General features: G+C 39.7%; 50 protein-coding genes, 1 tRNA gene, 1 riboswitch and 1 other annotated feature (1 of these 53 running past the window's edge). Of the genes, 39 read left to right on the top strand and 12 right to left on the bottom strand.

Annotated elements, in window-relative coordinates; genetic code table 11:
• The first annotated feature begins 1 nt into the window (after position 1).
• From KVT11_RS10060 to KVT11_RS10025, 8 genes are all read left to right on the top strand, one after another.
• Positions 2-74: transfer RNA gene (locus tag KVT11_RS10060), tRNA-Phe, on the top strand.
• A 347-nt stretch (positions 75-421) separates the two neighbouring features.
• Positions 422-1129: a response regulator YycF gene (yycF, locus tag KVT11_RS10055; protein ID WP_017359978.1), complete on the top strand. Its 708-nt coding sequence runs from the start codon at positions 422-424 to the stop codon at positions 1127-1129.
• 7 nt (positions 1130-1136) lie between these two features.
• Positions 1137-2975 (top strand): cell wall metabolism sensor histidine kinase WalK, encoded by a 1839-nt coding sequence (gene walK / locus KVT11_RS10050; RefSeq protein WP_007497390.1) that lies wholly within the window; start codon positions 1137-1139, stop codon positions 2973-2975.
• The gene (yycH, locus tag KVT11_RS10045; protein WP_156061150.1) at positions 2965-4344 is read left to right on the top strand and encodes a two-component system activity regulator YycH; all 1380 of its coding nucleotides are present in this window, start codon (positions 2965-2967) and stop codon (positions 4342-4344) included. Before walK ends, yycH begins: the two co-directional genes overlap by 11 nt.
• Positions 4331-5194: a two-component system regulatory protein YycI gene (locus KVT11_RS10040; protein WP_017368442.1), complete on the top strand. Its 864-nt coding sequence runs from the start codon at positions 4331-4333 to the stop codon at positions 5192-5194. The genes yycH and KVT11_RS10040 overlap by 14 nt, the downstream gene beginning before the upstream one ends.
• A gap of 6 nt (positions 5195-5200) precedes the next feature.
• Complete coding sequence (locus tag KVT11_RS10035; RefSeq protein ID WP_007497388.1) at positions 5201-5995, top strand: MBL fold metallo-hydrolase; 795 nt, start codon at positions 5201-5203, stop codon at positions 5993-5995.
• An 81-nt stretch (positions 5996-6076) separates the two neighbouring features.
• Positions 6077-7264 (top strand): S1C family serine protease, encoded by a 1188-nt coding sequence (locus KVT11_RS10030; protein ID WP_210552277.1) that lies wholly within the window; start codon positions 6077-6079, stop codon positions 7262-7264.
• A gap of 68 nt (positions 7265-7332) precedes the next feature.
• Positions 7333-7797, top strand: coding sequence for a GNAT family N-acetyltransferase (locus KVT11_RS10025; RefSeq protein ID WP_210552276.1), 465 nt, complete (start codon positions 7333-7335; stop codon positions 7795-7797).
• Between the two features lie 38 nt (positions 7798-7835).
• Here KVT11_RS10025 and KVT11_RS10020 read toward each other — a convergent pair whose 3' ends face one another.
• On the bottom strand, positions 7836-8717 hold the full coding sequence (locus tag KVT11_RS10020) for an ABC transporter ATP-binding protein (RefSeq protein WP_035390097.1): 882 nt from the start codon (positions 8715-8717) through the stop codon (positions 7836-7838).
• Positions 8718-9407 carry an ABC transporter permease gene (locus tag KVT11_RS10015; RefSeq protein WP_046527570.1) on the bottom strand — a complete coding sequence of 230 codons (690 nt, stop codon included), beginning with the start codon at positions 9405-9407 and terminating at the stop codon, positions 8718-8720. It abuts the gene before it with no gap.
• Between the two features lie 192 nt (positions 9408-9599).
• Positions 9600-9870, top strand: a binding site (T-box leader).
• Between the two features lie 111 nt (positions 9871-9981).
• On the opposite strand from KVT11_RS10015, the gene KVT11_RS10010 reads away from it, so the two are divergent.
• The 12 genes from KVT11_RS10010 to KVT11_RS09955 all read left to right on the top strand — a co-directional run bounded on the left by KVT11_RS10010 (position 9982) and on the right by KVT11_RS09955 (position 25152).
• Complete coding sequence (locus tag KVT11_RS10010; protein ID WP_017368438.1) at positions 9982-10842, top strand: SAM hydrolase/SAM-dependent halogenase family protein; 861 nt, start codon at positions 9982-9984, stop codon at positions 10840-10842.
• A gap of 14 nt (positions 10843-10856) precedes the next feature.
• Positions 10857-11414, top strand: coding sequence for an ECF-type riboflavin transporter substrate-binding protein (locus KVT11_RS10005; protein WP_024718471.1), 558 nt, complete (start codon positions 10857-10859; stop codon positions 11412-11414).
• Between the two features lie 19 nt (positions 11415-11433).
• Complete coding sequence (locus tag KVT11_RS10000) at positions 11434-13149, top strand: ABC transporter ATP-binding protein (RefSeq protein WP_210552275.1); 1716 nt, start codon at positions 11434-11436, stop codon at positions 13147-13149.
• A complete protein-coding gene (locus KVT11_RS09995) occupies positions 13140-13967 on the top strand; it encodes an energy-coupling factor transporter transmembrane component T family protein (protein ID WP_024718473.1) in 828 nt (275 codons plus the stop codon). The genes KVT11_RS10000 and KVT11_RS09995 overlap by 10 nt, the downstream gene beginning before the upstream one ends.
• A gap of 164 nt (positions 13968-14131) precedes the next feature.
• Positions 14132-14302 carry a CxxH/CxxC protein gene (locus KVT11_RS09990; RefSeq protein WP_008360116.1) on the top strand — a complete coding sequence of 57 codons (171 nt, stop codon included), beginning with the start codon at positions 14132-14134 and terminating at the stop codon, positions 14300-14302.
• An 80-nt stretch (positions 14303-14382) separates the two neighbouring features.
• Positions 14383-14862 carry a 23S rRNA (pseudouridine(1915)-N(3))-methyltransferase RlmH gene (gene rlmH / locus KVT11_RS09985; RefSeq protein WP_079920278.1) on the top strand — a complete coding sequence of 160 codons (480 nt, stop codon included), beginning with the start codon at positions 14383-14385 and terminating at the stop codon, positions 14860-14862.
• A 94-nt stretch (positions 14863-14956) separates the two neighbouring features.
• Complete coding sequence (locus KVT11_RS09980; protein WP_025208312.1) at positions 14957-16474, top strand: HD domain-containing protein; 1518 nt, start codon at positions 14957-14959, stop codon at positions 16472-16474.
• A gap of 360 nt (positions 16475-16834) precedes the next feature.
• Positions 16835-19927, top strand: a complete 3093-nt coding sequence (locus tag KVT11_RS09975; protein ID WP_025208311.1) for a DEAD/DEAH box helicase — start codon at positions 16835-16837, stop codon at positions 19925-19927.
• Positions 19928-20027: 100 nt separating this feature from the next.
• Complete coding sequence (locus tag KVT11_RS09970) at positions 20028-20894, top strand: MBL fold metallo-hydrolase (protein ID WP_025208310.1); 867 nt, start codon at positions 20028-20030, stop codon at positions 20892-20894.
• A 101-nt stretch (positions 20895-20995) separates the two neighbouring features.
• Positions 20996-23110: an MMPL family transporter gene (locus tag KVT11_RS09965; protein WP_116306585.1), complete on the top strand. Its 2115-nt coding sequence runs from the start codon at positions 20996-20998 to the stop codon at positions 23108-23110.
• Complete coding sequence (locus tag KVT11_RS09960) at positions 23111-23782, top strand: response regulator transcription factor (RefSeq protein ID WP_116306583.1); 672 nt, start codon at positions 23111-23113, stop codon at positions 23780-23782. It abuts the gene before it with no gap.
• Positions 23779-25152 (top strand): sensor histidine kinase, encoded by a 1374-nt coding sequence (locus tag KVT11_RS09955; protein WP_116306581.1) that lies wholly within the window; start codon positions 23779-23781, stop codon positions 25150-25152. The genes KVT11_RS09960 and KVT11_RS09955 overlap by 4 nt, the downstream gene beginning before the upstream one ends.
• A gap of 54 nt (positions 25153-25206) precedes the next feature.
• Here the strand turns inward: KVT11_RS09955 and KVT11_RS09950 are convergent, their stop codons facing one another.
• Both KVT11_RS09950 and KVT11_RS09945 read right to left on the bottom strand, forming a co-directional pair.
• Positions 25207-25449 (bottom strand): hypothetical protein, encoded by a 243-nt coding sequence (locus KVT11_RS09950; protein ID WP_035390080.1) that lies wholly within the window; start codon positions 25447-25449, stop codon positions 25207-25209.
• Positions 25450-25463: 14 nt separating this feature from the next.
• A complete protein-coding gene (locus KVT11_RS09945; RefSeq protein ID WP_254636466.1) occupies positions 25464-25631 on the bottom strand; it encodes a hypothetical protein in 168 nt (55 codons plus the stop codon).
• A 181-nt stretch (positions 25632-25812) separates the two neighbouring features.
• On the opposite strand from KVT11_RS09945, the gene KVT11_RS09940 reads away from it, so the two are divergent.
• The 5 genes from KVT11_RS09940 (at position 25813) to KVT11_RS09920 (ending at position 28824) form a co-directional block, all read left to right on the top strand.
• Positions 25813-26403, top strand: coding sequence for a Crp/Fnr family transcriptional regulator (locus tag KVT11_RS09940; RefSeq protein WP_017359961.1), 591 nt, complete (start codon positions 25813-25815; stop codon positions 26401-26403).
• Positions 26404-26474: 71 nt separating this feature from the next.
• Positions 26475-26813, top strand: coding sequence for a darcynin family protein (locus KVT11_RS09935; RefSeq protein ID WP_039962871.1), 339 nt, complete (start codon positions 26475-26477; stop codon positions 26811-26813).
• Between the two features lie 108 nt (positions 26814-26921).
• Positions 26922-27428, top strand: a complete 507-nt coding sequence (locus KVT11_RS09930) for an LURP-one-related/scramblase family protein (protein ID WP_048002606.1) — start codon at positions 26922-26924, stop codon at positions 27426-27428.
• Positions 27429-27443: 15 nt separating this feature from the next.
• Complete coding sequence (locus KVT11_RS09925) at positions 27444-27950, top strand: hypothetical protein (protein ID WP_210552274.1); 507 nt, start codon at positions 27444-27446, stop codon at positions 27948-27950.
• A 13-nt stretch (positions 27951-27963) separates the two neighbouring features.
• The gene (locus tag KVT11_RS09920) at positions 27964-28824 is read left to right on the top strand and encodes a LysR family transcriptional regulator (RefSeq protein WP_046527580.1); all 861 of its coding nucleotides are present in this window, start codon (positions 27964-27966) and stop codon (positions 28822-28824) included.
• Between the two features lie 39 nt (positions 28825-28863).
• Here KVT11_RS09920 and KVT11_RS09915 read toward each other — a convergent pair whose 3' ends face one another.
• The gene (locus KVT11_RS09915) at positions 28864-29760 is read right to left on the bottom strand and encodes a PhzF family phenazine biosynthesis protein (protein ID WP_210552273.1); all 897 of its coding nucleotides are present in this window, start codon (positions 29758-29760) and stop codon (positions 28864-28866) included.
• Between the two features lie 253 nt (positions 29761-30013).
• Here KVT11_RS09915 and KVT11_RS09910 point away from each other — a divergent pair, with 253 nt between their 5' ends.
• Positions 30014-32197, top strand: a complete 2184-nt coding sequence (locus KVT11_RS09910; RefSeq protein ID WP_210552272.1) for an Ig-like domain-containing protein — start codon at positions 30014-30016, stop codon at positions 32195-32197.
• Positions 32198-32316: 119 nt separating this feature from the next.
• A complete protein-coding gene (locus KVT11_RS09905) occupies positions 32317-33327 on the top strand; it encodes a hypothetical protein (protein WP_186366145.1) in 1011 nt (336 codons plus the stop codon).
• Positions 33328-33376: 49 nt separating this feature from the next.
• Here the strand turns inward: KVT11_RS09905 and KVT11_RS09900 are convergent, their stop codons facing one another.
• A complete protein-coding gene (locus KVT11_RS09900; RefSeq protein WP_046527583.1) occupies positions 33377-34087 on the bottom strand; it encodes a GntR family transcriptional regulator in 711 nt (236 codons plus the stop codon).
• A gap of 155 nt (positions 34088-34242) precedes the next feature.
• On the opposite strand from KVT11_RS09900, the gene KVT11_RS09895 reads away from it, so the two are divergent.
• The 10 genes from KVT11_RS09895 to KVT11_RS09850 all read left to right on the top strand — a co-directional run bounded on the left by KVT11_RS09895 (position 34243) and on the right by KVT11_RS09850 (position 48988).
• Positions 34243-36141, top strand: a complete 1899-nt coding sequence (locus KVT11_RS09895; protein WP_025208296.1) for a beta-glucoside-specific PTS transporter subunit IIABC — start codon at positions 34243-34245, stop codon at positions 36139-36141.
• 9 nt (positions 36142-36150) lie between these two features.
• A complete protein-coding gene (bglA, locus tag KVT11_RS09890) occupies positions 36151-37590 on the top strand; it encodes a 6-phospho-beta-glucosidase BglA (protein WP_116306569.1) in 1440 nt (479 codons plus the stop codon).
• 373 nt (positions 37591-37963) lie between these two features.
• Complete coding sequence (locus KVT11_RS09885) at positions 37964-39199, top strand: TerD family protein (protein ID WP_116306567.1); 1236 nt, start codon at positions 37964-37966, stop codon at positions 39197-39199.
• A gap of 201 nt (positions 39200-39400) precedes the next feature.
• Positions 39401-41059 (top strand): ribonuclease YeeF family protein, encoded by a 1659-nt coding sequence (locus KVT11_RS09880; RefSeq protein ID WP_210552479.1) that lies wholly within the window; start codon positions 39401-39403, stop codon positions 41057-41059.
• Between the two features lie 30 nt (positions 41060-41089).
• Positions 41090-41452, top strand: coding sequence for a hypothetical protein (locus tag KVT11_RS09875; RefSeq protein ID WP_046527526.1), 363 nt, complete (start codon positions 41090-41092; stop codon positions 41450-41452).
• Between the two features lie 862 nt (positions 41453-42314).
• Positions 42315-42809 carry a YxiF family protein gene (locus KVT11_RS09870; protein ID WP_017359943.1) on the top strand — a complete coding sequence of 165 codons (495 nt, stop codon included), beginning with the start codon at positions 42315-42317 and terminating at the stop codon, positions 42807-42809.
• Between the two features lie 413 nt (positions 42810-43222).
• On the top strand, positions 43223-45097 hold the full coding sequence (locus tag KVT11_RS09865; RefSeq protein ID WP_048002018.1) for a beta-glucoside-specific PTS transporter subunit IIABC: 1875 nt from the start codon (positions 43223-43225) through the stop codon (positions 45095-45097).
• A 35-nt stretch (positions 45098-45132) separates the two neighbouring features.
• Positions 45133-45981: a BglG family transcription antiterminator LicT gene (gene licT / locus KVT11_RS09860; protein ID WP_048002019.1), complete on the top strand. Its 849-nt coding sequence runs from the start codon at positions 45133-45135 to the stop codon at positions 45979-45981.
• Positions 45982-45994: 13 nt separating this feature from the next.
• Positions 45995-47464 carry a glycoside hydrolase family 1 protein gene (locus tag KVT11_RS09855; protein WP_217609004.1) on the top strand — a complete coding sequence of 490 codons (1470 nt, stop codon included), beginning with the start codon at positions 45995-45997 and terminating at the stop codon, positions 47462-47464.
• A 330-nt stretch (positions 47465-47794) separates the two neighbouring features.
• A complete protein-coding gene (locus KVT11_RS09850) occupies positions 47795-48988 on the top strand; it encodes an MFS transporter (protein ID WP_017368408.1) in 1194 nt (397 codons plus the stop codon).
• 46 nt (positions 48989-49034) lie between these two features.
• Here KVT11_RS09850 and KVT11_RS09845 read toward each other — a convergent pair whose 3' ends face one another.
• The 3 genes from KVT11_RS09845 to KVT11_RS09835 form a co-directional block, all read right to left on the bottom strand.
• On the bottom strand, positions 49035-49937 hold the full coding sequence (locus tag KVT11_RS09845; RefSeq protein WP_008344408.1) for a shikimate 5-dehydrogenase: 903 nt from the start codon (positions 49935-49937) through the stop codon (positions 49035-49037).
• A gap of 18 nt (positions 49938-49955) precedes the next feature.
• Positions 49956-51137, bottom strand: a complete 1182-nt coding sequence (locus KVT11_RS09840; protein ID WP_007497314.1) for an MFS transporter — start codon at positions 51135-51137, stop codon at positions 49956-49958.
• A gap of 648 nt (positions 51138-51785) precedes the next feature.
• A complete protein-coding gene (locus tag KVT11_RS09835; RefSeq protein WP_008347412.1) occupies positions 51786-52802 on the bottom strand; it encodes a LacI family DNA-binding transcriptional regulator in 1017 nt (338 codons plus the stop codon).
• Between the two features lie 276 nt (positions 52803-53078).
• A riboswitch (glycine riboswitch) is annotated at positions 53079-53158 on the top strand.
• Positions 53159-53320: 162 nt separating this feature from the next.
• Here KVT11_RS09835 and KVT11_RS09830 point away from each other — a divergent pair.
• Entirely contained in the window at positions 53321-54667 is a 1347-nt protein-coding gene (locus KVT11_RS09830) for an amino acid permease (protein WP_052320580.1), read from the top strand.
• Positions 54668-54714: 47 nt separating this feature from the next.
• On the opposite strand, the gene KVT11_RS09825 is transcribed toward KVT11_RS09830, so the two are convergent.
• Both KVT11_RS09825 and KVT11_RS09820 read right to left on the bottom strand, forming a co-directional pair.
• Positions 54715-55395: a DUF3169 family protein gene (locus tag KVT11_RS09825; protein WP_217609003.1), complete on the bottom strand. Its 681-nt coding sequence runs from the start codon at positions 55393-55395 to the stop codon at positions 54715-54717.
• On the bottom strand, positions 55392-55598 hold the full coding sequence (locus KVT11_RS09820; RefSeq protein WP_008347396.1) for a helix-turn-helix transcriptional regulator: 207 nt from the start codon (positions 55596-55598) through the stop codon (positions 55392-55394). Before KVT11_RS09820 ends, KVT11_RS09825 begins: the two co-directional genes overlap by 4 nt.
• 170 nt (positions 55599-55768) lie before the next feature.
• Between KVT11_RS09820 and KVT11_RS09815 the strand changes: the two genes are divergently transcribed.
• On the top strand, positions 55769-56392 hold the full coding sequence (locus tag KVT11_RS09815; RefSeq protein ID WP_017368402.1) for an NUDIX hydrolase: 624 nt from the start codon (positions 55769-55771) through the stop codon (positions 56390-56392).
• Between the two features lie 10 nt (positions 56393-56402).
• Here KVT11_RS09815 and KVT11_RS09810 read toward each other — a convergent pair whose 3' ends face one another.
• On the bottom strand, positions 56403-56671 hold the 3' portion of the coding sequence (locus KVT11_RS09810) for a DUF4188 domain-containing protein (protein ID WP_116306554.1). Its footprint extends 220 nt past the window's final position; the window shows 269 of its 489 coding nt (coding positions 221-489); its start codon lies beyond the right edge, outside the window — the gene reads right to left on this strand; it ends in the stop codon at positions 56403-56405.

The raw sequence follows: 56671 nt of genomic DNA, 5'->3' as shown, positions 1-56671 counted from the left end.
TGGCTCGGTAGCTCAGTTGGTAGAGCAACGGACTGAAAATCCGTGTGTCGGCGGTTCGATTCCGTCCCGAGCCACTTCCAAACGCATCTGCAATCGCAGGTGCGTTTTTATTATGAAAAGAAGGCATAAAAAGGGAGAAGCCGGACCTAGGTAGGGCCCGGCTCCATAAGAAGAAGACGTTACATGTATATAGACGTTTGGTGACTGGAAAAGTTTCAATAAAAAAGGAAAAAGTCATCAAATCTTTTGGGCGGGGTTCTTCTATCCAACGTTTACTAGCAAAGAAAGCCGTTATTATTTTTATCTTTGCCTCGTAAAACGTTATAATAGACAGTGAGCCTTTTTTTCGTAAATGAAAAAGGCGTAATGAGACATGCAAAATGGAATGACATAGATGCTAAAAATGCAGGAGGAAATCACAATGGAAAAAAAGATTCTTGTCGTAGATGATGAAAAGCCGATTGCGGATATATTGGAATTTAACTTAAGAAAAGAGGGCTACGAGGTTCATTGTGCGTATGACGGAAATGAAGCCCTTGAAATGGTAGAAGAAATTAAGCCAGACATCATTTTGCTCGACATTATGCTGCCGAACAAAGATGGCGTTGAAGTATGCCGTGAAGTGAGAAAGAAATATGATATGCCGATTATCATGCTGACAGCAAAAGACTCTGAAATCGATAAAGTCATTGGTCTTGAGCTTGGCGCGGACGATTATGTCACAAAGCCATTCAGTACACGCGAGCTGCTTGCACGTGTAAAAGCAAATTTAAGAAGACAGACGGCTGCTCCGCAATCAGAGGAAGAATCTGAATCAAATGATATCGAGATTGGTTCACTTGTGATCTACCCAGATGCGTATGTCGTGTCTAAGCGTGACGAAACGATTGAATTAACGCATCGTGAGTTCGAATTGCTTCATTACTTAGCGAAACATATTGGACAAGTCATGACACGTGAGCACTTACTGCAAACGGTTTGGGGCTACGATTACTTTGGAGATGTCCGTACAGTAGACGTGACAGTCCGCCGTCTTCGTGAAAAAATTGAAGACAACCCTAGCCACCCGAGCTGGATCGTGACAAGACGAGGCGTCGGCTACTATTTAAGAAACCCAGAGCAGGACTAAGATTCTTATGAGTAAAGTAGGTTTTTTTCGCTCGATTCACTTTAAATTGACCTTGATTTATGTGCTGCTGATCATTGTCGCCATGCAGATCATTGGCGTGTACTTTGTGAAGCAGCTAGAGCAGTCCTTAATTAATTCATATGATAATTCCTTGAATCAGCGAATCTACTCGTTATCGTATTACCTAGAACAAGATTCATCGAAAAGCAAGGCAGAATTAAAAGAGGATGCTCAAAAGATATTAAACGATTTTAACAACAAAGATGAGTCTAATGAAATTTCTGAAGTCAGCTATATTGACGAAAGCAGAGAAGTCATTGCCTCTGTGAATAACGGCAGTCAAGAGATTGCCGGGAAGAAAATCACAGATCAAATCATTAGCCGTATTTTCGCGGTTGGCAAAGACTACGAAAAAAAATTCTATGACCCAGAATCGAATAAACGAGTCCGCATATCAGCAACAGCCGTGAAAAATGAGAACCAAGAAACTGTTGGTGTCATTTATGTGGTCTCATCCATGGAAAGTGTTTTTAACCAAATGCGAACGATCAACACCATTTTGGCGACGGGTACACTCATCGCACTTGGGACGACCGCTCTACTTGGTATATTCATATTCAGAACCATTACACACCCAATTTCGGATATGAGAAAGCAAGCGATCGAGCTCGCCAAAGGGAACTTTTCCAGAAAGGTCCGAAAGTATGGACATGATGAGATTGGTCAACTAGCAACGACATTTAACCATCTGACGAGAGAGCTGGAGGAAGCGCAGCTGATGACAGAGGGTGAGAGGAAAAAGCTTTCTTCTGTTATCGCCTATATGACCGATGGCGTCATTGCCACGAATCAAAACGGGGCCATTATTCTATTAAACAGCCCGGCACTAGAGCTTTTGAATGTTTCACGTGAAACAGCTCTAGAGATGCCGATTACATCCTTGCTTGGCTTAGAAGAAACTCATACATTTGAAGATTTAGTCGAAAATCAAGACTCCATGCTGCTAGAAATTGAACGTGAAGATCAACTGTCTGTTTTGCGTGTCAATTTCTCAGTGATTCAGAAAGAGCATGGGAAGATTGATGGCTTGATCGCGGTCATTTATGACGTAACCGAGCAGGAAAAAATTGATGCGGAACGTCGTGAATTCGTGGCGAACGTATCCCATGAGCTGCGCACACCGCTTACGACGATGCGAAGCTATCTTGAGGCTCTCGCTGAAGGTGCGATTGGTGATAAAGAGCTTGCGCCAAGGTTCCTCAGTGTCACGCAAAATGAAACAGAGCGCATGATTAGACTTGTGAATGACCTGCTCCAGCTGTCTAAGTTCGACAGCAAGGATTATCAATTCAATCGTGAGTGGACGAATTTTATCAGGTTTATCTCGCTCGTCATTGATCGTTTTGAAATGACGAAGGAGCAGCATGTCGATTTCATCCGCAACTTGCCGCAGCGTGAAATATATGTGGAAATTGATCAAGATAAAATCACTCAGGTGCTCGATAATATCATTTCCAATGCTATGAAATACTCGCCAGAGGGTGGACATATTACGTTCACTGTCGATTTGGATGAGGAGCAAGGTCTTGTGTTATTCAGTGTCAAAGATGAAGGAATCGGTATTCCGAAGAAGGATATGGATAAAATCTTTGAACGTTTTTATCGAGTGGATAAGGCAAGAACAAGAAAGCTTGGCGGAACCGGCCTAGGCCTTGCGATTGCAAAAGAAATGGTTCAGGCTCATGGCGGAGATATTTGGGCTGACAGCATTGAAGGAAAAGGAACAACGGTAACCTTTACCCTTCCGTACAATGAAGAACAAGAGGATGATTGGGATGAAGCGTGAGACCTTTAAAACCATTATATTGACAATCCTAATTGCGATCAGTCTTGTGTTTACGTGGAATATTTGGATGTTCCAGCCCGTCATGCAGGATCAGGCGGATGCCGGCACAAAGGTCGTGGAAACGAAGAAGATTTCAAGCGACGAGCCTCGGAGTCTCATTGATGTCGTGAAGCCGCGTGAGATGTTCATCCATTCCAATGGAGAGCATTTCAAAGTGGATCAAAAGGAACTCTTCCAAAACTTTTGGAATGATGTGAGCCTGTGGGATGTCAAAGAGATTGCCGATGTGTCGGACCAATATTCCGAGCAGAAATTTAAGAATTTCTTCTATGGACGCGAGGGGCAAGGTAAAACATTGGATCTTGTGTTCAATGATCCGATTCCGATTGATATTTTCCAAGCGCTGTTTAAATGGCCGAATAAATCCATTGAATACAACTCGTTTGACCGGATGATTGTGCCGTTCGCTCAGCCGGATAAGGCCAATAAGAAAGTCTATTTGATCTCATACAGCAAGGAATCGGTGCTTGAGCTGACGATTGAATCAGCCAACTATCGTAATCTGATGGATAGCATTGCCGCCGCTCAAAACGAGATGCCGCGCTATGATCTATATACTTTCTCTACAAATTCAAAACGAGATTTCCTTCTGCCGCAGAAGCAAAAGCAGCTTGAAGCGAAAATGTTCTTTATCGAAACGATTAAGACAAGCAAATTCAAGGACGCTTTGTTTACAGACCCAAGTCTAGTTGGGGAAGAGTCTAATTTAAACCGGACGGTGTATACAGATGGAACGAGTCGTCTTGAAGCAAATCAAAAAGACCACCGCATCCAATATCAGCATCGTAATATCAATTCTAGTACCGTATTCCAAACGGGAGATTTGATCAAGCGAAGCGTGAAATATTTCAATGATAACGGAAGTTTTACCGATAATTATCAATACTTCGGCATCAACAGCAACCAGCAGCTGTCCTTTAATATGTTTATGGATGGACTGCCGATCGTCAACAGCACAAAGCATCCATTTGGTATGACATCACTTGAAGTGCAATGGGCGAATGATGACATTTTGAGTTATAAGCGTCCAAACTACATTCTCGGCAACAAAGCGAGTCAGAGTGAACAGGTCAAACTGATGAATGGGACAGAGCTGAAAAACTTGATCATCAAGCAGACGAAGTATGATGATTTAGAGAAAATTGAACAGATTTTCCCTGCCTATCAAGCGACATCCACGGCATCAGATCAGGATCAAGCGATGTTTGTCTGGCTAGAGCCGGTATGGTGTATGAAATATAACGGAAAAACCGTCATTTTATCGAATGATTTGCTGACAGAGGGGAGCGAGAATCATGGAGTGGAATAAGACCAAAACGATCTTTATCCTAGCCTTTCTCGTTCTCGATATCTTTCTAGGTTTTCAATACTTTGAAAAGCGATCGACCGATCATTTTGCGATTATCGAAAAAACAGATACGCTGGAAGAAATGAAGGCAGACGGAATCAAATATGGCAATCTATCAGATGAAGCGAAGATTGGATACCGCATTACAGCTGAGAAAAAGCAATATACGAAAAAGGATGTCGACGGATTAGCTGATCAAAAGACGAAAAGCACATTCCCGAAAACCGAGAAAGATGATCCTGTCACCTTGCTTGAAATGACCTTCAATAAACCAGTTGCATTGCCGAAAAAAGATATGAAAACAGCAGCGACCAATCTTGTGAGCCAGCGTTTACTGGATGGTAAGAATTATAAGCTCTGGAGCATCGATGAAGAAACAGGTGAAATCGTCTTTTTCCAAACGTATAAAGGAAAATACATCTTCCAAGAAGGTCTTGATGACACCGAAACTATTGGGAAGATCACATTGGATGTGAACGATCAAAACGAGGTCGTCTCGTATCGGCAGTCGATGGTGACATCGATTAATGAAGTGAGAAAAGAAACCCTTGTCCCAGCGCTTGAAACGGTGAAGGACTTATATACACAAAATATGCTGAGCCAAAACACGACAGTGAAAAAAGTGGAGCTTGGCTACTACACGCAATACCCAGGTGCAAGCACTCAAGTCATGGTTCCTGTATGGCGAGTAGAGATTGAAGGCGTGGCAGCTGGTTCAAAGAAAAAGACAGAAGAAGAATATTTGATCAATGCCATTGATGGCTCAACACTTGATCATATAGAGAAAGAAGACAAATCTTCATTGGAGTGAGAGAACATGAGCTTGCAGTTCAGTGTACTAGCGAGCGGAAGTACGGGGAACGCTTTTTATTTAGAAACAGACGAGCATGCTTTTTTAGTAGATGCGGGCTTAAGCGGCAAACAGATGGTAGAGCTGCTTGGTCAAATCGACCGAAAGCCAGAAGACTTGGACGGAATTTTTGTCACACACGAGCACTCAGATCATATTAAAGGACTTGGTGTGATGGCAAGAAAGTACAAGCTTCCTGTCTATGCAAATGCGAAAACATGGAAGGCGATGGAGTCACATATTGGGAAAGTGGATACGGAGCAGAAATTCCACTTTGATATGGAGACGGTTCAATCATTCGGCGGTCTCGATGTTGAATCATTTGGCGTATCACATGATGCGGCAGAGCCCATGTTTTACGTATTCCATTATGGCGGGCGTAAACTTGCCCTTATGACGGATACAGGCTATGTGAGTGACCGGATGAAAGGGATTATTAAATCAGCCAATACGTTCGTATTTGAGAGCAACCATGATGTCGGCATGCTGCAAATGGGGCGCTACCCCTGGAGTATTAAACGCAGAATTTTGAGCGATGTCGGACACGTATCCAATGAAGATGCAGCTCTTGCTATGACAGACGTGATTGGAGACGCCACCTCACGCATTTATTTGGCCCACTTGAGTCAAGACAACAACATGAAGGACTTAGCCCGTATGGCGGTCCAGCAGACGCTTGAAATGAAGGGCTTTGTTGTAGGGGACGGCTTTGATTTATATGATACGGACCCGAAAAAAGCAACCCCGCTTTGCGCCGTATGATTTTTACAATCGTATGATTAAGATAAGAGCTTCTTACCAACACTATATACATCATCTATTCACTGAAAGGAAGGAAACATAGTGGATTATCGCGATGTAGAGTGGAAGCCGAGACGAAGCAGAAAAGGATATTTCCTATCTGGTCTGATCGGTGTATTGGTAGGAGCTTTTTTAATGGGATTCTTTTTCCCCTATGTGTCTGGACAAAGCGGCAGCCCCTTTGGCTGGAAATCAGCTGGAGATCAGCAGGCATCAGATGGCCCTTTAAAGACCGTCAATGTGAACGTGAATGATGCGGTCACAAAAGTGGTATCGAGTATGTCAGATACAGTTGTCGGCGTCATTAACATTCAAAAGTCGAGCTTTTGGGAAGAAGGCGGTGAAGCAGGTAGCGGGTCAGGTGTGATTTATAAAAAAAAGGGTGACACCTTTTATATCGTGACCAACCATCATGTCATCAAAGGCGCAAACCAGCTTGAAGTGAGCCTTCAGGACGGGACAAGGATCGGGGCAAATCTTGTCGGCAGTGATCAGCTTATGGATTTAGCGGTACTCACGGTCAAAAGTGATAAGATCAAGAAAACCGCCGCCTTCGGCAATTCAGACCATGTCAAACCAGGTGAGCCTGTCATCGCCATTGGAAATCCATTAGGTCTTGAATTTGCTGGCTCCGTCACACAAGGTGTGATTTCTGGAACGGAGCGTGCGATCCCTGTTGATTCTAATGGTGATGGACAGACGGATTGGAATGCGGAAGTTTTGCAAACGGATGCCGCCATTAATCCTGGGAACAGCGGCGGAGCCTTGATCAATATGGACGGCAAAGTGATCGGCATCAATTCAATGAAGATTGCTGAGTCAGAGGTGGAAGGGATTGGGCTGTCTATTCCTGCGAATCTGGTGATCCCTGTCATAGAGGATTTAGAGCGCTATGGAGAGGTGAAGCGTCCGTACCTTGGTGTTGGGATGAAATCACTAGCAGATATTGCGAGCTATCATTGGCAGGAAACGTTAAAACTGCCATCAAAGGTCACAACCGGAGTCGTCGTGATGAGTGTCGAGCCTTTGTCTCCAGCAGGAAAAGCGGGGCTAAAAGAGCTGGATGTCGTGACATCGTTTGACGGCAAGGAAGTACAAAATATCGTCGATCTGCGTAAATATCTTTATCAAAAGAAAGTCGGCGACAAGGTAAAGGTGCAATTTTACCGAAGCGGAAAGAAAAAATCAGTCGAGATCAAACTCTCCCAAACCGATCGGTTCGGTGGCTAGCCAGTTCCTATAAGGGACTGGCTTTTTTTATATGCCCGGCATATGATAAAGAAAAGGGGGAGATACGATTGGTCACATTACAGCCAATGTCACAAACGGATTATGACGTCTTGATAGCGGCGGCCATTAAGCGGTACGCAGAAGAAAAGGTACTCGCAGGGACGTGGAATCAGGAAGAAGCGCAAAAGAACGCAGAGGAACAATTTGACCGGCTGCTTCCTGAAGGCCTTCAGACAGAGGATCATGAGTTGTGGAACATCTTACATGGAGAAGAAGCCATCGGATGGGTATGGCTTTGCTATGATCCAGATCATCCCCAACATGAAGGCTTTATTTATAATTTTATTTTGTTTGAAGCGTATCGAGGAAAAGGCTTGGCAAAACAGGCCATGGCGGCATTAGAAGAGCAGGCAAAGTCATTAGGTGTGAAAAAACTATCGCTGCATGTCTTTGCCCATAATCAAATCGCCCGCTCACTTTATGAGAAAACGGGCTTTGCTGAGACTGGGATTTACATGAGCAAGCCTTTATAAAAAAAGAGAAGTACCGTGCAGTGAGCGTACGGTACTTTTTACGTGGACATCATGGCATCTTGCGCCGTGACTCGGTATAGATCGACTTTGCATTTCACAAACGCACGGATGATGGCTGGGACTTGAGCTTCTGAACGAATCAACAATGAGGTCTCGTCATCTCTGATCACAAGGTCTGTTCCCACACTTTGTAAGTACTGCGTGAGAACAGGCTTCACCTCATCATCAATCCATGCATGCTTGAAGGTGGCACGAATGGTTGAGGACGTGATGGTTTTCTCTTGAGGATGAGTACTTGAGGACACGATTTTTCCTTCAGATATGAAAGCTGTTTTGGTACAAATAGGCTGGGTGAACCTTGGCTCGTCTGCTGTTAAAAAGACAGTTTTCCCTTCAAATTTTAACGATTCAATCACCCGCTGGATATGTAAGATAGAATCTGCATCAATATCCGCAAAAGGCTCATCAAGTAAAATAAAGTCAGGCTGATGAGCGATGGCCTGAGCCATTCCGAGCCGCTTCTTCATCCCAGGTGTAAAGGCACCGACTTTCTCTTGATGATAACGATGTAAGCCAACAAATTCGAGTAATTCTTCATAATAGCTCGTTTTCTGGCGAGTACCCGTAATTTTCGATAAATAGGCAATATGCTCAATAGCAGTCAGCCCTTCATATAAATCTGTATATTCAGGCAGAACACCGATATGATGACGTACTTTTTTTAACGACGTCATGTTCATCATGATAAACGTGCCAGAGGTGGGGCGGGAGATCCCTGTAATGATATTAAAAAAGGTTGTCTTACCAGCACCCTTCGGTCCAATGAGGCCGAAGATATCCCCTTGATGGATATCAAGATCAATATGATTTATTGCGACTTTTGTCCGATATTTTTTTGTCAGCCCTTTTGTGTGAAGCACTTAGACATCCCTCCTCTGAAACAGTAGTGCCGTTCCAACGAGTAAGACAACAGTCAATGCAGCATTCATCAGCACATAGGTCAGCGGTTCACTCCAGCGCGCATAATAATAAGGCGTCACGTATTGGAACCAGTGAATCAACCGTTCTGAAGAAAGAACAGACATCATGCTCATGATTGGAAATAGAAAGGAAAACAACATGCCAACAAACATCGATTTCTGTGGTGTTGGAAAGAGCATGGACAAAAACAAAGCACAGGAGATGCCGACACTGATAAACGTTAATATTTTTAAGGCATCAGAGAACAGAAAACGATGTGAAATCACCATATTTAAAATATATGTGGTCATAATGCAACTGAGCCAAAACAGCATCAGCCCAAGATATTTCCCGATGACAATGTTTAAACGGGTCGTTTTGCTGACGAGAAAACGAATGGTTTTCAAATGAATTTCGCGGCTCAAAATATCATGAGATAATAAAAAAATAAGGAAGAAACCAAATAACGAAATCACTAGTTCATTCCCAATGGAATAAGGGTCCTTTGCCTGTTCCCACTTCCCTTGATAAGCAGCTATAAATGGAAGACTTGATACAAAAGTAGATAAAATGAAAATAATAACAATTGTTAAGATGGATTTTTTGCTTTTGAAGAGCTGCTTAAATTCATTCATACAGATGGTCCACACACACTGTACCTCCCTTCATCTTTATTATACCCCTAGAAAAGAAAGACACCATATCTCGCTCTTTAACATTTGCTTAAATTTTATAAAAAAGAAGACTCTTCCAGAACAGTTAACTCATTTTTAAAAATGTTCAGAAAAATATCTTGATTTATCAAAAAACATCATGTATGATAGCTTTAATTCAAGATAGTTAAACAGGCAATGACGAGAGAAAGTACAATCATCAATTTTTCCACAGAGAGCTTCGGTAGCTGAAAAGAAGCAAAAATAATGATTCGAAAAATGGTCTCTGAGCCTCGTGCTGAACATATCCATGATATTAGTAGGTGACGACGAGAGTTGGTACTCGTTATCAAAACCACAGTATATGAGCCAAATTGGAGCTTTGTACTTGTAGAGGCTGTTTAGCGCGAGCAAACAGTAAATAAAGGTGGTACCACGAGACAAATACCTCGTCCTTATGATTCATAGATAAGGATGGGGTATTTTTTATTGTCCACTTTTTTTCATACAAATGTTCAAATGTTCCACGTGAAACACTACAACCATTTTTTCAAATGAAAGGGAGATTAACATGAGTGAACATGCATTGGTTTTACAATCAGATTTCGGTATTGATGATGGAGCGGTCAGCGCAATGTACGGCGTAGCCAATACAGTGAGAAGCGGCATCCGCATTTTTGATTTAACTCACAACATTCCCCAATACGACATTTGGGAAGCGTCTTATCGCTTGCTTCAGACGGTCACATATTGGCCGGAAGAAACGGTATTTGTCTCCGTTGTTGATCCAGGCGTTGGATCAGAGCGAAAGAGCCTCGTCGTCAAAACAACAAGCTCACACTACATCATCACACCTGATAATGGGACACTTACGCATGTCGCACAGGATATTGGTATCGTGGAGGCTCGGTATTTAGATGAAACCATCAACCGTCTGCCGAAGTCAGGAAAATCACATACTTTCCATGGTAGAGACATTTACGCCTATACAGGCGCGAGAATTGCTTCAGGTGTGATTTCTTTTGAAGAGGTCGGGCCAAAGGCGAATATAGAGGACATTATTCACCTTCCAGTCGTACAAGCTTATGCGGAAGAAGAAGTGATCACAGGGACGATTGATATTTTAGATGTGCGGTTCGGAAACCTATGGACAAACATTCATCATACGTTATTTGAACAGCTTTCAATCAATTATGGGGATGCAATAGAAGTTACCATTGCCAACGGGCCAAAAAATGTGTATAAAAATATCATGACCTATGGACGATCTTTTGCCGATTTAAAGGTAGGCGAACCACTCGTATATGTCAATTCACTCGATCATTTAGGCGTGGCGATCAATCAAGGGTCATTTGCAAAGGCTTATAACATCGGTACAGGCACAGGCTGGCGCCTTTCGATTCGCAAAGCTCCGCGCATTATATACGAATAAGAGGAGGAAACATCATGGCAGGTAAACAACTTTCAACGAAAACTGTCGTTGCCATCGGGATTGGCGCAGCCGTCTTTGTCATTTTAGGACGCTTCGTCTCCATTCCAACTGGGATTCCGAATACACAAATTGAAACATCGTACGCGTTCCTTGCATTAATGGCCGTGTTATTTGGTCCTATTGCAGGCGCATTGATTGGATTTATTGGTCATCTCATTAAAGATGCCACCACATTTGGACCTTGGTGGAGCTGGATTATCGTTTCGGGTGTTGTTGGTTTATTGATCGGCCTCATTTCGAACCGTTTAAAAGTAGAAGAGGGCGACTTTGGCTGGAAAAAAATCACGCTCTTCAACGCCGTCCAAGCCGGCGCACAAGCATTAGGCTGGTTTGTCATTGCGCCGGTACTCGACATTGTGATCTATGCAGAACCTGCAAATAAAGTGTTTGTTCAAGGCATCGTAGCAGGAATCTCAAACATCATCACAGTCGGTGTACTAGGCACCATCATCATTGCGGCTTATGCGAAAACAAGAAGCAAAAGCGGCAGTCTATCGAAAGAAACATCATGAAGCAAGGTGGAACACATAAATGAAGAAACCGATGATTCAATTCGAACATTTCGGATTCAAGTATCGCAGTCAGGCAGAACCAACATTGAAAGATATCAACCTGACCATCTATGAAGGAGAAAAAGTCCTCATCGCAGGCCCGTCTGGATCGGGAAAAAGCACACTAGCCCATTGCATCAATGGGCTAGTTCCTGCGTCTTATAAAGGTTCTATGGAAGGAAGTCTTCACATCGGCGGGAAAAATGCAGAAAAGGAGAACATTTTCTCCCTCTCACAGCTTGTCGGAACGGTGCTTCAGGACCCTGATGGACAATTCATCGGGCTGACCGTTGGAGAAGATATCGCGTTCACACTAGAAAACGATCAAGTCACACGCGAAGAAATGAAAACACGTGTCGAGAAAGCGGCAAAATTAACAGAGGTAGACGGCAAACTGGCATCATCCGTGCATGAGCTGTCAGGCGGTCAAAAACAACGTGTCGCTATCGCAGGCGTACTTGTCAACGATGTCGACATTTTGCTGTTTGATGAACCACTGGCAAGCCTTGATCCCGCAACAGGTAAAGAAGTGATCGACCTCATTGACCGTCTGCAAAAAGAAACGAAAAAAACGGTCGTGATGGTGGAACATCGATTGGAAGACGTCCTCTTCCGCCATGTCGACCGCATCATCGTTGTCAATGACGGCACGATTGCAGCGGATATGACACCAGATGAATTGCTCGCCTCAAATGTATTAGAAGCGGCATATTTACGTGAGCCTTTATATGTGAGAGCGATGAAATATGCAGGCATTCCGATTGCAGCAGGAGATCAGATCGCTGATTTACAGCATCTCACCTTAAATGACGAGGCAAAAGAGAAAATCGAGCAATGGATGGAAGCATCTGAGCCATCAGTCGAGCAGAATGAATCGCCGGATTTACTAGAAGTGCGTGAGCTGAGCTTTGATTATCCGACAAGACCAAACACGCTGAGCAACATCTCTTTTACCGTCAAAAAAGGAGAAATGATCAGCATCGCCGGTGCCAATGGCGCAGGCAAGACGACACTATCCAAGGTGCTCTGCGCATTTGAAAAGCCAACAAAAGGGACAATCCTTTTAAATGGCGATGACATCACAGGAGACACCATCAAACAGCGCTCCGAACGAATCGGTGTCGTCATGCAAAACCCAAATCAAATGATTTCGAAACAAATGATTTTTGATGAAGTCGCACTAGGTCTCGTTTTAAGAGGCGTAAAGGAAGACGACATCAAGGAACGTGTAGAGCGGGTTTTAAAAGTATGCGGGCTGTATCCATTTCGGAACTGGCCGATCTCAGCCCTCAGCTTTGGACAGAAAAAGCGCGTCACCATTGCATCCATTCTTGTGTTAGAGCCAGAAATCATCATTTTAGATGAGCCAACGGCCGGTCAAGATTTTAGACATTACACAGAGATGATGACGTTTTTAGAGCAATTAAATCAGCAGGGCGTCACGATTTTGATGATCACCCATGATATGCATCTCATGCTCGAATACACGACAAGAACCATCGTCATTTCAGATGGAGAAAAAATCGTAGATGATACACCAGCCAAAGTGCTGACAGATCAGCTGCTAGTCCAAAAGGCGAGCTTAAAAGAAACGTCGCTCTATGAACTGGCGCTAAAAGCAGACTGGCCAAATCCAAATGAACTCGTGGATCGCTTCATTGAGGTTGACAGAAAGGAACGAATGACATGGCTGTAGACATGCTGTCTTATATCGATCGCCCGTCGCCAATTCACCGGCTGACAGGGGCAACCAAACTCATTTGCTTTATCCTCTGGTCATCCGCAGCGATGCTCACGTATGATACAGGCGTATTAGTGTTTATGCTAGTTGCCAGTATCGTGTTCTTTCAACTGTCGAATGTGCGATTTCGTGATATCTCTTTCGTAGTGATTGTCTTGGCGATTTTTCTTGTCATCAATAACATCGCCATTTACGTCTTTGCGCCTCAGCAAGGTGTCGCCATCTATGGAGCGAAGCACGAGCTGTTTCACATTGCAGGCTGGTACAATGTCACACTTGAACAGCTTTTCTATCAATTGAACATTACACTGAAATACGTGACTGTGATGCCAGCGGCGCTATTGTTTATTGTCACAACAAATCCAAGTGAATTTGCCTCATCGCTCAGCCGAATTGGGGTCAGCTACCGGATATCGTATGCGGTAGCGATTGCTCTGCGTTACATCCCAGATATTCAGCGTGATTTTCGAACGATCGCGATTTCTCAGCAAGCAAGAGGCATTGATTTATCGAAGAATGAAAAACTGGGAAAACGGATTAAAAATGCGCTTTCGATTGTGATGCCGCTGATTTTCTCCAGCCTAGAGCGGATTGAAACGATCAGCAATGCGATGGAATTGCGCGGGTTTGGAAAGCATAAAAAGCGCACATGGTTTACGGCGAAAGACTTTCAAAAAGCAGATTATGCGGCGTTAATCTTTGTTGGAGCGGTACTGATTGTGTCGCTAGTGATTACATTTGTTAGAGGAACGAGATTTTACAATCCGTTTTGATAGAAGGAAGCCTTCACAGGAGTGGAGGCTTTTTTATTTGGTTTGTGGATAAAAGGTGTGGAAAATGGTAAAAGACTATTAACATGTGAATAAATCGGTTATATTGAACAATGAGCGAAACACGTGTGAATAACCAAACAACATATTGGAGGAATTAGAAACTTATGAACAAATCACTTTATGCTTGTGCAGAACATATAGAAACCGTACTAGACATGTACATAGATGATCACGAAACACCGCCAGAATTCAGAAAAATCGAACATACACACAGCTTATCCACAACCTGTGAATTGTGCGATGAACCTGCAATATATATAGTGGGGAACGAATGATCGGACACAAAATACACAAATTTTATCCACAATTGTTGATAACTTATATGAATAACTTGTTCTTAAGGTGGGGATGACCTGTGAATATATCAATTATCACAGTAGGAAAATTAAAAGAGAAATATTTAAAGCAAGGCATAGCCGAATACACAAAACGATTACAGGCATACGCAAAAATCGACATCATTGAGCTCGCAGACGAAAAAGCACCCGAGAATCTCAGCGAGCAAGACATGAAAATCATCAAAGACAAAGAAGGCGAACGCATCCTAAGCAAAATCAACCCAGACGCTCACGTCATCGCCCTCGCCATCGAAGGAAAAATGAAAACTTCCGAAGAATTAGCCGATACAATAGATAAGCTGGCAACATACGGAAAAAGTAAGGTGTGTTTTGTCATAGGCGGGTCACTTGGGTTAAGTGATGCTGTGATGCAGCGTGCGAATGAGAAGTTGTCGTTTTCGAGGATGACGTTTCCGCATCAGTTGATGAGGCTGGTGTTGGTGGAGCAGATTTATCGGGCGTTTCGGATTGTTCGGGGGGAGCCTTATCATAAGTGAGATGTATTTTAAAGAATATATCTTAATCTTTTTGAAAAAGTGGTTCTTTTAGTAAGTATGGAAATAAAATAATAAATACGAAAAGGGGTAAAAAATGATAATAGTTACTGATCAATTAAATAAAAGTATATTAGATCCAATACATGGACTAGTAAGAATGACTGAAGATGAAATGAGAATTATTTCACATCCGCTTTTTAATAGGTTGAGAAAAGTTAAACAGAATACCTTTTTATATTTTGTATTTCCTTCTGCAAATCATACAAGATTTGAACATTCTATTGGTGTAATGCACTTAGCAAGTGAGATGTTTTTAAATGCATTCAGTAATGCTAATACCTTGAAAAATAAGAGAATAAAATACGGTCTTGATGGGAATGGAAATATCTTTGATAATGAATACTTTTCTAATCAAGAATTTATAGATGTGTTTTTAAATTTACGTATTGCAGCACTCTTACATGATATAGGGCATGGACCAATGTCTCATTTATTTGATCAATTCGCACCAAAAAACTCTGACTTTTTAGAAATGATTTCGAACGATACAAGTATTAGTTTTAATACTGAATTCGCTAGTTCATTAAAAGAGTTAATAAAAGACAAAGCATTAGAATATGTTGAACATGAATTTGTATCTTATTATTTTGCTGCAAAGGTTTTATCAAGTATAGGATTTACTGACGAACGTATTAAAATTATTTTAACTATTATGAATGAAAAGCTTAATCTAAAGAAAATTAATATAAAAAAATATAATCTTACACCATTTCTTAACCAAATTGTAGCTGGTGCACCTTTAGATTGTGACAGAATGGATTATTTATTAAGAGATAGTTATTTTAGTGGGGTAAAGTATGGGACTTATGATCTCAACAGATTATTAAAATCTTTATTGCCGTTTATTGATAAGGAAAAAACAAAGATAAAGTTGGGCATTAAAAAAAGCGGATTACCTGCAATAGAAAATTTCCTTCAAGCAAGGTATGAACTTTATGTTCAAGTTTATTACCATAAGACAAATCAAGCGTGTAATACCATGTTATCTCATGCTACAAATGATTTAAAAGAAAAGGGATATTGCTTTGTTAATTGTAATACTGGCGATGATTTTATATCTTCGTACTTGGAACTTTCAGATGAGAAGTTTTTAGATAAGGTACAAAGAGAAGTTCCAGATGATAATGATAAACAAACAATAAATGAATTAAAAAATCGGAAACTTTGGAAGAGAATATACGAATATTTCCCAGAAGATGGAGAAACTAAAGAAATTATAAAAAATGAAACTAAAGATATAGTTAATTATATAACTAATAATAATTTGGAATTAAAATCTTTTGTCTCAGATAGTTTTACTTCAATTGATTCATTAAAAGATTTAAATGGAGAAGAAGCGGTATTGCTTAATAAAGATAATGATGAAAATTATATAGAGACTCAAAATGAGTGGAAAGCTGATTCTAAGATATTCAATGCATTATCTAGTATATATCAAGTAGGAAGAGTATATATGCGTGCATCAACTGAAAATAATAAGGAAAGGGAGTCTTTCAGAAATATAAAACAAGATTTATATAAATATAAAATTAAAAACAGTAATAATAATTAAGAATGTCCTTTTCATACATGCTCACTATTTTTATATAATTAGATCAGAAATAGGAAATCTAGGACTTGTTTAAGCATTTAATATTAATATGGGGGTAAATAATATTCAAATGTATAGAATTTTTCGTATCGTAGAGTAGAAGTCAATTTATCAAAAAAGAAGCTATTGAATTATGAAAAAATAATACAAAAAATCGTCATTTCTAAAGAATGACGATTTTTGTATTATTAGAGTATTACTGTATATTGATTTTGAGTGATATTAGAAAATTGCATTACTATTGAATGTTAATATATTAAAAAATTTTAAAAAATTAAAGGATATTATTATTTTAAATTGCACGATATTAGGAGATTCAATATGAATAAAAAGGAAGATATTCTAAATGCATGGATTACAATAGAACAGTTAACAGAAGGATCAATTAACAAAAGCGGCAAAGGTTTAAAGACATTTTATCGTATTGAACAAGATTGGCAACAATTCTTTATGAATTTTTTATCTCATCAAAAACGACAAAATAATATGTCAGATAAATCCTTTAAAAAGTCTGGAATTGTATTTTACTTTGGTATTTTCAATTTCCAAGAAGTTGTTGATATTTTGAGAGAAAAATATAATATTGAGAAAAATTATGAGGAAATCAGTCATTCGGAAAAATTTACTTTCGCTTTATATTTTGATCATCAACTCAACCTGGTGGCTGATAAATTGTTTTTAACAATGAGCGGTTTTATCCGCGAACATGGCCATTTACCTGATGATTTTTTAAAAGTTGAAACTTTATTTAGAGAAGAATTAGATCGAAAATTTGAAGAGGGTTTTCATCATGTGTTTTCTAAACTTATACAAAAGTATCATGTGTCAGTAGATAATTTCCGTTATAAATTCATACGACATCTGGATAATGAGAATATTAATCTACATTCCTTCTTTATTGAAGATTTAAAAATGGCAAAGTTAATTAATACTGAAAATATAAACAGATATTTTAACGGATTTACTGGAAATAGAAGAAATCTAGACAGTCATAAAGAGTCTGAGCATTTTAATGCTTATATTTTTGAGGAGATTGCTTTAAAACCAAAATATTATCCGTTAGGGCGCTTTCCATCAAATCCTGATTATGCTTCCTACTTTATGCAACAAGTTGCTGTCAATTTAGCTTTAAACGACAAAAACGATATCCGAAGTATTAACGGACCACCAGGAACAGGCAAGACAACATTGTTGAAGGATATTTTTGCCGATTTAGTCGTACAACAGGCACTAGCTATTTCAAATCTTTCTAATAAAGTGATTCAAGGCAGTCTGACCTATTGGCAAAATGCTAAGCTTGGCATTTTACCACGATCTATTTCTGATAAAAATATTATTGTGGCAAGTTCAAATAATGGAGCAGTCCAAAATATCGTTAATGAATTACCGGTGAAAGAAGAGATTCCAAAATGTTTTCAAGATCAATTAGAGAAAGCAAATTATTTCAAAGATATTTCTAATTCTCAACTAACAGGAGAAGGATTTGGAAAAGATCGATACATTATAAGTGAACTGCTCAATGACAAAAATTGGGGTGTTTTTTCATTAGAAGGTGGAAATTCAATCAACATGAATAAATTGCTTCTCAATATAGAGGCAATTGAAAAAGATTTAGAGGAAGATGATCAATCGAATACTGGAGTATATCAGGAATTCAAACGGCTTTATAATAAATTAAAAGTTGGAAGAGACAAAGTAGAAAAATATAGTCGAAAATTTTATGAAATCCGAAAACTAAATATCAAATATATCAATCAAGTTAAAGAATTTGAAAATGAGAACAAAGAAAAACATACAGTTTTGACTAGTAATGAAAAAGAAGCAAAAGCTGAATTAGAGAGGCTTAGAGAAGAGGAATTAAAGTTTCAAAAAGTTTTATCTAATGTTTCTGTTGAACTTGAAAATTTATCAAGGGCAGAAGTACAAGCTGAACGAAATTATCATGTTCTTACTTCACAAAAACCTAGTTTTTTATGGTTTCAGAAAATATTTAATAAATCTAAAGTTGAACATTATTTCAAAAAGCTAAGCAGCGTGAATGAACACTTAAATGATCTAACTCAACAAAAAACAACACTTACAAATGATTATAGACAGCTTGAAAATGATCTAGAGAAAAATGCTGTTAAAAAAGAGCATACTCAAAAACAAATGATGGAAAGAAAATCTACCTTTGAACGATGGGTGAATGCTAAGAATAATGATCTGGGAAAAATGAAAAAAGAAATTGATGCATTTGAAAAGGTCAAATCACAAAGTGGAATTAAGGAAATAGATTTTTCTCTATCATACGAAGAACTTCAAAAGTCTAATCCTTGGTTTACAAAGGAGTTTCGTATTTTACAATCAGAATTATTTATTTCGGCTTTAAAAGTTAGAAAGCAATTCCTCAATGAGAACGTAAGAAATTTAAAAGCGGCAAGGATTATCTGGAATAAACAATCAAATTACATTGCGAAAGAGAATGGCCATGAGTTAATTTCAGAAGCATGGCAATGGATCAATTTCACTGTGCCAGTTATCAGTACTACTTTTGCAAGTTTTGGTCGAATGTTTAAAAACCTCAAAGAAAATTCAATAGGCAACTTATTTATTGACGAGGCTGGTCAAGCACTACCACAGGCTAGTGTTGGAGCCATTTTTAGAAGTAAAAAAGTAATGGTTGTTGGGGACCCCTCACAAATAAAGCCAGTATTAACTTTAGATCCAAATGTTTTAACTTTGATTGGAAGAAACTATAATGTAGACGAAAAGTTTGTCTCTGCTGATGCATCCACTCAAACAATAGTAGACGATACTAGTCAGTATGGATTCCAAAAAAACGAAGACGAATGGGTTGGTATTCCACTGTGGGTACATAGACGTTCAAACTATCCGATGTTCACTATTTCTAATGAAATATCTTATGATGGTTTAATGGTACAGGGTAAAAATAAAGATGAGGTACAAGGGATATCAGAGTGGCTTCATTCTACTGGAAAAGCCAATGATAAATATGTTAAAGAACAAGCGGATTTACTAAAAAAACAAATTACTGAGCGATTACAAGTGAATTCAGATTTAGCTGATGAAATCTATGTGATTTCTCCATTTAAAAACGTGGCTTACCAAGTTGCAAAAGTTTTAGAAGAAATTGATTTTACTAAGAGTCAAGATGGTAAGGCTACAAATGTAGGAACTGTTCATACTTTTCAAGGAAAAGAAGCGAAAATTGTCTATTTTGTCCTAGGAGCAGATTCCAATAGCAGTGGGGCAGCAAAATGGGCTGTTTCAGAGCCCAATATAATGAATGTTGCGGCCACTCGAGCTAAAGAAGAATTTTATATTATTGGTGATAAGAAATTGTATGCATCTCTTGGAAGTGAAGTTGCAAACAAGACTATATCAATAATTAATGACTATAATAATAAGTAAATTTCCGGGCTTATAATATATATGTACAACTGAACCACGCTTAGGGGCGTATTTAGAAGACATAAGTAGTTCAATATACATTAAAGAAAGCAGGCACACCATGCACACAATCAAAAAAATAGGCAAAACCTTCTCCTACATCACACCAGTATCACTCACCGACCGCCCCATCCTAGGCGTGGTCGTAGGCAATAACAAAACATTAATGATCGATGCTGGTAACTCGGAAGATCATGCGAACTATTTCATCCAAAAGACCTTAAAACAAGAGAACGCCACGCCGGATATGGTGGTCCTAACGCATTGGCATTGGGATCATATCTTTGGTCTACCGGCGTTGCCTCATGCGATTTCAATTGCTTCTGCAAAAACCAGAAAGGAAATGGAGAAGCTTCTTCCGTTTTCTTGGTCAGATGAGGCGATTGATGAGCGGGTGAGGGAAGGAACGGAGATTGAGTTTTGTGCGAAGGCCATCAAAGAAGAATATAAGAATCATCGAGAAATTCAGGTCGTTTTACCGGATGTGACGTTTGATCGTCGGATGGAGATTGATCTTGGCGGCGTCACTTGTGTTGTGCAGCATGTTGGAGGCGATCATGCGGCTGATTCAGTGATCGTGTATGTGAAAGAAGAGAAAATCCTTTTTCTTGGTGATTGCATTTATCCGAAAATGTATGCAGAAAAAGTACATTTTACGTTGAATGAGATCTTGCGTCTTTTAGATGAGTTAGATGCTTTTGATGCGGAGACGTATATTCCATCGCACCAAAGACCATGGACAAAAGAGGAGTTTCGTCAGGAAACAGACAAGCTTCGAACGATTGCGAAATACACTGGTCTTTATGGTGGAGATCAGGAGAGAATCAAGAGTGAATATCAAACACATGTGAACAGAGAACTAAAAGAAGATGAGTTAGAGACGATCGCTTATTTTGTAAATGGTTATGAAGGATTAGCAGAGGGATAAACCTCTGCTTTTTTTATTGGCTCGTCCTTTTCCCTGAGTTTATATCAAGTTTATATACAGGCGATATACTCGTACCGGTTAGAAAAGGAGGAGAACGATTCATGAAAGTATTCAGATCATTTATGGATAAAATGTCGACAAAAAAAGGGGCTTGGCTGACTGTTATCATTTGGCTTGTTCTCATGATCGGGTTGAGTGCTGGTCCTAAATTGGGCGATCATACAGTGAGCAATTTTCAATCTTTACCTAGTGATGCTCAGTCCATCGTGACACAAAAGAAGTTAGATCAGTATTTCCCAAATGATAAAGGGACTCCGGGATTATATGTGTTCCATAACCCTAGTGGAAAGCTGGCTATTCAAGATGTAAAAACGATCATTCAAGGAATCAAAGAGGCAAAGATTGAGGGAATTGAAGAAATTGTCGATGTGTCAGCATTGCCTCCTCAAGCGTTATCCGCTTTTTTATCAGAAGATGAAACGACCATGATTGTGCCAATGAATTTGAAAGCGGGATTAGGCAATGCTGATTATGCAAAGATTAATGATGAGACAACGGATGTCGGTACAAACTTAGCGAAAGGGCTAGATGCTGATTTTTATATTACGGGTCCAGCAGGTATAGCGGGGGATACGGTGAAGCTGTTTGAATCTGCCGACTTGAAACTGCTATTAGCTACTGTTGCAATCATTTTGGTTTTATTGATCGTCATTTACCGTTCTCCGTTATTAGCGATCATTCCATTGTTCGCAACGGTCATTGTCTATCAAGTGGTGAATCAAGTTGTGGCTTTACTTGGTGTGGGTGGACTTGAAATCAATAACTCGACCACCTCGATTATGAGCATTTTGTTATTTGCTGCTGTGATTGATTATTCATTGTTTGTTTTCTCGCGTTATCGGGAGGAGTTACAACATCATGAAAATCAATTTGAAGCGATGAAAGTGGCGATGCGTTCAACAGCCAAACCGGTTTTATTTGCAGGCGGTACAGTATTTGCGGCTATGATCATATTATTTGTGGCGGATTTCCGTGATTATCAAAACTTTGCGCCAATCTTTGGTGCTGCGATGGTGGTCATTATGTTGGCTTCTGTCACACTGATTCCAGCCTTGTTTGCATTATTTGGCCGCAAAGCATTTTGGCCGAAAGTACCGACATATGGTGAAGCAAAAGAAGCAAAACATGGCATATGGGGACCTCTTGCCAAATTCGTGGTTCGAAAACCAGGATTAATTGGTGGTGCGGTCTTACTGTTTTTACTTGTGACAGGTGCGAATATTTTCAATTTACATTATGAATTTAACTCGGTGAAAAATTTCCCGAAGGATTTACCTTCTCGTGTCGCATTTGAAATCGTCGAGGAAAAGTTTAATAAAGGTGATCTAGCCCAGACAACAGTACTTGTGACTGGTCAAAAGCTAACTCAGGAACATTTACAAGAAATCTCCGCCCAATTCTCAGAAAATGAAGAGATAGGATCGGCTCGTCCTTCGGGGGTAACCAAAGATGGAGAGCACGGCAAAATGACGATATCATTAAAAGTGAATCCATACAGTATAGAGGCCATTGAATTTTTAGGAGATTTCCGTACAGATCAAGCCATCTATCGATTATCAGATGGTCAAAAGGTACAGTTATCTTTTGCTGGCACAACAGCTAAATTAGTGGATGAGCAACAGGTGAATCAATCCGATATTAAAAAGATCGTATTACTGGAAACATTACTCATTCTGATCTTATTACTCGTTTTGACACGCTCCATGAAAATGTCGATTTATATGATGGCGACGATTTTAATCTCATTTGTATCTGCATTAGGCTTAGGTATTTTCTTAGTCGATGTGTTATTTGGATATGATGCGATTTCAACTCGTGCCCCTGTGTATGCCTTTATCTTTCTCGTGGCATTAGGAATTGATTATAACATCATCCTTGTTAGCCGTTTCTTAGAAGAACGCCAAACGTTACACGTCAAAGCTGCATTAGAAGTAGCGATACGAAATACAGGCGGGGTCATTTCTTCAGCGGGGATCATTCTTGCTGCAACGTTTGCCGCATTAATGACCATGCCGATTACGGATTTATTTATCTTTGGATTTATTGTCGCTATTGGGATTATCATCGATACATTCTTCGTGCGAGGAATGTTGCTGCCGGCACTCATATTATTCTTTGAAAAAGACAAAGCTAAGGAAATAAAGGAGGAAGGATAATTGCATGTATTGGTTGTGGATGATGATGAAGCCATTTTGCAATTAGTGTCCATTCATTTAGAGCAGGCGGGGTACCAAGTGACAAAAGCAAGCAATGCTGAGGCAGCGCTTGCTTTTTTGCAACAACAGTCATTTGATCTCATGATTATTGATGTGATGATGCCTGGGATGGATGGCTTTCAGCTGGCGAACATTGTGACGAAACAATATGAACTGCCGGTCATTATGTTGACAGCGAAAGGGCAGATTGAAGATAAGCAGCAAGGATTTGAACAAGGAATTGATGATTATATCGTCAAACCATTTGAAACGAAAGAACTGCTATTCCGTGTAAATGCAATTTTACGACGATATCGTAAATCCATAGAAGCTTTAACGACTGCGGGAAATGTTCAAATTGATACGAACCGTTGGGAATTAACGATTGCCAATCAGCAATATATCTGGCCCATGCGTGAATTAGAAATTCTGTATTATCTGCTGCAGCGGGCAAACCGCAATGTAAGCCGCTGGGATTTAATTGATGACATTTGGGGGGATACGTTAGATCAACCCGAATTCACATTAAACACGCATATTAACCGCATACGAGAACGTTTAAAAAGAGCGGAAGCGACGATTGAGATTGTCACCATACGTGGTTTCGGCTATCAACTTGAGGTAAAAGAATGAAACTACAACAACGTTTTATGCTATATACGTGTTTGATTGTTTTGATTAGCATCTTCATTGGATTTATTTGTTCTAACTTGATTTACAATCATGTTGTCAAAGAGCAAATGAATGATCGATATTTAGCCATTGCCGAGCAGTTATCTAAACAAATCAAAGAACATGAAATTACCTTGAGGGCCTCTTCCGATTTTTTGCAAACCATGAGCGATCTAGGGTACCAAATCGCTTTGGTTAAAGAAGATGGGGAGATGAAGATGTTTGGTGAACCATTTAAAACGAAAAAATGGAATGACCAAATGCACGCCTTATTTGTAGGCGAAAAAGCGTACAACGGGATCAGATCCTTTAGAAATTCATACTTAATCATGAGTCATTTCGCAAATGATATAAAAAATACGGTAGGGACGAAGATAGAAATTGAAGGGGAAGAATGGGGCTTATTTTTACGCCCGAATAATATCAGTTTCTTTACAGAGTTCCATTTGATTATTTTTGGATTTATCTTCGCCGTTTTTGTGAGCAGTATCATTGGAATTTTATTCATGTCTCGAAAGGTCACCCAATCTCTTTCAGAATTGACGAGTGCGACGCAAGAGATGGCAAACCATAATTTTCAGTATCCATTAATGATCAATCGAAAAGATGAAATTGGTCAGCTCGCTGATCGTTTTCGGATGATGCAGCAGAAATTAGAGAATACCGATCAAGCAAGGAAGAAATTTGTGAATAACGTCTCGCACGATTTTCAGTCACCACTATTAAATATACGAGGGTATTCTGAATTACTAAATGAGGAGATTTCATCAAGCGAAGGGAAAAAATACAACCACATTATTCAAACAGAAGCAAAGCGATTATCTAACTTAACGAAACAACTTCTCATTTTAACCTCTATTGATCAAGGGACATATCCAACGAATAAACAAATCGTCAGGGTGGATGAGCAGCTTCATCAAGTGGTCCATTCGATGCTATGGCGGATAGAAGAGAAAGGTCTAGAAATTAAGTTGGATCTACAGCCTGTTTTGGTATATGCGGATCGGACTTTGTTGATCAATGTTTGGGAGAATTTAATTGGCAATGCCATTAAATACAACAAAGAGTTTGGGGAAATCAGTATTCATTGTAATGAAAATGAATCGGAAGCGGTCGTGACAATTAGAGATACGGGGATTGGCATAGAACCGCACACATTAGAAAAAATATTTGAACGTTTTTACCGGGTAGATCAGGCACGAAATAAAGAGGGAATGGGTCTTGGATTATCCATTGTGCAAGAAGTCCTGTCGTATCACAATGCTTCTATTGAAGTAGAAAGCAATGAAAAAGAAGGAACGACCTTTACGACGGTTTTTCCAAAGGAATAGTATTTGAGAAAAGTCTCGTTTGCGTGTGTCAAATGAGACTTTTCTTTTTAACGTTTATGGTAACCCTACAAAATCTTCTGCATCACGAACTGTGACAGACATCTGTTTTGCATTCATAATAATGACACAATCCCAAGTGGGTTTTATTTGCAGTTCATCATTCTCATCAATACGAATAATTCCTTTAAATTCAACAGTCTGTTCTAGAAAGACCATTTTCTTTTCTGTATCATCTTTGACGGCTGTTACATGTTCAGGATAGTGAATCGTCCAATCATAAAAAGCGGTTTTCTTCATAGTTCCTCCTATTTTCATTCGTACACATCTCCGAATACTTCTTTTGTTTGCCGGATTGTCAGAGATTTGTTGGTTGGATCAATTGAAATGACACAATCCCAAGTAGGTTTGATTTGTAGCTCGTTGTTGTCATCCATCCAGATCACACCGTTTAATTCAATTGATGATTCTAAAATGACCATTTTCTTTTCCTAATGATCTGTAATCGCTGTTAAGTCCGCTTGTAAATGGATGGTCCAGTCAAAAAAAGTGATTTTTTTCATTGTTTCTCCCCTCATCTTCGCTTATATTTCCATTATAACCTGAGTATTTTCTGACACCATTTTTTATCAATTCTTCTATTAATAGAGAGGTTACTTACAGATGGACAAAATAACTAACCCATACGACACGTTCAAAACCAAAATATCGAAATATCCAATTGAACAAAATCATTGGCAAGTCTTCAAAGATGGAACAACGATTAAACAATTAAAAGCAGGTACATGCATGATCAAGGCTGGCGATCCAGTGAAGCATGCCTACTTCTGCATAACAGGTCTCTTCCGTCTCTTCTATTTGTTACCGGATGGAAGGGAGTACAACGTGGCTTTTACGTTGGAAGATGATTTTGCTACTTCTTATGCAAGTATGATCAACGGGCAGCCTTCTCCTTATTCGATTGAAGCGATGGAGGATTCTATCGTGATTGAAATTCCGTATGATCTACTTCAAATATTGATGGACAGCAGTCATATGTGGGAGCGGTTTGTTCGGGTGAGTGTAGAAAGGCTGTATACGAGAAAGGAAGAGCGTGAGAGGGAACTGCTCTATTTGCCAGCCATTGAGCGATATCAGGCGTTTTTATTGAAATATCCCGGGTTACATCAACGTATCGCTCAATATCATATTGCCTCATATATCGGTATTTCTCCAGTTTCGCTGAGCAGGCTGCTGCATCCTGCTGAACATTAACCTATGTTAATGCACATTCTCTAGATCTGGCGTACAATCATCACATCATAGAAGAATCGAGGGGCTTGATGATGAAATATATGATGGTTGTTTTATTAGAGTTCTATCCATCTTGGCTTGCTTTACCACGAGAGGAGCGCAGAACCCATGCGGCTTCGCTGCAAGAGTTGATGCAGAAATATGAGGAACATGTGACGGTGCGCTTTTTTGATGCTGAAGCTCTTCCGGGTAAGGATTACACAGATTTTGTGATGTGTGAAACGGATGACCTGAAGTTCTATCATTTTATGTGGGAAGAGATTAGAGATTCTATTCCTTACACAAGTGGTTATGTCAAAATTAAAGAGGTCATCATGGGAATGGAAGATGCTTTTCAAACATATGAAAAAGAATCTTTGAAAATGGATTAGTAATCGAAAACCACCTGCTATCAGGTGGTTTTTTGCACATTCTATTTTTTGGTATAATCAGGGGTAAGGTAAAAACGGATAAATTTTTGAACTGAATCGGAGGTACTTATGAAGCAGCTGTATATGAAGCAAAAGGTATTTAGTCTGAGCGGCCGGTTTACGGTAAAGGATCAACAGGAGAATGATGTATATGTGGTCGAAGGCAGCTTTATGAAGGTGCCAAAGACATTCACCATTTTGAATACAGAACGAGACGTCATCGCTGTAATTACGAAGAAAATGTTTAGCTTTTTACCGAAGTTTTTAGTAGAAGTCGGTGGACAAGAGGTATTGACGATCAAAAAAGAGTTTACGTTCTTCAAAGCCAAATATTCAATTGATGCTGCTGGAATCGAAGTACAAGGGAACTGGTGGGATATGAATTTCCAAGTGCTGCAAAGCGGCGAAGTGATCGGTCAGGTAAAGAAGGAATGGTTTACTTGGGGTGACAGCTATAAGGTGGATATTTTGAAAGAAGAGATGGAGCCTGTGATGATTGCATTGGTTGTTGCGATTGATTGTGTGAAAGCGGATGAAGCAGCGTCTAGGTCTTCGTCGACGACAATGAATAATTAATTGGAGGGTTTAAAGTTGGACAATCTCACCCGCATTTTAAGATTAAGAGATGCAGAGATATGGGCGTATGAATTTCTCGATAATAAAGACATCATCGTTTATTTCTCGATTACAGATTTAAATAGAAAAGCAACGATTCATGATAACCCTCTGGCCACTCAAGAAGAACTGTATGAAAGAGATAATTACATATCAATGGATGTGCACAGCCATCTAGATCTCAAGAAAACGCTAGAAGAAGATATATTTGATGACTTTATCACCAATATCTCAGCTTTAGTAGAGCATATGCATGATTTTCACAATGCGCATGTTTTTATTCATATGCATGTTCATGACAAAATCGAATTAACAGATTTTCAGTTAGAAAAAGATGAAGAGATGCATGGGGATGAAAAAGAACAACTCTATACATTTAAACGTTTATGGATTCAGCAGGCATGTTTTCAATTGGTCGAACAACAATTAAATCGAAAAATCACAGACATGTCTAACAGTAGGTTTTGCCAAGATCTAAAGTGAGGTGAGCAAACGAATGACATTCCCATACAAAGTATTTCAAACAGTTGTTGAATGCGGCAGCTTTACAAAAGCTGGTGAGAAGCTTGGGCTGACGCAGTCTGGGGTGAGTCATAATATGGCGAAGCTTGAGTCAGAACTTGGGATTGTGCTGCTTCATCGGAATCGAAACGGGCTGTCGCTGACAGATGCAGGTGAGCGGGTGATGCCCCATATTCGCCAAATCATTCATCATGCGTCATTGCTTGAGCAGGAGGCGGCGTTGATTCAAGGGATGGAAGTGGGGAGTATTAAGATCGGCACGTTTTCTAGTTTTTCTTCAAAAATGCTTCCGCAGCTGATTCATCGTTTTACGAAAAGTTATCCCAATATCCAATTGGAGTTATACGAAGGCGGCTATGAAGAGATTGAAGAGTGGATCGCGTCTGGCACAGTTGATCTTGGGTTTTTAACACAGCCATCTAGAGATTTGGAAACTGTTCCACTGTTTCAAGATGAATTGGTGGTGCTCATGCAAGAGAGTCATCGTTTCCATACAAAGAAGGTGATGGAAGTCGCTTCGTTTCAAGATGAACCGTTTATCATGCCAAAAGCGGGCTGTGATCAACTCATTAAGAAAATATTAAAAGAAAGAGGCGTAAAACCCCATGTTTTATTTGAGATTGGGGACAACAATACGCTCATCTCTATGGTTCAGGAAGGCCTTGGGCTCACGATCATTCCGAAGTTGATTTTGCCGCCTCAGGTGCCTCATGCGAACGTAATTCCACTTGAGACCAGTGTTTATCGCGAAATCAATATGGCGTTTAAATCTTTTAACGCAGCCTCTCCCTCTACTAAAAGATGGATTGAAGTGGTCAAAGATCATTTTAAATAGATTCAGCTTGAACGAGAGTCTCTATTCAAGCTGATCAATTTATAGCGTGATTACCCCGCGAATGGTAATAACCGCTGCACCTGCAACTTTAATCACCGGCTTTGCTTCATTCGGAATGACTGTGATACGAAGCAATCCTGGTCTGCCGATGGCATCACCTTGAGCAATGCGCAGATGAGTGATTTCTTGCTGAGGAATGATCCCTTCCAAATACAGATATCCGGCTAATGCTCCGTTTGCTGCTCCCGTTACAGGATCTTCGGGTATACCAATGCCAGGTGCAAAATCCCTTGTATAAAGATCAAAGTCCTTTGTGGATTGAAACGTATAAAGATGAGTCGTTGTGATATCCTGCTCTTTATTCATTTTTCCTAAAGCTGCTAAGTTTGGTGCCGCTTGATCAATGTCATTCTGGTGTTTCAACGGAACCAGGAGATGCCAGTTTCCGGTGTTTGCTAATTTTATAGGATAGGATGGATCAATCCTGTCACTGCTTATACCGAGCATGTCACTAAGCTCTTCTACATCGATGATAAAATCTCGCGTCTTTGGCGTGACCTGTGTCATCTCCACATCCACAACTTTGCCATTTTCCTCGTGCCATATAACGGGAACATGGCCGATCTTTGTTTCTAACACAACCCCTGATTTTTCTTTAGCCATCCCTAGCTCCGTCGCTAAAAGCCAAGTCAACCCAACCGTCGCATGCCCGCAGAAATTGACCTCTTCCGTTGGAGTGAAATACTTCACTCGATAATCGGCTTTCTCATCATGTGCCGGTAGTAAGAAAACGGACTCGGGTAAGTTCAACTCCTTGGCGATATTCTGCATCTCATCCTCCGTTAACCATTCCCCATCCAACACCACCCCAGCGGCATTACCTCCAAATTTCTCAGTTGTAAACGCATCGACATGATACACTCTAATATCTTTCATCTGACGAATCCTCCTAAACATGTTGTTATGTTCATCATAAGTTTGTATGATGCATTCGTAAAATGAATCTTTTTGATGTGATGAATTTGTATGATTAATGCAAAATGAAAAATCGTTCGATATCACCCTCTATATCTATGAATATGGATTTTATACAAGTCTTTAGACTCAACATTAAACCTTGTACCTATATTGGTTAAAATGTATAATATTTGTATATAAAAACATTAATAGGAAAAGAGAGGATATCTTTATGAAAATAGTCCTGAAAGTAGTAGCTTCTATTCTTTGTATGATGATGTTGAGTTTGAATATACAAGAAAATGTAAGTGCCGCAGAGGGTGGAACGAAAACAACGGTTGATCGTTATCAATATGGTGATAACTATTTGACGGGTAAAACAACGCCAAATGCGATTGTCGCATTTGCAGATTGGGGTGTTCCTGCTAATTGGAAATCTAAATATATGCACTACGCAACAGCAGATAGTAACGGAAACTTTAAGTTGTTCTCTTCAAATTTTAGTTCGGGCCAAACGATAGAGCTAGATACGTATGACCAAAATGGGACAAAGCTTTCTTCAAACAAAGTGTATGTTTTCAAGGAATCGTTTACCTCATTAGATCCGATATATGATACTTCTCAGGAGCTAACTGGGAAAACTGTGAAGAACACAAAAGTAGAGGTCATGAAAGATGGTGAAGTGATTGCCTCAGGAACATTTAATGATGCCATTCATTTAAAGCTTCCTGTCCTAAATGCAGGCACATTCCTAACAGTGAAAATGACGACTGGCAGCAATATCGACGTTTACAAAAAAATTGTTAATCCTAATAAAATCTCACTTATTCCTACGACAAAATGGTCTAAATCAGTGAAAGGCCAAACGGGAATTCCATATGCAAAGATCGTCTTTAAAAACGAGAAATCTGGTGTCATCAATCAATCGGTGACAGCAGATGGAGATGGAAATTTTGAATTTAGTGTAGACAAAGATACCCTAAAGCTCTTAGACCAAAATAAATTACAAGTCATGGAACCAGCATATGACAATGTTTTGAATGAAAGATTTTTTCGTATCAGATCGACGGCTCCAACAATCAACCCATTTACCCAGCTATCAACATCAATTAGTGGAACCGCAACTCCAGAAAGTATCATCCATATTCTAAATGGAGAGGACCACATCATTGGAGAAGGTCAGACAGACGCTAAAGGGTTTTATGAAGTTCCTGTTTCAAAGCTAATCGGTGGCGACTTAATGACCGTAAAGTCGTTCATGGCTGATAACCCGACTGAAGCAAATCAATCTCAAGAAGATGTACAGAAAGTATTTGTGGAAGAAATCGATGACTCAAGTGATACCATTAATGGTATCAGTACTTTTGGGGATAAAGCTGTTGTAGAAGTGCAATCTGATGCATCGAATAACACAATTAAAGCGATGTCCAAGCTCAGCACAAGTTCCACGAAAAAGAAATATGGACCATTTGCCATTACGCCAGGCAAAAACTTCAAATTAAAAACGGGAAAATTAAGACAGGGGTCTAAAGTGACGATCACGTTGCTAAGTGGAAATAGACAGGTCTCTCTGCCTGCTGTAACCGTCAAAAAAATCGTCACATCTCCGCTTGCAGCATCCCAAGTGAAGGTGACGAACAATAAAGGTAAAAACGATACGGTGACGATAAAAGGAATCAAAAAACAATCCGTCATCAAAATCTTTAAACAAGCTTCTGGTGGAACCGCGATTGCGCAGCAAACTGCATCGAGCTCGAACATGACGATTTCCATGAAACAATTGGGTCAAACAAGTGGAACGCTTTATATCAGCATGAAAGAACCTGGTCTAAAAGAGGGAAATCGAGTACCAATTCGCTATCAGGGTGAAAAAGCAGACGCTCTAAAAGTCAACCAGATCAAAATCAATAATCTTAAAAATAAAAATGACGTCATTACAGTGAGTAAGCTTAAGAAAAAAGACGTCATCAAAGTTTATTCAACAAACGGCAAACTACTAGCCGCATCAAAACCGGCTAACAGTTCATCCATCAAATTGTACGTCAAACAAGTTGGGGCTAAGAGCGGAAAAGTATTTGTTACACGAAGCAGTGACAAGATGTTGGAAAGCGGAAAACAGGCTGTTTCTTTTAAAGGTGAGCCATCCTCTGCATTAAAAGGCAGCCAAATCAACATCGTCAACAACAAGAAGAAAAATGACGTGATCACCGTCAGTAAATTAGCGAAACAGGACCTTGTTAAAATCTATAACCAATCAGGAAAATTAATTGGTCAGTCAACGGTCTCTAAAGGTAAGGTTGTAAAGGTGACCATCAAACAACTAGGCGCTAAGGGCGGAAAGATCTACGTTACCGTTACAGGAAAAGGAATGTCAGAGAGTAGTAAGATAGTAAAGACGTTTAAGGCTGAAAAGTAGATTTTCCTAATAAATGATCACACTTAATTTCTATAACAATCGTCATTCATTTTAAGGGTGACGATTTTATGTTCAGATCGTATTTTCAAAATAACTCCAATCATAGGATGGTGCCAATCTTGAAAAAAATAAAATATGTTGTCCTAACGGCTATTATCTTTTGTTGCAGTATGTGGTCTTCAAGTGTTCAAGCTCAATCCGGTTATTTCAACACATATACAACGTATACTGGAATGTCAGGCTCTGGATTCTACACCTCTATGCAAGGAATGTGTGTCGACCGTAACAATAACATGATTTATGCTGCAAAAATAAATACTTCAACCCAGCTGACACAATTGTACTCTATTAAAATGAACAGCTCGTCAAGCAATAGAACAGTGAAGCTTCTTAAAAACTCTGACACGAATAGTACTAGCTATGATTTAGGACATGCCAATGACTTAGCTGTCAAAGCCCAAAAAGGAGATGAGCAAGTTAGTATTTATGTAGCCCCTATGACCGATGGTGTCAAGTATGTAAAAAAGATCGTGAAGCTACAAGTGAACACGAAAAAAAGTACATACAAAGTGGCTAAAGCCTATGTCCTTCAGTACCAGGGAACGAATTTATCAGTTAGCGGCATCACGTATTCTGTTGGAGCAGACAAATTTATTGTGAGGTCTGGCAATCGCTTTTTCATTGGAGATTTTAATGATCAAACAGGAAAATTTGAGTATGAGGCCACATTTACATTAAATTATACAAAAGCAGTGATAAATCAATCAGTGGTAGATGTTTCGAAGTACATTCTTCAAGGAATTTCTTTTTACCAAGGAACATTATATGTCCCTTTATCTAAGCCAGATCCCAACGGAGGGGCTTCTAATGCGAGTGTTATTCTCACGTATCCGTTAAATATCAACCAAATGATCAAAGAGCAAAAGGGAACAACAACAATAGATTTTTCAAAAGAGTTGTTTACTAGAAATGACCTATCTTTCCGAATAACGAGCAGTGCATTTACTCTTTTTGAGATAGAAGCTGTTGATTTCGATGACGGAACGTTATATTTTAATACGAATCGTGGGAAAAAAGGGACACAAGAAGATATGATCGCAACATTCAATGACTATAACTACTACAAATGATACCAGCATTAAAAAAAGCTCCTCAAAAATGAGGGGCTTTTTCCTTTCATCACCCATAATAATTATTCGCCTGAATAAAAAATTGGGATTGCATGTAGTTATAAGTGATTTTCGAGAAGTCGAAAGGCTGGCCGTTTGTGAGATGAAAGACGGTTTCGACGCGAAGAGCAGGATCATTTTGCTTAAGTCCGAGGTGCTTCGCTTCAGTTTCGTTTAGTTTGCCAACTTGCAGGTACATGTCAGAAAAGCCCACTTTAAGACCAAGGCCTTCACTAATGAATTTAAATACAGAATCGGCTGCAATTTCTGTGTTGAGGTAAGGAATAATGGTTTTCCGGTAATAGGACTCTTCTAAACATAAAGTTTGTCCATTGATGTAACGAATGCGTTTAAGGTAGAAAACATCCTCATCTGGTTCAATGTTTAAATTCAGCGCAGCTTCTTCTGGCGGTTTGACGGTATCTAACGTGAGAACTTCTGATGTCAGTTGAAATTCCTCTAAATCTTTTTTAAATCCTTGGTTGGATAAAAGGCTGATATACCCTTTGCGCCTGTGCCTTCTCACAAAGATGCCGCTGCCCCTCACCTGATAGACAATCCCTTTTCTTTCGAGTAAATCTAATGATTTGATAATTGTACTTTTGCTCACAGCAAATTGATTCATGAGCGTCTCAAGCACAGGGAGTTTGTCTCCTTGCTGCAGCTCATGTGTGACAATATATTTTTCAATATCGCTCGCAATTTGTTGATACTTTAACATAGCCATTCCTCTTTGTTTTCACGATTTATTGTCTTTGTATTATAGCACATCCCGATTTCTCTTTGATATGCAAACTCAAATTATATATGTATTGATAAATTGTACCGGTATAATTATAATGTACATATACTAGTAGTGATAAAGGGGGGTTTTATATGTCAAAAGTGAGGGATTATCAAAAGCTTGCAGAAGACATCTTAGAAGCAGTTGGCGGAGAAGAAAATGTGGTGAGTGCTGCAAGATGCGCCACGAGGCTGCGTTTGGTGCTGAAGCGTTCTAATCCAAAGGCAAAAGAAGCAGTCAACGCCATGCCTGGTGTCATTACAGTGGTGGAAAACGGTGGTCAGTTTCAGGTTGTGATCGGTCAGCATGTAGGTGAGGTATATGAGCATTTTTCCAACCTTGTTCAGCTCCAAACGTCGGATGATGATCAGCCGAATGAAAACAAAGGAACGATTCTGAATCGGGTCATTGCGACCATGTCCGCTGTGTTTGCGCCATTTGTGTATATTTTAGCCGCAGCTGGTATTTTACAAGGTGCACTTATCTTAATAAATTTGATATTTCCAAGCTTCTCGAAAACAGGAACTTATGAAGTGTTTAGCTTTATTTCTTGGGCACCGTTTACGTTCTTGCCCATTTTTATTGCGATAACTGCAGCCAAGCATTTCAAAACAAATATGTATATCGCGGTTGCTTGTACAGCAGCGCTTGTCAGTCCTTCTTGGACAGAGATTGCTGGACGTGTAGCATCAGGGGAAGGTGTGACCTTTTTAGGGATTGCGTTATCTGAAACGGTTTATACATCATCCGTCTTGCCACCGCTTTTCTTAGTATGGATTCTTTCCTATGTAGAAAAATTCTTAAACAAACGAATTCATGAGGTTGTCAAACCGCTATTTGTCCCATTTCTATGTATGGTCGTCATGGTTCCGTTAACCATTCTATTAATCGGTCCTCTTTCGACAGCAGGTGCAAATGGGATTGCAAACGGATACAATATCTTAGCTGAAAATGTACCAGCTCTGGCAGGGGCCATTATCGGCGGTTTCTGGCAAGTACTCGTGATTTTCGGTGTTCACTGGGGCATCACGCCAATGGTACTTGCGAACTTTGAACAATATGGACGTGACTCCTTTCAGGCATATCAAACCATCGCTGTTATCGCTCAAGTCGGTGCGGTGCTGGGAGTTATTTTAAAAGCAAGAAATCGGGAAACACGGAAAGTTGGGGTTTCAGCTGGAATCACAGGACTCTTCGGTATTACGGAGCCTGCGATTTACGGTGTCACCTTACGTTTTAAAAAGCCGTTTATTTTCGGGTGTATTTCTGGAGCAGTCGGTGCCATTGTGGCCAGCTTCTTTACGCCTTATTACTTTGCATATGCAGGGCTGCCTGGCCCTCTGACCATTGTGAACGGAATCAGTGCAGATTATCCAACGTCTATCATTGGTATTTTGATTGGTGTGGCCATTGCGCTGATATTACCAGTTGTGCTTATTCAATTGTTCGGTTATGGGGAAGATACGGTAGACCAGCCAGCTGGTGAAACACCTGTTAAAGATCAAGGCGGAGAAACGACACAAGCTTCTATGAACAATGAAGAAATGATCACGGCTCCACTTACAGGAAAGGTGCTTTCGTTATCTGAAGTGCCAGATGCCGTATTTAGCTCTGGAGCGATGGGGAAAGGCTTTGCCATTCATCCGACCGATAACAAACTGTTTGCACCGTTTGATGGCAGTGTCGTCATGCTTGCACCAACAAAACATGCGATTGGTCTGCGTTCTGAATTTGGTGTGGAGTTACTTGTTCATGTAGGAATTGATACGGTCTCTCTAGATGGATCGGCATTTACACTCAATATCAAAGAAGGCGACAAGGTGAAAAAGGGTGACTTGTTGATGACATTTGATCAGGAAGCAATTGAAAGCAAAGGATTACAAACAATCACACCTGTTATCCTTACCAATACCCAAGCATACGAAGATGTGATTGTAGAGAAACGTTCGACATGTCAGCCAACTGACGTCATGATGACAATTGTGAAATAGGAGGAATAGATAATGACTTTACCAAAAGATTTCTTATGGGGCGGGGCATTAGCCGCTCATCAATTCGAAGGTGGATGGAATGCAGCTGGCAAAGGGCCGAGTGTTGTAGATGTCATGACAGCAGGTGCTCATGGTGTTCCAAGACAGATCACGGAAACGATAGAAGAAGGAACTTTTTATCCAAACCATGAAGCCATTGATTTCTACCATCGTTACAAAGAAGATATCGCCATGTTTGCTGAAATGGGATTAAAATGCTTGCGAACATCGATCGGCTGGAGCCGAATTTTCCCTAAAGGGGATGAAGAAGAGCCGAATGAAGCAGGCTTACAGTTTTATGATGATGTGTTTGATGAGCTGATTAAACATGGAATCGAGCCTGTCATTACACTGTCTCACTTTGAAATGCCCCTTCATTTGGCAAGAGAATACGGCGGATTCCGAAGCAGAACAGTCGCTGAATATTTCGCGAAATTTGCGGAAGTATGCTTCAATCGTTACAAGGACAAGGTTACGTACTGGATGACATTTAATGAAATCAATAACAAAATGGACGTCAACAACCCGTTGTTCCTTTGGACAAATTCAGGGGTATCTGTCAAAGAAGGCGAAAATGCCAAAGAAGTCATGTATCAAGCGGGCCATCATGAATTGCTTGCAAGTGCATGGGCAGTGGCAAAAGGAAAAGAGATCAATCCGTCCTTTCAAATTGGAGCGATGGTGTCCCACGTGCCAATTTATCCATATTCCTCAAACCCAGAAGATGTCATGCTGGCAGAAGAATATATGAGACAGCGCTATTTCTTCCCAGATGTCCAAGTACGTGGCTACTATCCAAGCTACGCGTTAAAAGAATTTGAGCGCGAAGGCTATCATATTCCATTTGAAGAAGGCGATGAAGAAAGTTTAAGAAAAGGAAAAGTAGATTACCTTGGCTTTAGCTATTATATGTCAACAACGGTCAAAAGCGATGCAGTATCTGATCACAAAGGAGACATTGTCAATGGAGCACTGCCACATGGTGTAGAAAATCCGTATATCAAATCAAGTGACTGGGGCTGGTCCATTGATCCGACAGGTTTAAGGTATACATTGAATCGTTTTTACGATCGCTATCAAATCCCGCTATTCATTGTGGAAAATGGCTTTGGTGCCATTGATCAAGTGGAAGAAGACGGTTCTATTCATGACCCAGAGCGAATTCAATATCTCGCTTCTCATATTCAAGCACTGAAAAAAGCGGTTGAATATGACGGTGTGGACCTCATCGGCTACACACCTTGGGGCATCATTGATATCGTGTCATTCACAACCGGTGAAATGAAAAAACGCTACGGCATGATTTATGTTGACCGTGATAACAAAGGTAATGGTTCAATGAAGAGACTCAAAAAAGATTCGTTTACTTGGTATCAAAACGTCATCGCAACGAATGGTGAAGAAGTGTAATAAAGAAATGACTGGACCGGATGAGCGTGGGATTCGCTTGTTCGGGTTTTTTTATTTCCTATGCTTCAATGTAGCCTGAATACAAAGAAAAAAGAGAGTGATCACAATAAAATAATTCATTGGATTGTGAAAGATATTGATGCTAAATGCTAATTGAAGAAGAATCCAAAAACCGAATATCACTGTAACAGCTGGGATGATTTTTTTATACACATTGATTCTCCTTTCGAGAGTAGTTTGTTTTTAGGTGGCATTGTCTCATATCATTGCAGAGATGAAAAGAGAGAAAGATATTAATAGGTTCTATTGCATAATTTGGTATAATTGGTCTATAAAAACGATAAATGGTAGATAAAGAATAGGAGTTGTTGAAATGAATCAAACTCTGCAAATGGGTGCCAATACCGTACTAAACTCTCCAAAGGGGCAATTATCCATCAGTTATGAAGTCTCATCTGCAATTGATATTTCTTTAACGGCGTTTCTCTTAACAGATTCAAATCTAGTTCAAGGAGATAATGGCATTATTTTTTACAATCAGCCGGAGAGTACTACGGGTGTCGCGACACTTTTACCAGCAGAGGTATCAGATCAGTTGAAAAGACATCAATTGAATTTTGATATGAGCAAAGTGCCTGTCGGAATCACAAAGATGGCTATTACACTAACAGAGGATCGAGGAATCGGCTTTTCTCATGTGAAGAATCTGCAAGCAGAAATTCGAACAGGTGATGAGGTGCTATACCTAACACCAGTAAGCTTTACAAATGAAAAGGGTATTGTCGTAGTAGAGCTATACATAAGAAATAGTGAAACGAAAGCACGATCCATCTGGCGTGGCTTCGATTCTGGATTGGAAGGGCTATGCAAGCTTTATGGGGTGGAGGTTGAACCTGATGAACAGGATGTTTCTACACCTCCTCAAATGGTTTCTGAAAAACAAATTAATGAGCCTGCTCCAATGAACACAGCCGCTAAAGAGAAAGTCTCTGCACCTATTAGCTTAGAGAAAGTTCAAGGTAAAATTAGTCTAGACAAAGGTCATAAACCGATCATCATTGACAAAACACCAGAGATTACGGCTACAGTATCTTGGGAGTCTGGTACCGATTATGATATTTACGCGTTGATCTATACGAAGTCAGGAAAACAAATAGATGTGGCCATGTTTGGCGCAAAAGGTGTTCCCGCTCTCAAAAGTTACGGTAACGGGGCTGTTGAGCATATGGGAGATGTCGGTAGAGATCGTGAATCAATGAAAACAGAAGTCATTAAACTAAGGTTAAATGATGATATCCTTGCGGTGGTACCCGTTGTTTACTCTGCTCAATCAAATGGAACAGGTTCTTTCTATAGATATAGAGTGTCTATGAGTATCGATAATCATCAAGGAACGTCTGTCACGATTTATGCAAAACATGCAAATGACAATGATCGAATTTATTCTTGTGTTCCTGGTATACTTCAAAACACAAATGATGGCGTGATCATCCGTCCACTAGAGCTTTACAGCAAGCCGAATTCCGAGCGCAGACCTAAATTAAAAATGAAGTCTTCAAATGAAATTGATGTTTTGATGGATAAAGGACCAATCAATGACTATAAGTAACGTGAACATGTGGCTAGACAGAGTATAATGAACTGTCTGGCCTTTTCTATATCTCTACAATGGATAAACTCGTTTATCCAAATTAGAGGGTAAATTGAATAGAAAGTCCATTCCATTTTTTATGTCATTTGGTCTATTTTTCCGTTTTGGAGGTCACGGTAAAATAGACTTTATGATCAATAATGGAGGGAGTGGCTTAATCTGGGCAAGATACTTGATGCAAAAGCACTAACCAATGCCATGGATACAAGGGCAAAACACTATCAGGAACTCCGTGAACAAATGATAGATTTAAAAAAGGCACTTCAAGGTGTTGCCAATCTCGGTGACGACTTCACTGGAAAAGGTGCCGATAACATTAAAAGCTTCTACAAAGAACTCGCCGGAAATGTGGACATGTTTATTAGCTTCATTGATAAACAAAAAGCCTTTCATGAAGGTGTTTCTGGGACACTTGATGATACAAACTTTGGCGGCAACACCTTTGTAGAAGAACACTTTTTAGACAACGCTGTACATATGGGAATCAAGAATGCCAAAAGCATCGTGAAGGATCAAAAAAAGGCACTCAAAATGATTTTTCAAGATATTGACGACCTCATTTCTCTGGAGGTATTTGATAGTAAAACCTTTGACGAAAAGATTGCAGATGCGGAAGGTGAACGGAAGAAAACGGTTAAAGATTTAATAGAACTTGATCAAAATCTAAAAGATGAATATGCTTTGTCAGAGACTGAGGAGAAGGCTACAATGGCATTGTACGCAGAAATGATCAATGCCACAAATGACGGAAAATCCATTTCGCCTATGAATTTTGACAAGAAAGCGTATCAAAATAGCGAAATCTACAAGGCAAAAAGCGATATTGAGAAGCAAACTTCTGAATATCTAAAAATCAAAAAAGATCAAGAAGAAGCCCGCAAGATCGCAAAGGAACAAGAAGCGCTCGCCAACCGTCCGTGGTATGAAAAAGCTCTTGATTACGGAGGAAATATTGTCAATGAATTGACAGGCGTGAACGATGCAAAACGTGCTGCAACAGGTGTCGATCCGATCACAGGTGAAGAACTCACCGCAGGACAGCGAGTCGCCGCAGGAGGCATGGCTGCAGCAGGATACATCCCGATCGTCGGCTGGGCAGGACGTATTTTCAAAGGCGGTAAAGCCGTTTATAAAACGACTCAAGCCACGTCCGCCGCAGTCAGAGCAGTAGACATTTACAAGACATCACAGAAGTCTTTTGACGCCCTGAAAACATCACAAAAAGGCTTATATGGCCTCACCGCAACAAACGGCTTCAGCGAAGCGATTACGGGTCGAGATATGTTTGGAAATAAGATCTCGAAAGAACAGCAGGAAGCGAGTATGAATGCAGCGCTTGGGATGCTTTTGCCGTTTGGGGCAAAAGGGTTTCATGGGAAGATGGGTGTAAAGAGTTCAGGTATACCTAATATTTCAAAAAGGCATGATGAAATTGCTCATAAAAGTTATTATGGTAGAAAAGATTTTAGAATAAAGATAAATAGTGCAGTATATTCTCATCATGATAATAAGCATTTAAAGGCTAGAACTGCCGAAGAAGCGAAACGTTTTAGTGAAACCGGAAGACGAAATGCTCAATACCTACCTGAAATAAATAATAAAGTGATAGAAAAAGAAGCTCTTCAAAGAGGGCATATCATTGATAATGGCAATAATAATTTTTACTTCATTTATGATACTGGTAAAGTTGTTGGTTATGATAATGGAAAATCTACTAGTTGGATTAGAGGAGAACTAACGAGTGGTAATGTGTATCACGGTCATCCAATAGCTGGTGATAGATTAAATAAGTATTTAAACAAATTAGGAATAAAATAACTATAAAATTAACAAAGAGGTCGGATAAAGATGAGAAAGCATGTGAAACTTGATATTCCGGAAGTAAACATTCATCCCTTGAGGATAACTGAAGGTTGGAATGTCCGTTATAATCATTTTTGGGAAATTGACCCTAGAAAGTTAGAAACAGAAGATGAAAGATGGTTTATGTTCACTGAAAGTTTGTTACAGCTTTATCATGAGAAATCATCAATAACATTGGACTTAGGTTGGTATCCCGATTTATCTTCAGATGGCAACTATCTTGTTCTAATAGTTAAAAATACAGATTGGGACAATCCTATTCAGGAGTTTAGCTCTGATGACTATAGCAAAGTGATAGATTTTATAGAATTTCATTTAAAAGAAATTACATATAACTGGTGGAAATAAAACTGTATGTATTTCTACGAGGTTAATAAGGCTATTGCTTCTCTGTTTTGCCGTTTCTATGGTGGTGGTCTTATAATGAATAAAAACCAAACAATGCTTAAAAAGCAAAATATGTGGAACCATCATTGGAGCATTAAAAATGTATATAGAACTGGATAAAATTTTATCCGCTGATAAATACTAGTAAGTGAGATACTCTTGTATTTTAGCCTAAACGATTGGGGAGAACTATCAAAACAGGTACTCAATAAACTAATAGAGTGGCAGCGAAAAATTGCGTACTGTCTCGATAATGAGTGCAATGAATATGAGTTTCATATTTTATTGGATTTGCTGAATACTAATGATGCGGAATTATTTGAGATTTGTATTGATACATTAAGAAGTTATCCTATTGAAGAGGGTAAAAAAATAGTACTGAAACATCCTCAGATTACAGAACGTATAAATCAAATGTTGACTACTACTGCGAACCTACCAGCAAAGACAGTTCTTCGAGATTTCATTTCAAAAATACATTCAAATTAGTCCGTTATTGCTGAAATTTAATGATGAAATAAGATCTTGATTGGTTTTATACTGATCAAGATTATTTAATTTACACTGATGAAAAATGTCACATTGTAAAAAGAGTAAGTAGGAATGAATTTATTCGGGATTTTAAACAACATAAGATTCATTATTACGTACATGTAATTATACAAAGTCCCCATTTATATTGATTTCCTAGATTTATATCCGGAAATTTTGAAAAAAAGCATAGTTATCTAGAAATCAGTTCATTCCACCGTGTAGCCTGGTGGAATTTTCAAGGGGGAGATGTCTAGAGAGCAATGTTTATACGCCTTGTGGAGGTGCTCCTATGAATAATAAAGGAAAAACAAAAATCGAAACCTTAAAAAGAAAAAGCAGAAGAAAGCACTTAATAAACGAATTAAGTTATATGACACTTCCAGAACCCCCTTTTTTGGAGGTCGAAGAGAATCAATTTTTTTGTCAGAAGGTATTTACTTTCCTGCAATCGAGAGAACATAAAAGTCAAATACATGGAGACAACGATCTAGAGCATATTGAAAAGTCTACACAAATGTTAAATGAAATGGTCGGGAGGATAAAAGAGACTCCTAAACAAGGGAGATTGCTTTTTTTCCGAGATCATGAAATTGAAGCGCTTTTAGTAAATGTGGATGAAGTGTTTCATCATTTAAATCAACTTCTTGAGCAAACCAAATTTTTAAGTGGATACGGAGATTTCATTTTAATAGCAGAGGATTTTCATTTTGGATTATGCATAGAGCGTACAGAATATTTTTATGAGTTTAGTATTTGGGGCTGTGAGATTAAAAGTGGGATGTAGAGACGAAGAGATAAGGTTTTCTTGATAGTCAGGGTTTCTCAATGGTGTCAGGTTGACATCGTTTTTAGTTTGTTTTATTCTTTCTCACTCTATCAGTCATCTGAAAAGGTACATTTGGTTGATAAAAACAGACTCTTTGATCTATATTTATTCATTTTTTATTTGATTTTTAAGAAAAATGTTGCTTTTGTTTAAAAAATTACTTACTATAGTGATATTAACATGTTAAAAGCGGTTTCATGAAACGATGAAAAGCTAAAAATAGAATAATGCGTACATTCAATAAGGCGTGTTACTGTTCGGCAGGCAAGACCTAGATTGGATGGGATATCTGTATTTGTATATTCCCACCCAATCCAGGTCTTTTTTTGTTGCCTGAGCTCCTATAATTAAAAATGAAAGCGGTGACTTTGATGAACCATAAAGACTTAGCTCAAGACATTCTAAAGCATATTGGTGGAAGTGAAAATGTTCAAAATGCGATCCACTGTATGACGAGATTAAGGCTGACATTAAAAGACTCTTCACGTGCAAACTCTGAAGAAATTAGTCGTCTTGATGGCGTTATTCAAGTAGCGGATACAGCAGGTCAGTATCAAATTATTATTGGAAATGATGTAGGTTATGTCTATAAAGAATTTGCAAAGCTTATTGATCACAACCCAGAAGCAAGCGGGCAAATTGTCCAGAATAAAGATCATAGCTTCAAAGGATACTTCAATCGTTTTGCCAATTTAATCACTGGCATTTTTGCACCAATTATCCCTGCAATTGCCGGTGCTGGTATGTTGAAGGCTTTGTTGATTTTGTTGCCGATGCTGAATTTGATGAAAGAAGATAGCCAGACCTATTTGGTGTTGAAAATCATTTCAGATGCGGCGTTCTTCTTCTTGCCGATTTTGTTAGCCTATACAAGCTCGCAAAAATTTGGCACAAACCCTATGGTATCCATGGCTTTGGCTGGGGTTTTATTACATCCTAACTTAACAGCTTTGTTTAGCAGTGGCGATCCAGTTGCTTTTGCTGGAATACCCTTGAAAGCTGTATCTTATGGCGCATCGGTTATTCCAATTATATTGATTGTTTGGCTTATGTCCTATGTTGAAAGGCTTGCGGATAAATTATCACCGGGACCCGTCAAAATTTTTATGGTTCCTTTAATCACAATGATCATTGTCGCGCCGATTGGTTTACTGTTTCTAGGGCCGCTCGGTATGTATCTGGGCGCAGGGTTAGCAGCGGGAGTGCTATGGATACAACAAACTGCGGGATGGGCGGCTGTTGCAATTTTAGCTGTTTTCTTACCTTTTATCGTGATGTTTGGCATGCAGAAGGTGTTCTATCCAGTTGTTATCGCTTCCCTTGCTTCGCCTGGATATGATGCGCTCATTGGAGTAGCCATGTTAGCGGCGAATTTTGCACAAGGTGGAGGTGCTTTGGCAGTTTCATTTAAAACAAAAGATCCTAAGTTAAAACAAATTGCGATGTCCGGAGGAATTTCTGCTTTATTTGGCATCACAGAACCTGCATTATACGGTGTCCATTTAAAGCTTAAGAAAACATTACTTGCATGTATGATTGGAGCAGGGGTTTCAGGTATATTTGTTGGATTAATTAAACTGAAAGCGTTTGTCATGGTTTCACCTGGAATTGCCACTATGCCGATTTTCATTGAAAAAGGGACTTCAAACTTTACGTTTGCCATTATTGGTGCAGTCATTTCAGCGGTAGTCGCATTTATTGCTGTTTACATCATTGGCTTTAAAGATGCAGAAAATGAAGTCGTCCAGAAGAGCAATGAGCCTATCTCTACAACAGAAAACACAAGAAATCGTGAGGTCATTTATGCACCGATCAAAGGAGCTGTCATCCCATTAGCGAAAGTAAATGATAAAGTATTTTCTGAAGAAGTGATGGGTAAGGGGGCAGCGATCCAACCTAGCGATGGAAAAGTAGTAGCTCCATTTGATGGGCAAGTAGAAATGATTTTCCATACAAATCATGCGATTGGTCTAAAGTCAGACTTAGGTGTTGAAGTTCTTATTCATATTGGGATTGATACCGTTAACTTAAATGGACAATATTTTACTTCACATGTTCAAAAAGGTGATACAGTAAAGCAAGGCCAGCTTTTAATTGAATTTGATGATCAGAGTATACAAAAGGCTGGTTATGACACAACAACACCAGTGATCATTACAAATTCGGCTGATTATTTAGAAATTTTAACCCAAGAGGGAAAAACCAATCCTTCTGGTCATCAGCAGCCACTTTTAACTGTCTTATAAATAGATTTTGAATGTAACCAGGAAGGTGATATGGTATGGAAATTATAAAAGTGCTGAATACCAGTGTGGTTCTCGCTAAACGAGATGATGGAAAGGAAATCATCGTAATGGGGAAGGCGATCGGGTTTAAAAATAAGCCTGGCAGTCTTATTCAAGAGGAAGATATACAAAAGATTTATGTGCTAGAAGATCAAGGCACGTCAAATGATTTAGCTGAGCTCATGAGAGAGACTCCAGAGGAATTTTTAATCATAACGGATGAGATTATTTCCTATGCGAAGCATCGATTATCCACACACTTAAATGAGCATCTTTATATTTCTCTAACTGATCACCTTTTTATGGCTACAAAGCGCTTTAAGGAACATCTCACGATACAAAATCGCCTGCTTTGGGAAGTGAAGAAATTTTACCCCGAGGAATTTAGCATTGGTATGCATGCACTCGATCTAATAAAAAAACAACTAGGTATTCAATTACCTGAAGAAGAAGCAGCGAATATTGCTTTTCATCTAGTAAATGCGCAGCAGACCGAAGACAATTTGAATCAAATCGTGATGATGACCAATATGGTCAAAGATATTCTAAACATCATTAAAATGCATTATAAGATCGATATTCCAACAGATACAATTAATTACTCTAGGTTTTTAACACATTTACAGTTCTTTGTTCAGCGGTTGCTGGAGAACAAAATGCTTGAAACAGATGACCATGATTTAATCGATCAAATCATGAGGAAATACCCTGAAGAAGTGAAATGTGTGGAGAAAATCGAGAAATATATTAAAACAAATGTGGATTACACCATATCCAATGACGAAAAAATGTATTTAATTATTCATGTCAATCGAGTGGTTTTAAGAAATAATGGATCGTCTTAAGGGAGGAAGAGAGATGTCTAATCAAGTTAGAAAGTTTCCAGAAGGTTTTTTATGGGGTGGCGCTATTGCGGCTAACCAAGCAGAAGGTGCATGGAATGTAGACGGAAAAGGGCTATCGACTGCTGATGTGGCGATTTTTAAAAAAGGCCTCAGCAAGTCTGACTATAAAAAGCACAATAAAGTGGATGAAGAACAAATTCAACAAGCGATGCGTGCAGATACCGCTGAAGGTTATCCGAAACGAAGAGGTGTCGATTTTTATCATCGTTATCCAGAAGACATGGCGCTCTTCAAAGAGATGGGATTAAAGACGTTGCGTGTCTCGATTGCCTGGACACGTATTTTTCCAAATGGAGATGAAGAAGAGCCGAATGAAGCAGGATTATTGTTTTACGACCGCTTATTCGATGAAATGAAGAAACATGATATTGAACCACTCGTTACGCTATCTCATTATGAAATGCCGCTATACTTAGTCAATCAATATGGTGGATGGTCTCACCGCATTGTTGTTGATTTCTTTGTGAAATTTAGTCGAGTGGTATTTGATCGATACAAAGATAAAGTCAAGTATTGGCTGACTTTCAATGAAATTGATAGCATTGTTCGCCATCCGTTTACAAGTGGAGGAATCGTGTCAGAGCGTTTTGATAATGTAGAGCAGGCTGTTTATCAAGCGCTACATCATCAATTTGTTGCAAGTGCTCTGGCAGTGAAGTATTGCCATGAAATGATCCCGGGTTCAAAAATTGGCTGTATGCTGACGAAATTAACAACGTATCCTTATTCTTGTAATCCAAAAGATGTTTTAAAGGCATCGAAGAACAATCAATTTAATATGTTCTTCACAGATGTACAGGTGCGCGGGGAGTATCCACGTTTTATCCATCGACTGTTCAAAGAAAAAAACATTCACATTGAGAAACAGCTAGGAGATGACGAGTTATTAAAGGTTCATACCGTCGATTTTATTTCTTTTAGTTATTACAATTCACTTGTTGCTACTGAAAACAGTGAAGGGATGGAAACGGTCAGCGGAAATACGATAGGTGGCGTAAAGAATCCTTATTTAGAAGTGAGTGAGTGGGGATGGCAGATCGATCCTATTGGTATTCGTATTTCTTTAAATGATCTATACGACCGCTATCAATTACCGCTATTTATTGTTGAAAACGGATTAGGAGCAAACGATCAGGTGGAGCAGGATGGAACGATCAATGATGATTATCGTATTAGTTATCATGAACAGCATTTCCAGCAGATGTTAGAAGCGATTGAGGATGGAGTCGAATTGATGGGGTACACGAGCTGGGGGATTCTTGATTTAATCAGCTATTCATCGTCAGAAATGGAAAAACGTTATGGGTTTATCCATGTTGATCAAGATAACGATGGAAATGGAACATTAAATCGCACACCTAAGAAAAGTTTTTACTGGTACCAGAATGTGATTCGTCAAAATGGACTGGAAATGAACGAATAGATGTGTCAGAAATCTTTTAAGGAGTGGTGTATACCCACTCCTATTTTTTATTGATGAATGTTTCAGCTCGTAAAAGAAAAGATATGCATATGGATATGCATTTCCCTCAAATTTAAGCAATTCACTATCATTACCTTTCACATTCATATAAAATAAGAGCTAGTGAAAATTTGAAGAGATGCTTGATAAATGAAGGGCATGTAAGCTGTATGAAATGATGAGATGTTTCAAGTACGTGAAGGTTGCAAAGCTGTTTCTCCTCACGCATGAATCTTGTAAGCGTAACCATTATTTGTCACTTCATTGCAATGTGTTGAGGGGTGTGTCAGCATGAGGAATCCGTATTTGAGAACGGCTTCTAGTCTTTATATCAATTATTTTTTATTAGGTATGGTCAATATTATTTTGGCTTCTAATATGCCATTTTTGATCAAACAATTAGATACAAATAGTGCGGGGATTAGTTATATGATATCTGCACTCGGTATTGGCAGGGTGCTCACGTATGGTCTATCGGGTGTACTGTCAGATCGTTTTGGACGAAAGCCGGTCATTTTGGTTTCGGGGGTGCTGATGGCAGTGTTCCTCATTGGAATCCCATTGTCTCCGAATTATCAAATCGCGTTTGCGTTTGCGATTTTGGCAGGGGTGGCGAATTCGGCGATGGATGCAGGGACGTATCCGGCTTTAATGGAAGCTTTTCCTCAAAACTCGGGATCTGCAAATGTGATGGTGAAGGCGTTTATTTCGATTGGGGCGACCATTCTGCCGCTCGCTATTTTCTTTTTAGCAGAGCATGATCTGTTTTATGGATTTGCGTTTTTTGTACCTGCTTTTATCTATTTAGTGAATGTGATGATGTTGTGGACATTGCCATTTCCGAATCATCGCAAGGTGGAGCAAGTTCAGGTGACGGAGCATGATGGACTTCCGCGCTTCTCATCAGAGCCTACGTTTTGGAGAGAAGGGGTCGCACTGATTGTGATCAGTTTTACATCAAATGGTCTGTACGCCTTGCCGCAAATTTGGCTGCCTACGTACGGTGAGGAAATTTTGGGGATGGCTTCTGGCAGTGCTGTGAAGCTGCTTAGTTACTATAGCATGGGCGGTTTGCTGTCTGTCTTATTGCTCGCATTTCTTTTGCGCCGCATTGTTCGTCCGGTCACCGTGCTGCTACTCTATCCGATTATTACATTAGCCTCTATCTGTGTGCTATTGGTCGTGAAGTCTCCAGTCATCGGGACCGTCAATGCATTTGTATTGGGCTTTTCAACAGCTGGTGTCTTTCAGCTGACGTTAACCGTAATGGCTGAGTTCTTCTGGAAAAACAAAGGGACGATGACAGGAATTATCTCAACAGCAGGCGGAGTGTCCGCCATTGTGATTCCGGTCGTCACTGGTTTGATCGAAACCCACTCGACGATTTTGCAAATCTTTATATTTGATGCGGGTGTGGCTGTTGTGGCGATCATCGGGGCGATGTATATCCTTTATCGATATCGCCGTGTGATGATACACGAATAAAAAAGACGACTTCCAAAGCGGAGGTCGTCTTTTTTATGTGTTTCGTTTAGAAACGGTCATTTTCAAATAGAATTTGTTTCACTTGTTCAACCGGCATATCCTCGCCAGTAAAGAGTTTGTACGCAAGGGCACCTTGCCATAGCATCATGCCAAGACCGTTAATCGTTTTGGCACCCGCTTCTTGTGCTTGAGCAAGAAGTTTTGTTTTTTGCGGGTTGTAGACGACATCTGTCACGATTAAGTCTTTGCGTAATACATCAAGTGTATCGTCAATAATGCTGAGCTCATCTAATGGTTTCATGCCAAGGCTTGTCCCGTTTGCTAAGATCGCACTTTCAGCTACTTCACGACGGAAAGCGTCTTTGTCTTCAAGTGGGAAGATATTCGCTTTGACACCGAATGATTTCATTTCGTTGTTGATGTAATTTACATTTTCTTCTGCTTGAACAAAGTATTGATCATTACGAGCAAAAATACTAATTTCACGAATACCTGATTGTGCAAGCTGAATGGCGATCGGTGTTGCAGCGCCGCCAGATCCAACAAGTGTAACCTTTTGTCCAGCTAATTCAACGCCATGTTCAATTAAGTTTCTTACGTAACCAAGACCATCTGTGTTGTAGCCAACCAGCTTGCCATCTTTGTTCACAACTGTGTTGCTTGCGCGAGTATATTTTGCAGAATCATCTAGTTCATCTAAGTAATCGAGCACTTTCATTTTGTTCGGCATGGATACGTTAAATCCAGCTGCACCCATTGCTTTCATCCCGTTTACTGCTGCTTCTAGTTCATCATTTCCTACCTCAAAAGCAAGGTAAGCATAGTTGATTCCTGTTAGTGTATAGCCAAGGTTGTGCATCCGTGGTGACAGGCTGTGCCCGATTGGTGTTGCAAGAAGACCGACTAATTTTGTTTTTCCATCAATATTACGTTCATGTATGTTTGTCATGATTGACATCTCCTTTAATTATCTAAACAATTTTTTCATGCGTCGTAAAACAAAGACTGCTAACAATACGCTGATGACCGCAATGATCATATCGAAGAATAAAGTCATTTTAATATCGTACGTGCTAACGAGTCCGCTTGTAATCAGCGGAACAAGGATAAACGCTGAGCTTGCCGCAATGTTGACATATGATGAAGCTGTTGCTTTGTTTGTAGGGAATAATTTCATCATAATACTCATCGCCAACTGGAAAATGCCGGCTGTAAATAATCCTAAGAAAAAGGTACTAACAATGACAATGCCGTATGTTTCGATTTGAAATAGTGAAAGCATGGCAAGGAATGCCCCGATTGGGTAAATAATAGCGACCATAATTGGTGAAATGAATTTATCTAATACGATTGAAAGCAATAGAACAGATACGAGTGCACCAATACTAAAATAAGAAAGAAGCTGTGTCGCTTGTCCTGAGCCAAGCCCAATCAATTTCAACCCGAGCTGTGGAAGCCAAGTTTGCCATACGACAAATAATGCAGTAGACGTGAATCCCATAAGTACAACAGCTAAACCTTCACCAAACATTTTCGGTTCTTCCTTCATTTGCTCTTGAACGGGAAGATCGTTTTGAGAAGCCGTTTGCTTATGATTTGGGAACGGCATAAAGATCAAGTAAATGCCTACAAGTAAATAAAGAAGTCCTAGACCAAAGAATGCCCAGCCCCAGAAGATGTCATGTGCGATAAGGAATGCCAAGATAAATGGAAGAACAGTCGCACCAATTGATACAGACGCCTTCACTAATACAGAAGCTGAACTTGCTTTTTTAGGAAATGACTCTGTCAAAGCAGGATATGTCCCTGAATCAAGCAATGAGTTTGCAATCCCTGCGGAAATGGCAAAAATGAAAGCCAATGTATAATTGGTCGTCGTTGGAATCCCAATTAAGAATAATAAGTAGAGAAAGTTACCTGTAATAATGACAGGTTTTCGCCCCCAGCTGTCTGCCAGCCGGCCAGAGAAAAAGAGAGCAATTAATTTACCGATACCGATTGCTGATACAAGCAAGCTGATTTTTGGAATATCTACATGGTAGCGTTCAGATAAGCTTTCCATGTTTGATGCCACAATAATATTGATCATGCCTAGCATGAAATAGTTTAAGTACATGCCAAGTGATGATTTAATGTATGGATTTTTCATGTTCCCACTCCTATATTTGAAACCCTGTTCGGGCCAAATTCTTGTTACCCTTTGTTATTTCCTTAAACGTAAATAATATTAAGTCCATCACAACACCCCTTGTGTGATTGATGAAAAAATAATGAATATTCATCTGTTCTTCAAATAAGTACATCGTTCTACTAAATAATTAAAAATAATAACAGTTATCATAAGTTGATGGACTTCCTCGATTTGATCAGAATCAAAAGATCCATCTTTAACTGTAGTTGATATCATAAATAACGATATGTTCACAAAAGGTATAACGATATACTAAAAGAAGCAACGAGATAAATATACTCCTGTGTATAAAATGTGTCAAGTTTATGACTTTGCGATTTAAAAAAAGAAAAATGTAATAAAGAAATAGTTGACTTGCTCAATAAAAAAAGGAGAATCGCTTTGCAATTCTCCTTTCAGCGTGTAGACAAACCCTCGCATTCTTTGTCAGTCCTGCGCTCCGGTGCTCACGAATGTCAAATTCGCTCTGCTCCGGTGCTCGTCCTTCCTAGACTGCAAAGGTTTTCTATCACGCTGAAAAGAAGACAAAGGGCTAAAATCAAGTTCATTTTAGCCCTTTGTCAATAATCTGAAAGGAGAATCGCTTTGCAATTCTCCTTTTCATGATCATGTCGAGGTTTCTCGAATATGAAGTTGAGGCTTTAATATCAATCGCTGCAGTTCTTCATCCTGCTCGTTCATTTTATGATACAAAAGGTTGGCTGCTTTGACTCCAATGGATCGTGGAAAAGATGAGACTGTGGTGAGCGGCGGGTGATACATCTCCGCTTCAGGGATGTTATCGAATCCAACTACATCAATGTCTTCACCAGGCTTGATGTCACGCGCTGCCAATTCTTGAATCACCCCAAACGCCACTAAATCACTGAAGCAAAAAATAGCAGTAGGTGGTTCGGGAAGGTCAATCACTTGGGCAAGGGCTTCTTTCCCGCCTTCACGGGTAGGCACCATATCGATAATAAGAGATTCATCCATCGCCAGGTCCTCATCATCATGGGCTCTTTTGAACCCTTTCATCCGTTCAATCCAAGTCGAGGAGGATTTGATTCCACCTAAGAAGGCGATGCGGCGATGCCCTTTTTGAAGAAGATGACGGACCGCCATCCAAGTGCCTTGTTCATAATCAACGCCGACATAATCACAATGGACATCTGCTAATTCACGATTTGCCAATACTTTTGGTGTGCGAATGTTGTTTAATTGTTTCACCGTTCGTGTCGAGCTCTTCGATGCTAGATTTAAGATGATTCCACCCACTCGGTGCTCTACCATTGTGGAAATGAGCCGTTCCTGCTTATCCACACTATCAAAGGTTGTCCCAAGTAAAACGGTATAGCCAAGTGACTCAAGTGTGGTTTGCACACCAATTAAAAATTCAGAAATAAAGGTGTTTGAAATATCCGTGACGATCACACCCACAATATTTGAACTTTTCGACCGCATGTTGGCAGCGACGCGATCGTACACGTATCCCAAATCCTCCATGGATTGCAGCACTTTTTTCCGGGTGGCTTCAGAGATCCTAGGGTTGTTGCGAACAACGAGTGAGGCCGTTGAAGTCGATACACCGGCATGCCGAGCGACTTCTTGTAATGTCACACGCTGTTTGTTCATTTTTTTCATTTGTCTTCACCAACTTCATTGGATTGCCTAACTATGGTTCATCATCAAGATGGATGTCTCCACCAAACGAGCCGAACATTCTTTGTTTCATTATACCTTAATCAAGGGGTGTTGATGAAGTGATGTCATATCAGCTTCAGATATGGAGGAAACAACATCTTAAAAGATTACCATTGACAGCTTTCTTTTAGAGGCGTAAAATATAAAATTATTCAGAAATAGCAACATTTAAAGTAAATATCGAAGGCTATGATTGCTGTGGGTCACACTATGGCAGGAGCAGCTTCTGGAGAGACCGCATGTATGTGCGGCGCCGAAGGGTTCACAATCTCAGGCAAAAGGACAGAAGAGTACGAAATATTGTATTTGTGATGCATGGATCATACTGTGTATTGCTTTTCTCTATTTTGCTATTCTTTTATGACCGTGAGATTGGAGCGCATCCAATCTCTTTTTTTATGGACTTTTTGCGAGTTCATTATTTCAGTATAGGATCGTGTCGTAGGAGGGTGTTGAAATTGGCACAACAAGAGTTAAAGCGAGATTTATCAAACCGTCATGTTCAATTAATTGCCATTGGCGGAACGATTGGAACTGGGCTGTTTTTAGGGTCTGGAAAAGCCATTCAATTGGCAGGACCATCGATCATTTTTGCGTACTTAATTGTCGGAATGGCCATCTTTTTTGTCATGAGGGCACTTGGAGAATTGCTCTTATCTAAGGCGGGCTATCAGTCTTTAACGGATATAGCAGAGGATTATCTTGGACCATGGGCTTCCTTTGTGACAGGATGGACATATTGGTTTTGCTGGATTATGACAGCGATGGCGGATGTTATTGCGGTCGGGGTGTATGTGCAGTACTGGTTTGATATTCCGCAGTGGATTCCTGCTATTATTTGTTTATTGATTTTGCTAGGATTTAATTTATTAACGGTGAAGCTTTTTGGAGAAATGGAATTTTGGTTTGCACTTATTAAAGTGATTACGATATTACTGTTGATTGGCGTTGGAATTGTCCTGTTAATCATTGGTTTTCAAACAGATGCAGGACCCGTGACGGTAACGAATCTGTGGTCACACGGAGGATTATTTCCAAATGGTGTGACAGGCTTCTTATTGTCATTTCAGATGGTGATTTTTGCGTATGTGGGCGTGGAACTTGTCGGTGTGTCAGCAGCAGAAACAGCGAATCCGCAAAAAAACATCCCGTCTGCGATTAATAAAATTCCATTAAGAATTCTATTTTTCTATGTAGGTGCGATTTTTGTATTACTATGCATCAACCCATGGACAGAACTCAGTGCATCAGAAAGTCCTTTTGTGAAAACCTTTGGGCTCATTGGGATACCAGTAGCGGCGGGACTCATCAACTTTGTCGTCCTGACATCTGCGGCGTCTGCTTGTAATAGCGGTATGTTCTCAACGAGCCGAATTTTGTATAATCTCAGTCATCAAAAACAAGGACCGGCATCTTTTGGCCGACTAAATAAGCATGCTGTTCCAAGTAATGCCCTGTTTGTTTCGACAATTGTGGTGTCAGTAGGGGCTCTTTTAAGCAAGCTGATTCCTGAACAAGCCTTTGGTATTGTGACAACGATCAGTGCCATTTGTTTCATTTGGGTATGGAGTATTATTTTAATATGCCATCTGAAATATAAGAAGACACGTCCTGAACTGCATAAGGCGTCTACCTTTAAAGCGCCATTTACACCTTTTGTGAATATAGCGGTTCTTGTGCTTTTTGCTTCCATTCTTGTCATCATGCTTTTCGCTGATGCAACACGGCCAGCACTATTATTGACACCCGTATGGTTTGGGTTCCTATTTTTGATTTATGCACGAAAGAAACGCCGTTCAGCATAATGAACGAAAAAAGCACAGCCTTTTTAAATGGCTGTGCTTTTGCTTATTTAACGATTTCGAATCTTCAACATATAGTATGCATTAAGAATGATCAGAACAAGTCCAACGACGATGATGGAGAAGAGCTGAGAGTGATTGGCGCCAAGAGAATAGACAATCAAAATAAACATGGCACCGGTCAATAAAATATTCATCATTTGGAAAGTGTGAAAAAGCCCATCGAGCATCACATGCTTTTCGCCTTCATCAGAAATGGCGAGCAGTTTTTTGCCATAATCTTTATCGGTTGGACTAGGTAGGTGACGATTAGGATAGACGAGCTTTAGGACAGAGATCGATCCATAAGAAAGAATGACGGTGATCAAAAATAAGGCAGCATTTGCGAGAATCAGCCAGAGTGGCTGCTCGGTTACGATGGAAATTCCAATTGCAATAATCGATAAAATGGTACTCACCGTATTAGCTAACGTTACATCAGTAAAAGTTCGGTACTGTTTTACCTCTAGTTCATCCTCCTCATCACCAGATACTGAAAGAGAGACTCTTTTCTTCATGCGTGAAATGCCTGAAAAACAATAAATGATGAATAGAACTGTCAGGCCAGTGATGACAAGAGTCGCCTCAAATGCAGCTTGCAGAAGTGTCAGCTCGAATTCGGCTGCCAGCAAACAGTAAGCACCGAGAAAACCAAGGAGAGCACCTAAGAGCATTTTGTATACAGTTTTCATGTGAGTTCATCCTCCTCAAATAGAAAAATATGTTCAATGGGTTCTTGAAAAATACGTGAAAGCCTCATAGCAAGTAAGAGAGACGGCATTAATTCATCTCGTTCCATTAAGCTGATCGTCTGGCGGGAAACCTTTGCCCGTTTCGCAAGCTCCGTTTGGTTTAAACCATCACGTGCCCGCAGCTCTTTTAGCCGATTTTTCATTCTGTCACCTCAACTCTGATCAAAATGTTATCTTGATTGTAAAGTATTATATTCATTTTGACAAGTATATTTGTCAAAATGATAAAAGTAATTGTCAGAAAGATCGCCTTTATTCAAAAGAGAATCAATGATACGCTAAAGAAAAGAGAAACAGAAAATAGGTGATGCCCATGTTCATTGATCAATTAAAAAGTGACTTACATCAATCACAGCCGCTATTTATCGGAGAAGAGACAGCGTTCAAAGCGGCAGTCCTTGTCCCTTTGGTGCAAGTAAACGGGGAATGGCATGTTTTATTTGAAGTGCGATCACTGACGATGAGAAAACAGCCTGGCGATATTAGCTTCCCAGGAGGCAAACTCGACGGCGGCGAAACCGCACAAGAAGCTGCACTGCGGGAAACATATGAAGAACTAGGGATTCCGCCCGAATCCGTCAAGGTTTTAGGACAGCTCAGCCCTTATATTGCCTCACCATCCTTTGTGGTATATCCATTTGTCGGGATCATTGATGAACAGCAGGTCAAACATTCCTTTAATCAAGAAGAAGTAGAGGAGACCTTTACTGTGCCTCTATCATGGCTCAGCCAATACGAACCGTACTTACACCATGTATCGGTGCAGCCAACACCAGGAGAGGACTTTCCTTATGAAAAAATCATGAATGGTGAAAAATACAGCTGGGGGAGTCGTTCGATTGAAGAGTGGTTTTATGATTACAATCGTTACACCATTTGGGGATTAACTGCCCGCATATTAAAACATTTTGTGATGGTTGCAAAAAGAAATTCCTAGAGAACCAGCTCTAGGAATTTGTTGTGGAAAGGCGTTCTTTTGCGGTTTCTTTTCCTTTCCTTTTTCCAATTAGGATGGGTGCTTTCGCTTGGCTCAATCCATATGAAGGCATGTTCACGTAGATAGATTCATATGAGCCGGCTTGAATTTGATACGTTTCATGATAAATTCCGACCGCGTCATTATGTCGTGCTCTTTGGTTAAATCCTTTCCAAGCAGCCAAATGCTTCTCCATCTTGGCATAGGCAAGGAGGTCCTCTGTTGATTTCCAATATTGGA

Source organism: Bacillus sp. GbtcB10 (assembly GCF_019091365.1).
Taxonomy (GTDB): domain Bacteria; phylum Bacillota; class Bacilli; order Bacillales; family Bacillaceae; genus Bacillus; species Bacillus altitudinis.
The sequence above is the reverse complement of the archived record's forward strand: the minus strand, read 5'-3'. Positions and strand labels throughout refer to the sequence as shown.

What these genes read in the sequence shown, in the direction of transcription:
- KVT11_RS09995 (WP_024718473.1), top strand. Translation starts at nt 13,140, where the DNA reads ATGGCTGTAGACATGCTGTCTTATATCGATCGCCCGTCGCCAATTCAC.
- KVT11_RS10035 (WP_007497388.1), top strand. Translation starts at nt 5,201, where the DNA reads ATGAGCTTGCAGTTCAGTGTACTAGCGAGCGGAAGTACGGGGAACGCT.
- KVT11_RS09930 (WP_048002606.1), top strand. Translation starts at nt 26,922, where the DNA reads ATGAAGCAGCTGTATATGAAGCAAAAGGTATTTAGTCTGAGCGGCCGG.
- KVT11_RS09885 (WP_116306567.1), top strand. Translation starts at nt 37,964, where the DNA reads ATGAATCAAACTCTGCAAATGGGTGCCAATACCGTACTAAACTCTCCA.
- KVT11_RS09855 (WP_217609004.1), top strand. Translation starts at nt 45,995, where the DNA reads ATGTCTAATCAAGTTAGAAAGTTTCCAGAAGGTTTTTTATGGGGTGGC.
- KVT11_RS09965 (WP_116306585.1), top strand. Translation starts at nt 20,996, where the DNA reads ATGAAAGTATTCAGATCATTTATGGATAAAATGTCGACAAAAAAAGGG.
- KVT11_RS10040 (WP_017368442.1), top strand. Translation starts at nt 4,331, where the DNA reads ATGGAGTGGAATAAGACCAAAACGATCTTTATCCTAGCCTTTCTCGTT.
- KVT11_RS09915 (WP_210552273.1), bottom strand. Translation starts at nt 29,760, where the DNA reads ATGAAAGATATTAGAGTGTATCATGTCGATGCGTTTACAACTGAGAAA.
- KVT11_RS09945 (WP_254636466.1), bottom strand. Translation starts at nt 25,631, where the DNA reads ATGGTCATTTTAGAATCATCAATTGAATTAAACGGTGTGATCTGGATG.
- KVT11_RS09825 (WP_217609003.1), bottom strand. Translation starts at nt 55,395, where the DNA reads ATGAAAACTGTATACAAAATGCTCTTAGGTGCTCTCCTTGGTTTTCTC.
- KVT11_RS09900 (WP_046527583.1), bottom strand. Translation starts at nt 34,087, where the DNA reads ATGTTAAAGTATCAACAAATTGCGAGCGATATTGAAAAATATATTGTC.
- KVT11_RS09870 (WP_017359943.1), top strand. Translation starts at nt 42,315, where the DNA reads ATGAATAATAAAGGAAAAACAAAAATCGAAACCTTAAAAAGAAAAAGC.
- KVT11_RS09955 (WP_116306581.1), top strand. Translation starts at nt 23,779, where the DNA reads ATGAAACTACAACAACGTTTTATGCTATATACGTGTTTGATTGTTTTG.
- KVT11_RS10005 (WP_024718471.1), top strand. Translation starts at nt 10,857, where the DNA reads ATGGCAGGTAAACAACTTTCAACGAAAACTGTCGTTGCCATCGGGATT.
- KVT11_RS09850 (WP_017368408.1), top strand. Translation starts at nt 47,795, where the DNA reads ATGAGGAATCCGTATTTGAGAACGGCTTCTAGTCTTTATATCAATTAT.
- yycH (WP_156061150.1), top strand. Translation starts at nt 2,965, where the DNA reads ATGAAGCGTGAGACCTTTAAAACCATTATATTGACAATCCTAATTGCG.
- KVT11_RS09980 (WP_025208312.1), top strand. Translation starts at nt 14,957, where the DNA reads ATGATAATAGTTACTGATCAATTAAATAAAAGTATATTAGATCCAATA.
- KVT11_RS10010 (WP_017368438.1), top strand. Translation starts at nt 9,982, where the DNA reads ATGAGTGAACATGCATTGGTTTTACAATCAGATTTCGGTATTGATGAT.
- KVT11_RS09920 (WP_046527580.1), top strand. Translation starts at nt 27,964, where the DNA reads ATGACATTCCCATACAAAGTATTTCAAACAGTTGTTGAATGCGGCAGC.
- KVT11_RS09835 (WP_008347412.1), bottom strand. Translation starts at nt 52,802, where the DNA reads ATGAAAAAAATGAACAAACAGCGTGTGACATTACAAGAAGTCGCTCGG.
- KVT11_RS09865 (WP_048002018.1), top strand. Translation starts at nt 43,223, where the DNA reads ATGAACCATAAAGACTTAGCTCAAGACATTCTAAAGCATATTGGTGGA.
- KVT11_RS09845 (WP_008344408.1), bottom strand. Translation starts at nt 49,937, where the DNA reads ATGACAAACATACATGAACGTAATATTGATGGAAAAACAAAATTAGTC.
- KVT11_RS10000 (WP_210552275.1), top strand. Translation starts at nt 11,434, where the DNA reads ATGAAGAAACCGATGATTCAATTCGAACATTTCGGATTCAAGTATCGC.
- KVT11_RS09990 (WP_008360116.1), top strand. Translation starts at nt 14,132, where the DNA reads ATGAACAAATCACTTTATGCTTGTGCAGAACATATAGAAACCGTACTA.
- KVT11_RS09975 (WP_025208311.1), top strand. Translation starts at nt 16,835, where the DNA reads ATGAATAAAAAGGAAGATATTCTAAATGCATGGATTACAATAGAACAG.
- KVT11_RS09950 (WP_035390080.1), bottom strand. Translation starts at nt 25,449, where the DNA reads ATGAAGAAAACCGCTTTTTATGATTGGACGATTCACTATCCTGAACAT.
- licT (WP_048002019.1), top strand. Translation starts at nt 45,133, where the DNA reads ATGGAAATTATAAAAGTGCTGAATACCAGTGTGGTTCTCGCTAAACGA.
- KVT11_RS09940 (WP_017359961.1), top strand. Translation starts at nt 25,813, where the DNA reads ATGGACAAAATAACTAACCCATACGACACGTTCAAAACCAAAATATCG.
- KVT11_RS09970 (WP_025208310.1), top strand. Translation starts at nt 20,028, where the DNA reads ATGCACACAATCAAAAAAATAGGCAAAACCTTCTCCTACATCACACCA.
- KVT11_RS09815 (WP_017368402.1), top strand. Translation starts at nt 55,769, where the DNA reads ATGTTCATTGATCAATTAAAAAGTGACTTACATCAATCACAGCCGCTA.
- KVT11_RS09820 (WP_008347396.1), bottom strand. Translation starts at nt 55,598, where the DNA reads ATGAAAAATCGGCTAAAAGAGCTGCGGGCACGTGATGGTTTAAACCAA.
- KVT11_RS09840 (WP_007497314.1), bottom strand. Translation starts at nt 51,137, where the DNA reads ATGAAAAATCCATACATTAAATCATCACTTGGCATGTACTTAAACTAT.
- KVT11_RS09875 (WP_046527526.1), top strand. Translation starts at nt 41,090, where the DNA reads ATGAGAAAGCATGTGAAACTTGATATTCCGGAAGTAAACATTCATCCC.
- KVT11_RS09935 (WP_039962871.1), top strand. Translation starts at nt 26,475, where the DNA reads ATGAAATATATGATGGTTGTTTTATTAGAGTTCTATCCATCTTGGCTT.
- walK (WP_007497390.1), top strand. Translation starts at nt 1,137, where the DNA reads ATGAGTAAAGTAGGTTTTTTTCGCTCGATTCACTTTAAATTGACCTTG.
- yycF (WP_017359978.1), top strand. Translation starts at nt 422, where the DNA reads ATGGAAAAAAAGATTCTTGTCGTAGATGATGAAAAGCCGATTGCGGAT.
- KVT11_RS09910 (WP_210552272.1), top strand. Translation starts at nt 30,014, where the DNA reads ATGAAAATAGTCCTGAAAGTAGTAGCTTCTATTCTTTGTATGATGATG.
- KVT11_RS09895 (WP_025208296.1), top strand. Translation starts at nt 34,243, where the DNA reads ATGTCAAAAGTGAGGGATTATCAAAAGCTTGCAGAAGACATCTTAGAA.